The following is a 57671-nucleotide window of genomic DNA, read 5'->3' on the forward strand; positions in this document are numbered from 1 at the left end:
ATAGAGGATTTCCGCGCCTTCTTCCTCGGCCATGTAGACGCGTTTCTCGAACAGCTCTGCCGCCTTGTCGTGGATCACACAGCCCAGTTCGCCCAGATAACGATCAAACATCGCGTAGAAATCCAACGCGCCTTGCTGTTCGGGCGCGAATTTGTGCTGAATATAGTCGGTGGTCGACAAATACATCACATCGGGCTTGAACTCTTTCAACAGCTTGACGCCCGCAGCAAAGACAAACTCAGACAATTCAGCCGAATAGACCTCGGGCACGCACATGCCTGCCCAGGTAAATCGCGATGGCGGAAACTTCGGGCTCAGGTTGGACCCGCACGTTGGTGGTGATAGGGGTGTGCAAAACCATGTTGTGGTTTTTGGTTAAGGCGCTGCCTCGCGTCAGAGTTGGGTTCGGTCAGGCCACTTTCGGGCGTGAGGAATGCATCGCCTTCTTCGCAGCGGGAATGGTGTCTTTCGTTCCGGCATAACTTCGGCCTCGCTCTGCGGCGAAGACTTCATCGATTATGACCGCGCGCTGACCCACGGAAGCGGCGTATTCTGCGAACCAGGTGGCAATGTCGAGCCTGGTCAGGAGTTCGTTCAACGTATCAGCCCCGGCCGCAAGATTGGGTCCGAAAGTCTCGTGCAATGCGTCTTGACGAAAATCGCCGAGGTCATCCATGGACCGCAAAATTACGGACAGGGCGATCGAGCACGCGAAGCCGTGCTGCACACCCACCCCAGCGTGATGAGAAAGGACAGGTTTTGCGCGATAGCGTTCTTGTTGCTGGAGTAGGCCAGACCAGAGCTCAGCGACGTTCGGGCTATCCGGGTGCGCTGCTGCAGGTTGCTTGGATCGCGCAGCAACGCGTGCAGCGTGTCCAACCCGTTGACCAATATCAGCCCCTGAGATTGTTCACCATAGGTGCGGGATCGATCACTGCCGTTTCCGGGTAGAGATCGGGTCGGGCCAGCGAGAGCTTTTTGTTGGTCTCTGGCTGCCAGGCCGTGCCCGGCAGGTGAACTCACTTCCGGTACCGGCAGTTGTGGGAATGGCGATGATCGGGGTCGTGGCCAGCCTCGGCCCCCGTATTGGTTTCCAGATATCAGGCGGCTTTGCTGAAATCTCCTGCGGTACTTCGTTGAAGTTCCCGGTGTCGAACAGGGTTTAGACCGGTTCGGAATATGTCCGCATCAGGCGCCTCAAGCCAATATAGAGGATTCGCTGCATTGGGCGCGATCTCCTGAGAATACCTCCATCTGTCGAATAGATTGTTATGATCTCAGTCAATGAGCGAGACTAAACTTGTCTGTGCCGATTTTCGTGATTTACCTTCCTGAAACGAGTTTGGAGAAAGGATGTGACACGGGAAAAAAACCCTGTTGATCATGCTGCCGGATGCGGTGCGTCACTTGACAGCAATCGTCGCGTGTAAGGGACTTGGAAATCCACCACTCATTTTGTATTTTGGATACAAGTTTCCTGCACCCGAGACCGACCGAATGCCCAGATCCCGCGCGATTCCCCGACAAAGCCTGCCCGAAGTCATCACCAACGATCTGCGCGAGCGGATTTTGAGCGGTGAAATGGCCGAGGGCGAGACCATCCGGCAAGAAGCTCTTGCCGAGGACTACGACGTCTCGCGTATGCCGATTCGCGAGGCGCTGAAGCGGCTGGATGCCGAAGGTCTTGTACAATTGACCAACAATCGCGGAGCATCGGTCACCAAGCATTCGCTTTCGGAAATCGGAGAGATCTTCGACCTGCGCGTGCTGCTGGAAGTGGACCTGTTCCAACGTGCCATCCCGCAGATGACCGAGACCGATTTCATCGAATGCGACCGTATTCTGGACGAGATGGAAAAGTCCTACGACGCCTATGATGTGGGCCGGTGGGGCAGTCTCAACAACGATTACCACATGGCGCTTTATGCAGCTGCGGGGCGGGGTTTGAGCAATGAAATTCTGCAGCGGGTCAATGTGCAATCCGACCGCTATGTCCGGATGCACCTGAGCGTCATGGAGCAGCGTGAACCAGCCAAGAAAGACCATCGGGAACTGTTGTCACTGGCGCGCGACGGCCGGGTTGAGGACGCCTGTGCCCTGCTGACCCGGCATATTGGGCGCACCAAGGACCAGTTGCTGGAAATGGTCATTGCCACGCGAAAAGGCGAATAAGTCCGATCAACCCAAAGGATGCAGACAGGCCACCTGATGGGCCTCACCGCTTAGTTCGGGTGGAGCCGCGCGGCACTCCTCGGTTGCCAGCCAGCACCGTTGCGCAAAGGCACAGCCCTGGGGGACGTTCATCGGTGAAGGCAGTTCTCCTTCCAGCTTGATCCGCTCTTTCCGCGCTTCGGGATCGGCGCGCGGGGTCGTGGAAAGCAACGCCTTGGAATAAGGGTGCCGGGGGGCTGCGAACAGCTGTTCCTTGGGCGCCTTTTCAACGGCCCGGCCCAGATACATGACGATCACGTCATCTGCGAAATGCTTAACCACCGACAGATCATGTGAGATGAACAGATAGGCGAGGTTCAGGCGTTCCTGCAACTCGACCAGCAGGTTCAGAATTTGCGATTGGATCGAGACATCCAGCGCCGAGACGGGCTCGTCCAGAACCAGTACCTTGGGGTTCAACATCAGCGCCCGCGCGATAGCAATCCTCTGTCGCTGTCCGCCCGAGAACATGTGCGGATAGCGGTCGTAATGCTCAGGGCGCAAGCCGACAAGGTCAATCATTTCACGTGCGCGTGCCTCGCGGTCGGTGGCGGACATGTCAGGGCGGTTGATGATCAGCGGTTCCTGCAGAATCTGGCCGATCCGCTGGCGTGGATTGAGCGAGCCATAAGGGTCCTGAAATACAATCTGCACCGTATCGCGCATCTGCGCCCATTTCGATGGGGTGATGTCGACGCCATCGATAGTCAGGCTGCCCGAGGTCGGCTCCTCGATCATCGTCACAACGCGCGCGAGTGTGGATTTTCCGCACCCGGATTCACCGACGATGGCCAGCGTTTTGCCGGGTTGCAGGTCGAAATCCACGCCGGACAGGGCCTTGACTGTCGCCGGTTTCGACAGCAACCCGCCCTTGACGACGTAATGCCGGGCCAAGGCGCTGGCTTGAACGATAGGTGCGGTCATGCCACTTCTCCGGCAGTTATCTTCTCGACATAGTGGCAACGGGCTTTGCCAAACTCCGCGCTGTGCGGCGTTGGCGGCAAAGACCGGCAGAGGTCGTCCGCATACTGGCATCTGGGGCTGAACAGGCACCCTTTGGGCCGGTCGAACTGACCGGGCACCACGCCGGGAATGGTGGGCAGCATTTTCGATGTCGCCCGTTCTGGCAATGCGCTGAGCAGTGCAGACGTATAAGGGTGGCGCGGGGTGCGGAACAGGTCTTGGACCGGCTGTTCTTCGACCTTCTGGCCCGCATATTGCACCTGCACCCGTTCGGCTGTTTCGGCGACGACGCCCATATCGTGGGTGATCAACACCAGACCCATGCCCTGCTCATCCCTCAGCCGAACCAGCAGGTCCAGAATCTGCGCCTGAATGGTCACGTCCAGCGCCGTTGTCGGCTCATCCGCGATCAGCAGCTTGGGTTTACACGCAATCGCCATGGCGATCATCACCCGCTGATTCATCCCGCCCGACATCTGGTGCGGGAAGGTGTTCAGACGACTTTCCGGGGCCGGGATGCCGACCTGATCGAACAGCTCGATGGCGCGCTGATGGCGGTCCTTGCGGTTCAGCCCCAGATGGATACGCAGGGCTTCCTTGATCTGGAAACCGACCGTGAAACAGGGGTTCAGCGACGACATCGGTTCCTGAAAGATCATGGCGATGTCTTTGCCGATGATCTTGCGGCGGTCACGGGCGGAGATTTTGGTCAGGTCGATGCCCTCGAAGCTCAGCTGATCGGCGGTAATCGTTGCCGTCCAGGGCAACAGGCCCATCAGCGCCAACATAGACACGGACTTGCCCGAGCCGCTTTCGCCAACGATGGCCATCAACTCGCCCTTGTCGACGGACAGGTCGACGCCGTCCACGGCGCGGAACTTGCCCGAAGCGGTGGCGAATTCGACGGTGAGGTTTCGGATATCCAACAGGCTCATGTCGTCAGCTCCGCTTCAGTTTCGGGTCCAGCGCATCGCGCAGACCGTCGCCCATCAGGTTGATGGCGAGCACTGTGATCAGGATGGCGAGGCCGGGGAAGGTGACCACCCACCAGGCGCGCAGAATGAATTCACGCGCTTCGGCCAGCATGGTGCCCCATTCCGGTGTGGGCGGCTGCGCGCCCATGCCCAGAAAGCCAAGGGCGGCGGCGTCCAGAATGGCGGTTGAGAAGGACAAGGCCGCCTGTACGATGATTGGAGCCAGACAGTTGGGCAATACCGTCTTGAACATCAGCCGGGCCTTGCTTGCGCCTGCCACGCGGGCCGAGGTGACATAGTCTTTTTGCCGTTCCGACAGTACCGAAGCACGGGTCAGTCGCACGTAATGGGGCTGAAACACGATGGCGATGGCGATCATCGCATTGGTCAGCGACGGGCCGAGGATGGCCACCAGTACCAGCGCCAGCAGCAGTGACGGGAAGGACAGGATGATGTCCATCACCCGCATGATCATTGTATCAACCCATTTCGGAGCGAAGCCGGACAGCAGCCCGATGATCACACCGCCTGTCACGGCCACACAGACCACAACGATGCCGACAAAGAAGGAATACCGCGAACCCATGATCAGGCGCGACAGCATATCCCGGCCGAGCGGATCGGTGCCTAGCGGGAAGGCCCAGCTGCCGCCCTCCTGCCACGCTGGGGGCTGCAGGATGTGATTGCGGAACTGCTCGGTCGGGTCATAGGGCGCCAACAGGGGCGCGAAGGCGGCACAGAAGACAAAGGCCAGGAAGACCCACAGCCCGAACACCGCACCGCGGTTTTCACTGAAGTAATACCAGAACTCACGCAGGGCGCTGGGGCGGTTTTCGGTTTTTGGCGCGTTTGCGGACAGTTCAGCCATTACCGCCTCCGGATTTTTGGGTTGATGATGCCATAGAGGACATCGACCAGCAGGTTCACCAGCATTACGATCACGGCGATCATCAGCAGGCCGCCCTGCACCACCGGGTAGTCACGGCGGAATATGCTGTCGACCATCCACTTTCCGATGCCGGGCCAGCTAAAGATCGTCTCGGTCAGGATCGCGCCCGCGAGCAGGGTGCCGACGGACAGGCCAATCACCGTGATCACCGGGATCAGAGCGTTGCGCAGCGCATGCAATCCGTTGATCCGTGAAGGCGAAAGACCTTTGGCGCGGGCGGTGCGAATGTAGTCCTCGCCCAGCACCTCCAACATGGCCGAGCGTGTCTGACGGGCGATCACCGCAAGTGGGATGGTGCCCAGAACGATGGTCGGCAGGATCAGGTGTCGAACGGCCGATCCGAACGCCCCTGACTGACCTGACAAGAGGCTGTCGATCAGCATGAAACCAGTGACGCTTGGGAAGTAGTACAGCAGGTCGATCCTACCAGAGACAGGCGTCCAGCCCAGATTGCCTGAAAACACGATGATCAGAAGCAGCGCCCACCAGAAAATCGGCATCGAATATCCGACCAGCGCTGAGGACATCAGCGCCCGATCGAAGAATTTGCCCCGGTTCACGGCGGCGATCACGCCCGCTGGCAGACCCAGAGCCACCGCAAAGATCATTGCACAGATCGACAATTCCAATGTTGCGGGGAACAGGGCAAAGAACTCATCCCAGACCGGTTTCTTGGTCACAAAGCTTTCGCCCAGATCGCCGTGCATGACACCGACCAGATAATCCCAGTATTGCTGCAGGACCGGTTTGTCGAAGCCCAGCTTCTCGACCATTTCCTGATAGCGTTCCTCGGTCATGCCGCGTTCGCCGGCCATGACGATGATGGGATCGCCCGGCAGGACCCGGATGAACATGAAGGAAATCAGCGTTACGCCCAGAAATGTCGGAACGAACATGCCAAGGCGTGTGAGTAAGTAGCCAAACATCAGCGACCTATGATTGTGAGATCTTTGGGAAAGCTGGTCAGAGACCGGCAGCCATCCTCGGTAACAAGCACGTCATCTTCTATGCGAATGCCGAAATTGTCCAGTTCATAAAGCCCCGGCTCATTGGTCCAGACCATCCCGGGCAAAATTTTCTGGTCATTTCCGCGCATGATATACGGCGCCTCGTGCACGTCGCGACCCAACCCGTGACCCGTCTTGGTGCGGATGCGGTCAGCATAGGGCGAGGCTTCAAGAACGCTGATCACTGCGTCGTCGATATCGTGGGCGGTGACGCCGGGGCGGCAGGCTTCGAATCCCGCAAGGTTGGCTCGCAGAACGGTGTCGTAGACGTCCCTGCCCTCGTCCGAGACCTCTTCGACAAAAAAGGTGCGGGTGATATCGGCGGCAAATCCATGTTTGCGGGCGCCAAAGTCAAACAGCAATGCGTCACCCGGCTTGATCTGGTAATCCGCGCGCGCCTTGCCGTGGGGCCGCGCTGAATTGTCCCCGGCCGCAACGATCGGCGCAAAGGCCAGCGAGGCCGCGCCTTCGGCAAACAGGGCCTGAACAAGGGCCTGCTCGATTTGAATTTCGGTCTGACCGACGCGCACATCCTCGATTACACGGGCCAATGCACGTTCCGAGATATCAATCGCCGCCTGCATTGCCGCCACGTCGTCTTCGGTTTTGCAGATCCGCAGACCCGAAATCTCACGCTCGGCATCGACAATCCGCAGGTTCGGCAGAGCGTTGGTGAACGCCTTGGAGACAAAAACCCGCATCACCTGTCCTTCAACGGCCAGTGATGTCAGCGGCATTTGCTTGGCCAGCGCAGCAAACGCATCGTCATAGCCGGTCTGGTCGTACCAGTCGAAAACGGCGCCTTCGAATCCGACGAGTTTCCACGAGCCCAGCTCAAGATTGGGCACAACCGCGGCCGGAGCGCCTTCGGCCGGGATTACGACCACAAAGGGTCGCTCGTGGCTCATGAAGGGTTTTCCCAAAGCGCGGGTAAAATTCGGACCGGGCACAAGCGCCACGGCATCTACTGACATGTCCTTTGCCAGTTGTCGGTACTCGGACAAATCCGGCATTGGCGCCGACCTCCAGAATAAAAGAAACCGGAGCCGCCGATTGGGCGGCTCCGGTCAGTGAGTGTGATTTACTCGACGCTTACACCATAGAAGATGTGGCCGCCCAGCGGGTGCACCTTGTAGCCTTGCACTTCGTTGCGCATCGGCATGAAGACAACCGAGTGTGCGATGGTCGCCCAAGGCGCCTGCTCCTTGAAGATCGCCTGGGCGTCCTCATAAAGCTTGGTACGCTCGGCCTGATCGGTGGTCTGCTTGGCCTGCAGGATCAGATCTTCAAACGGCTGGTGGCACCATTGTGCACGGTTCGACGCTTCGCGGCCGTCACAGCCCAGCAACACGGCCAGGAAGTTGTCTGGATCGCCGTTGTCACCGGTCCAGCCCAGCAGAACAGCGCCATCGCGGTTTAGCTCTTTCGAGCGCGACAGGTATTCGCCCCATTCATAGGAGACGATTTCAACGTCCACGCCGACTTTGGCGAAATCCGCCTGGATCAGTTCGGCCATGCGGCGGGCGTTCGGGTTATACGGACGTTGCACCGGCATCGCCCAGACCTTCATCGACAGATCGGAAACGCCTTCGGCCTCCAGCATCGCCTTGGCCGCTTCCGGATCATAGGCGTCGTCGGTGATCGCATCGTTATAGCCCCACATGGTCGGCGGGATCGGGTTTTTGGCAACCTGGCCCGAACCCTGGAACACGACGTCGATGATAGCGTTCTTGTCGATCGCCATGTTGAGCGCCTTGCGGACGTTCGGATTGTCGAACGGCTCCATCGTGGTGTTGTAAGCCAGGTATCCGACGTTCAGGCCCTCTTGCTCCATCATGTTGATGTCAGCGTCATCCTTCATCGCCTGAATGTCAGCGGGGTTCGGATAGGGCATGATATGGCATTCGCCGGCCTTCAGCTTTTGATAGCGCACCGAAGCGTCCGGAGTGATCGCAAAGATCAGGTTTTCAACTGCCGCCGGGTCTTTCCAGTAGTCAGCGTTCTGCGCATAGCGGATCACCGCGTCTTTCTGATAGGCCACGAACGAGAACGGACCGGTGCCGATCGGCGCGGTGTTCAGCTTTTCAGGCGTGCCCGCTTCCATCATCGCATCCGCGTATTCCGCAGACAGGATTGAGGCGAAGTCCATCGCCATGTTGGCGACAAAAGGTGCCTCGGGCTTGGTCAGGGTGAATTTCACGGTGTAGTCGTCGACCTTCTCGATGGACTCGACCAGTTCCGGCATGCCCATGCCCTTGAAATATTCCCATGTACCGCCCGAGACCTGATTGTAGGGGTGGCCCTCGTCTTTCTGACGCATGAACGAGAAGATCACGTCATCGGCGTTGAAGTCACGGGTCGGGGCAAATTCATCGTTCGAATGGAACTTGACGCCTTGACGCAGCTTGAAGGTATATTCCAGACCGTCATCGCTGGCCTCGACGCTTTCGGCCAGACCGGGGATCACGTTGGTCGTACCAGTTTCAAACTCGAGCAAGCGGTTGTAGATTGGGTGCGACGAGGCATCAAAGGTCGTACCAGCGGTAAACAGCGCCGGGTCGAAGCCTTCGGGCGAGCCTTCCGAGCAATAGACCAGCGTATTCGCTTGTGCCGCGGCAGCCGACAGGGCGATCGCAGCAGTTGCGGCCATTAGTTTCAGTTTCATGTGGGTCTCCCAGAAATAGTTTTTTTCAGACATTCGCGTTGCTCTTTGTGGCCAGAGCATTCTTGGACGACTCTGTTCGCCGCGAAATCTCTGCCCAATGTATCCAAAATACAAAATCCATTGTCAACTGACTTGCATGCATAGCCGCGGCCAGTTGGCAAACCTGTAGGATACACCAACACGTTCGACCTTTTGGATCGGACGGGCAAGAGGATTTTATAATGGTATGGCCGCACTCTATTGCCGGAAAAAAGGAGCGTATGAGAGTCAGGTTTTGAGGTGCCAGCTTCCGTCTACCATAGCGCTCGTACGACTTTTGGTTTGAGATCAGCCCGAAAAGGTTGGCGTGACACCGACCGGTGGATTCTCATTGATAAAGTCGCCGATGCGGTCCAGTAGTGGTCGGCGCGGACAGCCGGGGCGTGTCACCGCCCCGAGGTTGCGCAGGTTGCCGGGCGCGTCAAATGGCACAAAGCACAGGGGCCACCCGTCGCGCCTGAACTGTTCGGCCGCCAGCGCAGAGACAATAGTGCAATCGTCCGAGTGGCAAATATGCCGACAGATCGTTTCGAACCGCAAGGCGCTCAGGTCGAACCGTTTGCTGACCCGGTGCGCGGGGTCCGATTTAGGCAGGCGGTTTTCCAGTTCATAGCCGAAGCTGTGCGGCAACCGGATAAAATCATGGGCAGGCACATCCCCGGGCGCGATGGACGGCAAATGGCACAGCGGGTGTCCTTCGCGGACGGCCAGAAACAGGGGCTCGGTCCAGATAGAGGTGAAATCAAGCGCTGCCTCGGTGTTAACCTTGGCTACCAGCGCCACATCAAGCGTGTGATCTTCGACCATTCGCAGCATGTTTTGCGGCAGGTCTTCAACCATCGTGACCCGCATGTTGGGAAACAGTGTGCTGAACAGCTCCGAGAAATACTGCGTTAGATATGGGGCCAGGGTCGGGGTCATACCCACTTTGAACGGAACGGCCTCGGGGTCACGGAACTGGGTCGCGGTATCCCGGATGTTTTGAGCGTCTTTCAGGATGCGTTCGGCGATTGCGATCACACGGGTGCCGCAGGCGGTCGGACGCACCTCGTGGTTGAGGCGCAGAAACAGGTCAGTTCCCAATTCCTTTTCAAGCTTTTTGACCTGATTGGACAATGCGGGTTGCGATACATTGCAGGCCACGGCTGCCTGGCTGAACTGGCCGTGTCTGGCGATGGCTAGGACATATTCCAAGTCTCTAAAGTTCATGACCGCAAACCAATTGCGTGCTTTCCAACCGCACGGGGGACGCTCTTTAGATACCTCAACACAGGCTTCGATGCAGGAAAACGGCATCACAATCACTGACAAAACCGTCACCCTGCGCCACTGAATAGTGCCGACTGAGTCCCGAGATACGTCTAACTTATTGAAATTACTTGTCACGCAACCGCCGCACATCACGGCGGGCGTGACTATTTGCATAGGTTATACGTCCAATTCGCAGGATGAATTTTAGCTGACCAACGGTGGCGACTACCCCTTTGCTACGTGGAACGCCCAGACCAGCGGGCGGGCCGCAAAATGCAAACCCATGATGGAGTCCCCCATGTTATCCCAATTCATTGAAGGCTTACGCGCCCGTCTCTTGACCACGTCTACCCTGGCGCAAGAGACATCCCGCGATGGCCAATCCCTGATCAACAACTTCTTTCAAAGCACCGTGGTCGATGACACTCCGGCTTTTGTTCTGGCAAACGACTTCTCGCGCCTGCTGAACTTTGGTGAAATCGTCACCAATAACGCGGTCGCGGCTGTTTTGGCGCAAGGTCAGGATGTCGATGTCTTCAACTTCCGCTCGGGCCGGATTGAGGCCAACAACGGACCCGATGCGCTAGCTACCGGAGTACAGGTCACCGGCAGCGCCTCGGTCCGCAACTTCGGTGAGATTGCGGGTGACTTCAACGGTGTGCAGTTCGCAGGTGCAGGCAGTTCGGGCAATCTCGATAACTTCCGCGGTGGCGTGATCAGTTCGGATAGCCGCGCGGTCGACATTCAGGGCCAAGGCATTGATGTGCGAAACTTTGGTGAAATCATCGGCACCGGCGATCAGCGCAACGGCACGATCTATACCAACAGCACCGCCGAAGATGTTTCGATCTCGAACTTCACGGGCGGCACCATTGATGCGGGTGAAGACAACCAGGGCGCCGGTATTTCGCTGCAGGTCGGCGATGAGGTCGGTGACCGCGTTGAAACCGATGTGTTCAACGGTTTTGGAGCAACCATTCAGGGCCGCGGTCAGGCTGCGTCGAACACCGCGCTGGCCGGTGATGGCATCCGCATCGACGATGGCGCTGAAGGCACGATTCTGGAAACCGAGATCGTCAACAGCGGCTTGATTTCAACCGAAAGCAATCAGGGCACCGCCGCCGGTATCCGCATCGCGGATGGTGCAAACACCGAAGGCGAAATCCTGAACACTTCGACCGGTGTGATCGAAGGTCCGCGCAACGGTCTGTATATCGGCAACGGCGAACATGATCTGCACGTCCTGAACTTTGGTACCATCCAGTCGGGCAGCCGGGCGGTGAATATCGATGGCTCGGGCGTTGTCCTGGTCAATGGCGGTGACATTCTGGGCATCGGTGATCAGCGCAACGGGACTGTCTATGCAGACGACACGGCGCGCAACTACTCGATCAACAACATTTCGACAGGCACGATCGATGCAGGCGAGCACAATAATGGTGCTGGTATCTCTCTGTCGCTGGCCGAAGGCGGTAATGGCGAGATCGAGATCACCAACGATGGCACCATCGCCGGGCGCGGAAACGCGGGCGCCGGTCTGGGCACGGCCGGAGACGGTCTCCGGTTGGAAGGAGCGCGTCAGGAAGGTGGCGGCTTTGGCCCGGCCCTGTTCACGGGAACCGTTACCAACACCGGCACCGTGTCCTCCGAAGGCGCGAATAACACCGTTGGTGCGTTCCGAGCTGTAAACGGCGTCGATTTTCAGGGCCAGTTGGTCAACGAGAAAACCGGCCTGTTCGCAGGTGTTCAGAACGGTGTGTATTTCGGCACCGGTGATCACGCAGGCGGGTCCTTCGTCAATCGCGGCACCGTGACCTCGGACAGCCGCGCGCTGAATATAGACGGTGACGGGCTTGAGGTTGTGAACGAAGGCGACATCCTCGGCACAGGTAATCAGCGCAATGGCACCGTCTATGCCGATGGCACCGCTGACAATTACAGCTTCACCAACACCGGCCTCGTCGATGCTGGCGAAGGCAACAATGGTTCGGCCGTCTCGCTGCAAACTGGCGACACCTCGGGTGATGTGGTTTCGGCAGTTGTCGTCAACGAAGGTACGCTGCAAGGGCGCGGCAACGCGGTCGAAGGCAATCAGGTCGGAGACGGTCTGCGCCTGTTCACCAATCAGGATGATGCCTCGTTTGCGGGAGTGGTCGTCAACGAAGGATTGATCGCGGGTTCCGAAGACTCGGACGCCGCCGCAGGTATTCGCGTGGATGGCGGTTTGAACCTTCTGGGAGCAATCCTGAACGATGGTGAGATCCGCGGTACGGTCAACGCGATCGACGCATCGGACGCCGGCGAAGTGACCATCGTCAATGACGACGAAGGCGTGATCAACGGCAACGTTCTGTTGGGCGGCGGCGATGACATCTTTGTCGACCTGGGCGTCACAAATGGCGATATTGCCGGTGGCGCGGGGGATGACGTGCTGATCTCAGGCGATGCCGACAATGTTCTGACCGGTGGTTTGGGCAATGACTTCATCGACGGGGGCGACGGTATCGACACAGCCGATTTCTCGGATTTGGATGTTGCGGTCGAGGTCTCTCTGGACGCCAACGGCAACGGCACCGCAACCCGTGACACTGGTTTTACCGTTTCGGTCACCGATGCAGTTGTCGATGACCCCGACCAGTTCGGCTCGAACATCCCGGACCCGTCGTGGTTTGTTGAGGAAGCCATCCTGGGCAACTTGTATTACAACATCCATACCTCGGACTTTCCCGGTGGGGAAATCCGCGGACAGTTGCTGGTTGACAACGTTGTGACCGAGAGCGGCATCCGGACAGTCACACTCAGCGGTGGTCTGGACGCGGCGCAAGAGCCGGGCCCGCTGTCGGACAGCGAAGCCACGGGTCAGGCTACGGTCGTCATCACTCAGAACCTGAACACGGGTGTTGTCACCTATTCCAGCGAACTGAGCGTTGTTGGTCTGAACGAAGCCGACCTGAATACGCCGATCCCGGGTGTTGTCTCGGCCATTCACCTGCACAATGCACCTGCCGGTCAAAATGGCGCGGTAGTGCAGGACACGCTGGTGGACGCAGGCGCCACACTGAATACCCAAGCCACAGGAGGCACCGGTGTCGTCGGCCAGGACGTCATCGACAATCAGATTGAAGTCGACGTTCTGCGCTCGATCGAGCGGGTTGTCGGTTCGGATGACAGCGACACGATCGATGTGTCCGGGTTTGACGGCGTGACAATTGACCTGGACCTGAGCGGTCCCGCGCCGAACCCGACCGGCAATGGCGATGAAGGCCCGCAGGACGGTGCCGTTATCGTCAACGGCCAGATCGTCGCCGAAGTCGATAATTTCGAAAACGTTGTCGGTTCCAGCGGGGATGACCTGATCCTGGGCAACAACGAGTTCAACGTGCTCGACGGCGGTGCTGGGAATGACGCCATCCACTCGTTTGGTGGGGCTGACGTCATTATCGGTGGCGAAGGCATCGACACAGCGCTGTTCACCGCAGGGCCAGGCGTTGTTCTGGACCTTGATGAAGAGGGCAACGGTGTCGCCACGGTAAACGCACCGGAAGGGGCCACGTTGGATCAGGTGTTTGGGTTCGAAAACATCAACGGTTCGAACAACGCGGGCAGCCCGAATGGCGGCAACGACATCCTGTCGGGTAACTCAGGGACCAACACGCTGAACGGTCAGGCCGGTGACGACGTGCTGAACGGTGAAGGTGGCGACGATATCCTGATCGGTGGCGCGGGACAGGACACGTTCGTCTTCGCGGGCATCTTCGGCGACGACGTTGTTCAGGACTTCGAGATTGGCATCGACCAGCTGCAATTCGGTGATTTCGGTCCTGACTTCGGCGGCAATGTCAATGTCGCTCAGGATGGCGAAGATGCGCTGATCACCTTTGGTGATGCGGGTTCGGTTCGTCTGGCCGGTGTCAACAGCGCTGACCTGAACGAAGACGACTTCGTCGCATAAGTGATCCCCTGCGGGGCGGCCTTTGGTCGCCCCGCCTGTCAATCCGGAAAGGGCCCAAGACATGTTCCAGAACGCCAATCCTGTCAAATCCGCCTGGGGGTCGCTGCGCAAAGGCTTTGTTGCGGTCGCTGTCTTCAGCCTGTTTCTGAACCTTCTGATGCTGGCCGGACCGCTGTACATGCTACAGGTCTACGACCGCGTACTAACCAGCCAGAACCCCGATACCCTGATTGCCCTGTCGATGCTGCTGGCCGGAGTTTTCGTCGTGATTGCCTGCCTTGACCTGATGCGAATGCGCATCCTTGGCCGTCTGGCCGCCCGGTTCGAGATGAGCGTGGGCGCGCCTGTCCTCGGAGCCGCCATGCGCCGCCGGGTACAGGGTGAAAGCGAGACCGGTGAAAACCTGTTCGAAGACGTAAACGGCTTTCGCGAGTTCATCGCGGGCAACACACTGACCGCGTTCTTCGATGCGCCGTGGATACCGATTTACCTGTTGGTACTGTTTGTTCTGCATCCGCTTCTGGGTCTTTTGGGTCTGGGCGGGGCTGTCACCCTGACCATTATGGCACTGATAAACAACGCTCGCGCCCGTGCTCCGATGCAACAGGCGTCGCAGGCGCGCGGGCGTTCTGACGCGTTGTTTAAAACTGGCGACAACAATGCCGAGCTGGTTCACGCCCTGGGAATGAAAAAAGATCTGGTACGCCGCTGGACGGCGCTGCAGGCGGATGCGCATCAACACAAGACCCGCACCGCAGATCGAATCGCAAGCTTTTCGGTGATGTCCAAAACCATCCGCATGGGTCTGCAATCTGCGGCTCTGGGCCTTGGTGCCGCGCTGGCGATCACCGGAGAGTCCACGGCCGGTATAATGATCGCTGCAACCATTGTTCTGGCCCGCGCGTTGGCGCCAATTGATCAGTTGATCGGCCAGTGGCGCACATTTTTGGCCGCGCGCGGCTCGTACAGCAAGATCAAGCAACTGACCGATGATTTTGCCGAGTTACCGCCCAACCTGCACCTGCCGCGTGCGTTCAATTCTCTGGACGTCCGTATCGCCCAGGCGGCCCCTCCGCGCGCACTGAATGCCACCATTCGTGGAATTGATTTCAATCTGGAAGCCGGCGATGTTCTGGCCGTGATCGGCCAAAGCGGGTCGGGCAAGACCACTTTGGGCAAGATGCTGGCCGGTATTTGGCATCCGCAACGGGGCGAGGTTCTTCTGGATGGCAGCCCGATGTCGAAATGGAACGCCGAGGATCTGGGCAAACAAATCGGGTATCTGCCTCAGGACGTAGGCCTGTTCGACGGTACCATTCGCGAGAACATCGGTCGGTTCTCGACCACCATTGACGATACCGAGGTTCTGCGCGCGGCCCGAGAAGCCGGAGTGCATGAACTGATCAGTAGCCTGCCGGACGGGTACGAAACCCGGATTGGTCAGGGGTTCTTTTTGTCCGGTGGTCAGCGTCAGAGGCTGGCTCTGGCTCGCGCGCTGTATGGCGATCCGTTTGTTCTGGTTCTGGACGAACCGAATTCGGATCTGGATGCGGAGGGCGAGCAGGCCCTGCGCGATGCGTTGCTGGCTGTACAGGACCGGGGCGCGATTGCGATCGTCATGACCCATCGCCCGGCCACGTTGCAGGCGGCCAATAAGGTGCTGGTTCTGCGCAACGGTGGCCAGGCCCAGTTTGGCGACAAGCAGGACGTGTTGAAGGTGAACAGCCGCAATGTGCTGCAAAAACCCCCACGCCCGTCAAGCGAAACTCAGATCTCTGGAGCGGCCCTATGACAGACCTGATCAAATACGCATCTTCCGGCAATGCCGTTGGTTTCCACGAAACTCAGTTGAAAGAAATCACCGATACGTCATCCAGTATCGCGCGGTATGTACTGTTCGGGCTGTTCACACTGGCGGTATTCGTCGGTGGCAGTGTCTACTGGGCCTTCGCCTCGAATTTGGATGGGGCCGTGGTCGCACCCGCCGCTTTCGTGGTTGAGGGCGACCGCAAGACAGTCGAGCATCTGGATGGCGGCATTATCCAATCGATCCTGGTGGCGGACGGGCAGTTCGTCGAGGCAGGGCAACATCTGGTGCAGCTGGATAGTACCGAGATCAATGTTGAACTTAGCGTACAGGGTAGCCAGCTTGGCGAGTTATCTGTCCGCCGCGCGCGTCTGCTGGCGCAGATGAGTGGGCAGATCCAGTTCGACGAAGCCACCGCGCTGGCCGGGTTCCGCACAGGGATGGACCGCTTGCAATGGGTGTCTCCCTACCTAACCCAGAAACAGCTGTTTGACGCCGAGGCGCGCGCCAGACGCACCGAGACACAGATCAACGCGCAGCGCATCACCGGGCTGCGCAATCAGATCACCGGCCTGGATGAGCAACGAAAGGCGACGCGAAACCAGATGGAGATCACGCGGACCGAGCTGACCAACCTGCAATCGTTGCTGGCCAAGGGGTTGGTGGCGGTCACGCGGGTCAGTGCGCGGCAGATCGAACTGGAACGGCTTGGCGGGGTAGATGCCTCGTTGCGCACCCAGATCGCGCAGGCCGAGGATCAGGTGCAGGAGTTGGAGCTGTCGCTGCTTAGCCAGCAAAAACTGCGCGACGAGGTCATCGCCGGGGAATTGGCCGTGGTTGAGGCGCAATTGGATCTGATCCGTCCTCAATTTGCGGGAACTCTGGCTCGGCTGAAGCGGACGCAGGTTCTGGCGCCTGCCAGCGGCCGAGTCGTGAACCTTGGCGTTTCGACAGTAGGCGGAGTGATCCGCCCGGGTGAGCCGATCATGGATATAGTTCCCGCCGATCAGGTCCTGATCGTCGAGGCAAGGGTCAAGACTGGTGACATCGATAAGCTGCGGATTGGTCAGACCGCGCGCATCCGCCTGTCGGCCTTTGCGCAGGCGGACGTGCCTGAAGCCAGCGGTCGGATTTTCGATATCTCGGCCGATGCACTGGAAGATGAACGTACGGGCGAGCCTTACTACAATGCACGGGTCAAGCTGGATGCCGAGCAGCCGCAGGACGTTGCCGCACTGGAACTGGTGCCCGGTATGCCTGCTGATCTGTTCGTTAATACCGGTGAGCGTGCGGTAATCAGCTATCTGTCGCAACCGATCAGTGACCGGTTGGCCAGAACGTTTATCGAATAAGTTGGACCATCTTTGCTTAGAAAATAGGCACAGGCATTCGGTTTGATGGAAAAATTGTCGGTACGGATTTACATCGCGTATCGGCAGACTTCTACTTCGAGGGCGATGAACGATGCAGCTGCCCTGCCCCTTCTGGTGTTTTCCGATCTGGACGGCACGCTATTGGACCACCACGACTACGGCTGGGAAGCCGCCAGACCGGGGCTTGCCCGCCTGAGGAAACTGGGCGCCGGGCTGGTTCTGGCCAGCAGCAAGACGGCTGCGGAAATCGGGCCTTTGCAGCAGGATATGGGCCTGACCCATATGCCCGCCATCGTCGAAAACGGGGCCGGGATACTTTGGCCCGGTGGAACCGACGAGGACACCGATTGCTATCTGCACCTTCGGTCCACGCTGAGGTCTCTGCCGTCGGGATTTGTCGGCTTTGGTGATCTGACCGATAAACAAGTGGCACGGAATACTGGTCTTGGCCTTGCGCAAGCCGTCCTAGCCAAGCGACGCAGGTTCAGTGAACCGGGGCTGTGGACCGGCTCAGAGGTTGATTTGAAAGAGTTCCTGTCGGCGGCCGCACGCGCCGGATTGCACGCCCGACAAGGAGGGCGGTTTCTGACCCTTTCTTTCGGCAAAACCAAAGCAGATGCGATGGCCGAAATTGTCATGCGGTTGCAGCCCCGGCGGACCATGGCACTGGGCGATGCACCCAACGACAGAGAGATGATCCGCGCAGCGGATCAGGGTGTGGTGATTGCCAATCCGGACGGCCTCTCGGTTCCCCTCTTCCCACCTGAAATTGAGGCGCGAATTCTCAGAACAACTCAAAGCGGGCCGCGCGGCTGGTCCAATGCGATACTGACGCTGACGGCAGGGCTCTGACCCAGAAAAGGCACCAGACATGGCAGATTTTCACCAGAACGGAAACATCACGACACTGCATAACCTGCGCAGCAGACCCGCCGGGCAACTGGCGCATGAGATTTCGGTCTTTGCCGAAACACGCAAGATCACCCTGATCCTGCCCTGCCTCTATTCCGAATTGGAAGGGCCGGCGCTGGCGAGTATTTTGGAGGAACTGGCCCAAGTGCCCTATTTGCACCGTATCATCATCGGTCTGGATCAAGCAGATGAGGCGCAGTACCGCCACGCGCGTGCATTCTTTGCGAATCTCCCACAAAACCATGCGGTGATTTGGAATGACAGTCCACGCCTGACCAAATTGCAATCGCATCTGCGGAAGCTGGGGTTGGCCCCGCAGGAACCCGGCAAAGGCAAGAACGTCTGGTCCTGCATCGGTTACCTGCTGGCCTGCGCCGACAGTTCGGTGATGGCAATTCATGACTGCGATATCGTCACCTATGATCGGCAGATGCTGGACCGGTTGGTCTATCCGGTCGTCAATCCTACCTTTCCATTCCAGATGGCCAAGGGGTTTTATCCCCGCGTTGGCGCGGGCAAGCTGAACGGCCGTGTTACGCGCCTGTTGGTCAGCCCTCTGTTGATTGCGCTGAAGAAAGTGATCGGAGACCGCGATTACCTCGATTACCTGCGCAGCTTCCGCTATCCGCTATCAGGTGAATTCGCCATTCGCACGCCTACCCTGCCCGATCTGCGCATTCCGTCAGATTGGGGCTTGGAGATCGGAGTTCTGTCCGAGGCGTGGCGCAATCTGGCGCCGAAATCCGTTTGTCAGGTCGAGATCGCGGACAACTACGACCACAAGCATCAGGACCTGTCGCCCGAAGACGCCAATCGCGGCCTGTCCCGCATGTCCACCGATATCTGCAAGGCAATCTTCCGCAAGCTGGCCGCCGATGGCACGGTTTTCACCCCCAACACCTTCCGCACGCTCAAGGCCACGTATTATCGTTCCGCACTGGACTTGTTGGAGGGCTATTATACCGACGCCAAGATGAACGGGCTGGAGCTGGATCGTCACAAGGAAGAGAAATCCATCGAACTGTTTGCCGAAAACATCATTCGCGCCGGTCAGGTCTTCCTCGACAACCCGCACGAAACGCCGTTCATCCCGACATGGAACCGTGTGCATTCAGCCGATCCAGAGTTTCTGTTGCGTCTGAAGGCAGCGGTGTCCGACGATCTGGCCGAGTTCATTCCGCGTTCGTGATCCAGCGGCACTGATACGGCGCCAGTACGATATCGGGGCCGTTGGCGGCTAGGATTTCTCCGGTCAGGGCATCGGTCCAAACCTCCTCGGCGATCATGTTGATCTCGGCTGGGCTGACAGGGACCGGTTCGGCCGAGACATTGTGCAGCGCAAAGATAGACTGACTGCGGTCCAGGCTCTGCCGCCAAAGGCCAAAGACACGATCTTCCAACCGGAGAGTGAATTGCGTGGCATTCGGGTGGAATGCGGGTTGTTGCGCCCGCAGGCGCAGGCGGCGTGAAAGCTCCGACAACACCAGCGCCTGATTTGACCCCGGATCGGCCAGCCGCGCCAGCAGGTCGGGATAGTGCCAGCGGTGCCGGTTGATCGCCCGGTTCATAACACGCCGTTCCACGGCCTCGTGATCGTTGGGCGTGGCCAGCAGGGAGTGAATGTAGAAGGCCGGTATCCCCTCAAGTGACATGACAATGGTCTGGGAACAGATGAACCGGGCCAGATGATATTGATCCTCACCGGCAAATGTCCCGCGCATCGCCTCAAAATATCCACAGTTCAGTTCATAGGGCTCTTCGCGCCCATCCGGCAGTGCTCGCATCGACACCAGCCCGCCGATCCGGCGCACGGTGTCGATCATGCGCTCTTTCTCATCGGGGGGCAGAACCCCTTCGGCGGGGCGCATCCCAATGCCGTCATGGCTGGCGGTGAAATTCAGATAGGCACAGCCCAGTTGCGCGGGCGGCATCGCAACCTGCCATTCGCGTAGGTAACGTGCTGTACCCGACTGCATCGCGTGCAGGATCAGCGGTGGCAGAGGGAAATTGTAAACCGCGTGCGCCTCATTCCGGTTGCCGAAATAGCTGAGGTTTTCGGTGCGCGGCACGTTGGTCTCGGTCAGCAGCACCAGCGTTTCGGTGGTGAAATCGCACAGCAGCCGCAGCAGTTGCACGATGGCATGGGTTTGCGGCAGGTGGATGCAATTTGTGCCGATCTCTTTCCAGACAAAGGCCACTGCATCCAGCCGCAGGATACGCACCCCCTTGTCGATATGCAGGCGGATGATCCGCAGCATCTCAACCAGCACTTCAGGGTTTGAGAAATCCAGATCCACCTGATCGTGGCTGAAGGTGCACCAGACGTGTTTTTCGCCTTGATTGGTTTCGACCTGCCGCAACAGAGGCGTGGTGCGCGGGCGCACGACCTGAGACAGATCATCTTCGGGTGAGGCTTCGTAAAAGAACCGGTCGTGCGGCGATTTCCCCTGCAGGAAATTTGTAAACCACGCGCCCTGGCTTGAGACATGGTTCAGCACCAGGTCCGACATCAGGTGAAAGTCGCCCGCGATCCGGGTGATATCGGTCCAGTCCCCCAATTGCGGACTGACGGTGTAGTAATCGGACACCGCAAACCCGTCATCCGAAGTGAAAGGAAAGAACGGCAGAATGTGCACCCCGTTCACCACGCCGCTCAGATGCCGGATCAGGAAATCGTGCAGCAGGTCCAGTGGCTTGTGGGCCTGATCCTCAATCGAGTTTCCATAGGTGATCAGGACGCTGTCTTTTTCCGACCACAGCTTGTTGCCCGGCTTGCGCCCCTGTTTGCGCCGGTGCGTCCCCGCGGGCCAGAAAGCCCCGGTAACCTGGCGGGCCAGATCGGCTTGATCATGATCGGGGTAAATCTGAACGAGCAAATCGTTCAGTCGGCGGGAAAAGCTGGTGTTCGCACTGGTCAAGGGTCACAGGGCCTTCGCTGTATCCGCCTGATGGTTTTCCAGAATGGTCCACCTGTCAAACATCAACTGAGCGACCGGCCTTTCTTTGGGCAAACGCCCGCGCGCCTGCTCAATTCTTGATCAAACCCCGTAGCGGGCCATGAACATGTCCACCGCCTGCAGCGCGATTTCGTCGATTTCCGACTGGCTGAAACTGGTCTGGATGCCCAATGCAGCCTTGGTCCAGATCCGCACCTTGCACAGCTCCGAGAATTGCTCCGCCGCGATCTGGACGTTTTCAATGGCCAGCTCGCCTTTTTTGACGGCCTTTTCCAGATACTCAACCATGTGGCGCTGGCCATTTTGAGGCCCGGCTTCGAAAAACGCCATTCCCAGCTCGGGGAACCGGTCGCGCTCGGCCACGCAGATCCGAAAGACCTGTTGCGAAAAATCGGAAACCAGAAATGCGGTCAGCTGAGTGGCGGTGATCGTGAGGACTTCGCGCGCCGGCTTGGAATCATCGATCATCGAGATGACGTTTTCGGCCAGACGTTTGCATTCGGTCTGTGCGACCTCCATGAACAGAAGTCGTTTGTCGGGGAAATAACTGTAGAGCGTCGCCTTGGACACACCGGCGGCGCGGGCGATGTCATCGACGCTTGCGCCTTCGAACCCATCCGCCATGAAAACCTCTCGGGCGCCACGCAAAACCTGATCGAATTTGCGACCCGTACGAAGGATGGCGGCTGTCTCTGTCATGGGCTCTCCTTGGTTGAATGATCCCCTAAAACTATAAACCGTTCGGTTCAGATACAACGATTCGCGTGATCTCCTTCGGTATGACGCTGTGGAATCCGTTCATTTTCCCGTCAGAACCTAGTGCGTGATGACCGCGTTTGCTAAACGCTTGCCGCTCCGTCATACAATGCTAACACTCTGGCCATGGTCGAAATCTTTCTACGCACGCTTCCGTTTTTTGCGATCATCGGCCTGGGATACTGGGCCGGTCGCAGCCGTTTTTTTACCGAAGAAGCAACCGCCTACCTAACCAAATTCGTGTTTTTCTTCGCGCTGTCGGCAATGCTGTTCCGCTTTGCCGCAACCCTGCCCTTCGCCGAGATTTTCAACGGCCGTCTTGTACTGGGCTATTTGCTGGGCACTGTCGTTGTCTATGCGCTGGCGACACTGGTTGCGTGGATGCGGGGACTCGACATTCCCACTGCTGCGGTCGAGGCCCAATGCGCCGCCATCGGCAATGTCGGCTTTCTGGGTCTTCCGATGCTGGCCCTGCTGTTGTCCGAAGCCGCCATCGGGCCGGTTATGTTGGTCCTGACAGTTGATCTGGTGGTGTTTTCGTCCCTGATCGTAATCTTGATCAATGCCGGGCGCGACGGGCGGTTGACGCCGGCGACCCTGCGTCTGATCGGGATGGGTTTGCTGAAAAATCCGATGATCGTTTCGATATCTGCCGGACTGTTGTGGTCAGCATTTCAGGTGCCGGTCCCTGACCCGCTGAACGATTTTCTGACCATTCTCGGGGGGGCCGCCACGCCGGGTGCGCTGTTTGCCATCGGTGCCTCGCTTGCTTCTAAATCAGCCGAACGCGTGCAGGTCGCGGCGTGGCTCAGCTTTTGCAAGCTGGTCGTCCATCCGGCCTGCGTTGCCGTGGCGCTGTTGTGGTTGATCCCGGTGGCTGCGTTTCCGGCTGCGGTAGCCATTGCAGCTGCGGCTCTGCCGGTGGCGGGGAATGTCTATATTCTGGCCGCCCATTACCGCGTGGCCCCGCATCGGGCATCCGCAGCGATCCTGCTGTCCACAGCCGCCAGCATCCTGACCGTGCCGGTTGTGATCGCCTGGGTCGCAACACTCTGAGCTGCATCTTCAAAAAATACGCGCGCCGAAGGTACGCGGCCTTTACGCCGCGTCCCTGTAGGTTTAGCCATGTCGCGACCCAAAGCTAAGGACACTGCAAGATGGAAACCCTTTCGGAAAACGCCTGTTTCGGTGGCGTGCAGGGCGTTTACCGCCATACCTCCGCAGCCTGCCAATGCGATATGACTTTTGGCCTGTTTCTTCCCTCCGAAGCCAAGGATGGGCCGGTTCCGGTTCTGTGGTATCTGTCCGGCCTGACTTGCACACATGAGAACGCCATGACCAAGGCGGGCGCTCAGGCCTGGGCGGCCGAACAAGGCATCGCCGTGGTCTTCCCTGACACTTCGCCGCGAGGCGAGGGCGTGGCTGATCACGAAGACTACGATCTGGGCCAGGGCGCCGGGTTCTATGTGAACGCGACGCAATCCCCCTGGGCACCGCATTTCAACATGTGGGACTACGTGGCAAACGAGCTGCCCGCCCTGCTGGCCGAAAACTTTTCCATTGATATGGATCGTCAGGCCATCACCGGCCATTCGATGGGGGGGCACGGCGCGCTGACACTGGCGATGAATCTGCCGGGGCGGTTCCGGTCGGTTTCGGCCTTTGCACCGATCTCGAACCCGACTGGGTCGGATTGGGGTCGCAAACAGCTGAGCGCCTATCTGGGCGATGACGAGGCCGCTTGGGCCAAACACGACGCCTCGGTGCTGATGAAGGAAAACGGCTTTGACGGCCCGATCCTGATCGACACCGGCGCCAATGACCAGTTCATCGACCTGCTGCGCCCCGAGGCGCTGGCGCAGGCAATCGCAGAACGCCGCCAGCAGGTCACCTATCGCCTGCAGCCGGGCTATGACCATTCCTATTTCTTTGTGTCCACCTTCATGGAAGACCACATCACCTTCCACGCCGAAGCGCTGTATGGAGACTGAGACATGAGCAATTTCGACTATGACCTGATCATCATCGGGTCCGGCCCGTCGGGGCGGTCGGCAGCGATCCAGGCAGGTAAGCTGAAACGCCGGGTGCTGGTGGTCGATCGCAAGGACCGGTTCGGTGGCGTGTCGGTGCATACCGGTACGATCCCCTCCAAGACGCTGCGCGAGACGGTGCTGAACCTGTCCGGTTGGCGCGAGCGCAGCTTTTACGGCCGCTCCTACCGGGTCAAAGATCAAATCCGCGCCGAGGACCTGAAGGCGCGTCTGCACATGACGCTGGATCACGAGGTCGATGTGCTGGAGCACCAGTTCAACCGAAACCATGTGGAGACGCTCAACGGTCTGGCCAAATTCGTCGGCCCGCACGAGGTTGAGGTCGCAACGGACGCGGGTGAAACCACGCGCCTGACAGCGGCCAAGTTCCTGATCGCGACCGGAACCAAGACCTATCGCCCGGATTACGTGCCCTTCAACGGCAAGACGATCGTGGATGGGGATGAGTTCCTCGAGATGGCTGAAATCCCCCGCTCGCTGGTTGTGATCGGAGCCGGGGTTATCGGGGTGGAATATGCCACCATGTTCTCGGCGCTGGATGTGCGGGTAACACTGATCGAGCCGCGCGACACGTTCTTGGATTTCATCGACAGCCGCCTGATCCATGATTTCACTCATCAGATCCGCGAAAACGGCGTTGACCTACGCTTGGGGTCTGCGGTTGAGAAAATCGAAGATGCGGGTGCCCATGTCGAACTGACGTTGGAAAACGGCCGCCATGTCCGGGCCGAGATGCTGTTGTTTGCTGCTGGCCGTATGGGCGCGACGTCCAGGCTGAACCTGGACGCCGTCGGGTTGGAAACCGATCACCGCAACCGGATCAAGGTGGATCGCAAAACCTATCAAACTGCTGTGCCGCATATTTATGCAACCGGCGACGTGATCGGGCACCCGTCGCTGGCATCGACTTCGCTGCAACAAGGCCGGGTGGCCGCCTGTCATGCGCTGGACACACCCACCCTGCCCGAAAGCCCGTGGTATCCCTATGGCATCTACTCGGTGCCCGAGATCTCCACCTGCGGCATGTCCGAGGAGGAACTGCAGGAACGCGGCATTCCTTATGAAGTCGGCGTGGCGCGGTTCCGTGAAACCTCGCGTGGGCATATCATGGGGTTGGAGCACGGGATGCTAAAGATGCTGTTCTCGCTGAAAACCCGCCGGGTGCTTGGCGTACAGATTGTTGGCGAAGGCGCAACCGAGCTGATCCACATTGCACAGGCGGTATTGAACCTGAAAGGAACGGTGGACTACTTCGTTCAGAACACCTTCAACTATCCGACGTTAGCCGAGGCCTACAAAATAGCAGGTCTGGACGCCTTCAACCGGATGCCAATCCCGGACGAGTTCAAGGTAAAAAAGAAGCCCGCTGCACCTGCCAAGAAAGAGGCAAAACGCGCGTGACAACCCTGTTTGTCGATGGCGATGCTTGTCCGGTAAAGGCCGAGGCCGAACGCGTGGCGACCCGGCACAAAGTGCGGATGGCGTTGGTATCGAATGGCGGGCTGCGGCCATCGGTGAATCCTCTGGTGCAGGTCGTCATCGTGGCGGAAGGCGCGGACGAGGCGGATAAGTGGATCGCGGAACGGTGCGGGCGTGGGGATGTAGTGGTGACCTCCGACATCCCATTGGCCGCGAAATGCGTTGAGGCTGGGGCGCGCGTGCTGCGCCCTAATGGTGAAGCGTTTACGGCGGCCAATATAGGTCAGCAACTGGCAATGCGCGATCTTATGGCTGACCTGCGTGCGGCCAATCCATTGGGGGCTGGTGGCGGCGGAAAGCCTTTTGGCAAAGCGGACCGGTCGCGGTTTTTGGACGCACTGGAGCGGGAATTGAGGGCGGCACAGCACGGGTAGCGCTCCCGCCCGTCAGAGACGCATCAAAGATGCGCCCCCTCCGGTTAGGCCGGGCAGCGCTGCGCGCTGCGGTTCCGCCCTTGTAAATCTGGGCCGGGATTGGTTCAGTCGGTGCGAGCTGGATTGATCTGACGGGGGCACAACATGCCGATTGAAGCCGTAATTTTCGACATCGGGAACGTTCTGATCGAATGGCAGCCGGAACGTTATTACGACAAGGTGATCGGTGAAGAACGCCGTCGCGCCATGTTCACCGAGGTCGATCTGCATGGAATGAACGATCTGGTGGATCAGGGGCATCATTTCACCGACACGATCTACGACTGGGCCGAGAAGTACCCCGAATGGCGCGAAGAAATCCGCATGTGGCATGACAAGTGGATTGAGCTGGCCGCGCCCGAGATTCCCCACTCGGTTCGTTTGCAGCGGGCCTTGCGTTCCAAGAATATCCCCGTTTTCGCACTGACCAATTTCGGCGTGCAGAACTTCGACTATGCCACCGCGGTTTACCCGTTTCTGAACGAGTTTGACCGGCACTATGTCTCGGGCCGCATGAAGGCTGTGAAACCGCATGTTCAGATTTACGAAATGGTCGAAGCTGATTGCGGGGTTGCCCCCGAGGCCTTGCTGTTCGCCGATGACCGGATCGACAATATCGAAACGGCGCGGGCGCGCGGGTGGCAAACGCATCACTTTACCGGCCCGCAAGGCTGGGCAGACCGTCTGGTGTCCGAGGGCCTGTTGACCGAGGAGGAGGCCCGATGAACGTCCTGCAAATCCCGTTTGCCCAAGGAGAGGCCAATCTGGATTGGGTGGAACTGACGCAAGCCTTTGTCGACGGACATCAGCGGCCCAAGGCTCAGATCGAAGATACGTTCCTTTATCGCGATGCTGACACGCTGCTGTCGCGGTCGGCCTGGATTGACGGGCTGGGTATCGCCGTGAAATCCACCACCATTTTCCCGGGCAATGTTCAGGCCGGGCGCCCTGTGATTGATGGGTCCGTCAGCATTTATGACGACGCAGATGGGCGATTGGCGGCATTGGTCGACTTTTTCCTGGTGACAAAGTGGAAAACAGCCGGGGACAGCCTGCTGGGAGCATTGCGGCTGGCGAACCCGGACAGTCGCAACATCCTGATCGTTGGCGCCGGGCCGGTGGCCCGATCCTTGTGCGAAGCCTTTGCTGCCGGTTATCCGAAAGCCAAAATACGAGTGTGGAACCGCACCACCGCCAAGGCCGAAGTTTTGGCCGCGAAACTAGGGCATGTCGACGTCGAGTATGATCTGGCGGATGCCGTGAACCGGGCCGATATCATCCTGACTGCCACAATGAGCACTCAACCATTCATCAAGGGCGAATGGTTACGCCCGGGTCAGCACTTGAACCTTGTCGGTGCGTATCGGCCCGATATGCGCGAGGCCGAAGACCTCGCGCTACAACGTGCGCGTATCTTCATGGACAGTTTTGACTCAACTGTTGATCATATCGGTGAGATCAAGATTCCTATCGAACAAGGCGTGATCACGCGCAGTGATTTGGTGGCCGACTATTATGATCTGGACCAGTTTGCCCCCGACCCAACAGCGATCACACTGTTCAAGAATGGTGGTGGCGCGCATCTGGACCTGATGACCAGCCAATACATCATCAGCAAATATCAGGTGTGATCAGGCGGCGGCCACCTGAGGTCTGTTCTCGCGGATGGGCAGGTGGACGATGGCGCTGAATGCTCCAACGGCGACACCGATCCACCAGACCATTGTGTAGTCGCCATAGACGTCATACATGCGCCCTCCCAGCCAGACGCCGAGGAAGCCTCCGATCTGGTGGCTGAGGAAGATAAAGCCGTAGAGCGTGCCCATGTAGCGCAGACCGTAGAGATGCGCGACCAGGCCCGAGGTCAGCGGTACAGTGGCCAGCCAGAGCGAACCCATAACGACGGAAAACACGATGACAGACACCGGTGTGATCGGCATGATGATGAAGATGGCGGCTGCAAGGGTGCGGCCGGTATAGATCGCCGCAAGCAGGTATTTCTTGGGGAAGTGGCTACCTGCCCAGCCCGCCAGCAGCGTGCCGCCGATATTCGCCAATCCCACCAGCGAGATTGCCACGGCGCCCAAGGCTGATGTGGTTGTGATACCTAAAGAATGCAGGACACCGCCGGGCTGGATCGGGCCACACATCTCGGTCACAAAGGCCGGGAAATGCGCGGTGATGAAGGCCAGTTGATAGCCACAGCTGAAAAAGCCCAGAAATATCATGGCGTAAGACGGATCGCTGAAGGCACGGCCCAGGATCCGGCTCATGCTCTCCTCCAGCTCGGCATTGCTGACCGGTTGCGGCGCGCGCATGAAGGGCAGCGTCAGTACTAGGGCAAGGATTGCGGCGGCGAAGACAATGAAGACCTGCTGCCACGGCAAAAATGTCATAAGCCACTCGGCCGTCGGGGCACCGATCACCTGACCGAAACTGCCGGCGGCCGTGATAATTGCCAGAGACATCGAGCGGTTCTTGTCGGAAGAGGCACGCCCGACCACGGCCAGCACAACACCGAACCCGGTGCCAGCGATGCCGAAGCCCACCAGCCACGCATACATCTGGTGTCCGAACGGAGTAATCGACCAGGCCGAAAGCACCATGCCCGCCGCATATGTCAAAGCCCCAAGGATGATCGCCTTTCGGTCGCCGATTTTTTCGGCAATCGCAGCAAAGATCGGTTGTCCGATGCCCCAGGCAAGGTTCTGGATCGCGATCGCCAGTGAAAAATCGGTCCGCAACCAGCCGAACTCGCTGGCAATGGGAATCTGAAACACTCCGAATGAGGCGCGCACGGCAAAACTGACCGTGATGATAATACATCCAACGATCAGGATCGGGTTAAGCAGGCGAGCAAATTGCGGCATTCGGACCTCGGGGTATTGGTCCGGCGGAAGTTAGCGGTTTTGGGCAACGCGTCAAATCAGCAGATTTGCGGTTTCGGTTAAGGAAAATTGATGCGTCAACAAAATGGCTGCTTTTCAAGCCTGAATGGGGGCGCTATGGCTCGGCTTCATGACGGATTTGATTTCGCTATATAACGACCGCGTTGCCGAGGGCAGTCTGACACGGGACGACGCGCAAGAGGCCGTGCTCCCCCATTTCGAGCGCATTCGCGCAGCCCTTGCCGCTCCGGTCAAGCGCGGGCTGTTTCGCAAGGCCCCGCCTGCGCCGAAAGGCTTGTATCTGTGGGGCGGCGTCGGGCGCGGCAAGTCGATGCTGATGGATATGTTTGTTGACGCGTTGCAGGATATCCCTGCGCGACGTGTACATTTCCACGCCTTCATGCAGGAAATCCATGCGGGTATGCACAAAGCCCGTCAGGACGGTGTCGAGGATGCGCTGGCCCCGGTGGCTCAGGAGGTTGTGAAGACTGTCAAACTGCTGGCCTTTGACGAGATGCAAATCACCGACATCACCGATGCCATGATCGTAGGGCGGCTATTCGACCTGCTGTACGATGGCGGCGTTGTGGTCGTGACGACCTCGAACCGGCATCCCGATGATCTGTATAAGGACGGGCTGAACCGCCAGCTGTTCCTGCCCTTCATTGCGCATATCAAGGAACAGCTTCAGGTGTGGGAGTTGGTCTCACCCACCGATTACCGCCAGAACCGGCTGGAAGGGGCGCCGGTCTATTTCACGCCGATCGGCCCAGAAGCACGACAGAGCGTTCGCAGCGTCTGGAATGACTTGTCGGGTGGCGACGCAGAACCACTGATCCTGCAGGTCAAGGGTCGAGCGGTCGAGTTGCCCGCCTTTCGCAACGGGGTTGCGCGGGCGTCCTTCTACGATCTATGCGGGCGGATGCTGGGGCCTGCAGACTATCTGGCGATTGCCGAGGAGTTGAAGGTTTTGGTATTGGAAGACATTCCGCGCCTGTCGCGGAACAACTTCAACGAGGCCAAGCGGTTCGTGACGCTGATTGATGCACTGTATGAAGCAAAGGTGCGCCTGATTTGTTCGGCTGCAGCCGAGCCCGAGATGCTGTATGTCGAAGGCGAAGGGACGTTTGAATTTGAACGCACCGCTTCACGCCTTCGCGAAATGCAAGATCAGGATTGGGGGCAATAGAGGGCTCTATCGCCGCCGCGCGTCGTTTGCGACCCATGCGGTTTGTCGACTAGATGAAGCTTTTGCGGGCTTTCTTCAGCCGTTTTCGCGTAGGATGTTACCGGCCAGATAAAGCGAGCCGCAAATCAGCACGCGGGCTTGCGGGTCTGCGGCCACGATTGTGTTCAGCGCATCGGTAACGCTGTCGGCGGTTGTTGCAGCCAGGTTGACCTTGGCCGCAGCGGCGGCGGTGTCTTCGGCGCTGAGCGTAGCGGCCTCTCCGGGAATGGAAACGGCGGTCAGGCTTAGCGCCTGTTTCGCCAGCGGGGCCAGATAGCCAGAGACGTCCTTGGTGTTGAGCATACCGCAGATCATATGCGTCGGGCGGTCGGGCAGCTTGGCCAGAACATCGGCCAGTGCAATCCCGGCGGCGGCGTTGTGGCCACCATCCAGCCAAAGCTCGGCCTGCGGCGCGGCTGCGACCAGCGGGCCGGTTTTAAGGCGTTGCATCCGAGCGGGCCATTCGGCTTTGGTCACGGCGGCCTCATAGGCCTCATCGCCCAAATTCAGGTGGCGCAGAACAGCCAGCGCGGCGCCGGCGTTCTGGAGCTGGTGTGCTCCTAACAGGTTCGGCAGTGGCAGGTCACGCAGGCCGGTTTCGTCCTGATAGACCAGACGGCCGTTTTCCTCATGCACATGCCAGTGCTGACCGTGGATCAGCAATGGGGCCCCAAGGCGTGCAGCGGTGTATTCGATGACCTCCAACGCTTCGTCTTGTTGTGGCCCAACGATGCAGGGTATGCCGGGTTTGATAATGCCTGCCTTTTCGGCGGCAATTTTGCCCAGCGTGTCGCCCAGAAATTGCTCATGGTCGATCGACACCGGCGTGATCACCGTGACAGCCGGCTCATGAATGACATTGGTGGCGTCCAGACGGCCGCCAAGTCCGACTTCAAGAAGAGTGTAATCTGCCTGCGCCCGAGCAAAGGCTAGCAGTGCGGCGCAGGTCGTGATCTCGAAATAAGTGATGTTTTCACCATTGTTGGCGGCGTAGCATTCATCCAGAACCTTCGTCAGATCGGGTTCCGAGATCAGCTCTCCGGCCAGTCGGATGCGTTCGTGGAACCGTGCCAGATGCGGTGAGGTATAGGCATGGGCCGACAGCCCTGCCCCTTCCAGCCCCGCGCGGATCATGGCCTGAGTCGAGCCTTTGCCATTGGTTCCGGCGATATGGATCACCGGCGGCAGTTTGGTCTGTGGGTTGTCCAGTGCGGTGAGCAAGCGCCAGACGCGATCCAAGGTCAGGTCGATGATCTTGGGGTGCAAGGCCATCATCCTGTCGAGAATGACGTCAGATGTCTGGCTGGTCATTTCTCGTCCACGTCCTCAGCCGGTGCTTCGGCAGGGGTTTCTTCGGGTTCAGGCGCAGGCAGGTCGCCTTTCACCGCCGGAGGCTGATTCATCAGCATTCGTGTGATGGTGATCAGTTCTTCGCGCATCTCGGTGCGTTTGGTGACACGGTCCAGCATCCCGTGATCCAGCAGATATTCGGCGCGCTGGAAACCTTCGGGCAGTTTTTCACGGATGGTCTGTTCGATCACACGCGGACCGGCAAAACAGATCAGCGCGTTGGGTTCGGAAATATGCACATCCCCCAGCATCGCATAAGATGCGGTCACGCCGCCCGTGGTGGGATGGGTCAGCACGACGATATAGGGCAGGTTCGCCTCTTTCAGCATCTCGACGGCTACGGTGGTGCGCGGCATCTGCATCAGGCTGAGGATGCCCTCCTGCATCCGTGCGCCGCCCGCGGCCGAGAACAGGATCAGCGGGCGCTTGAGCTTCACCGCCTCTTGCGCGGCGGCGATGATGGCGTTGCCGACATACATGCCCATCGAGCCGCCCATGAAGGAGAAATCCTGCGCGGCCGCGACGATTGGCGTGCGGCCGATCTCTCCGCTGGCGACCAGCATCGCCTCTTTCTCGCCGGTCTTTTTCTGCGCGGCTTTCATGCGGTCAGGGTATTTCTTCTGATCGCGGAAATGCAGCGGGTCGTCTTTGGGGGCAGGAACATCGACTTCGGTGAAAATTCCACCGTCGAACAGGTGCTTGAACCGGTCGCGCGGGGTGATCGCCATGTGGTGACCGCACTGGGTGCAGACGTTCTGATTTTCCGCCAACTCGCGGTGGAACAGCATCGTGCCGCATTCGTCGCACTTGTGCCAAAGGTTTTCGGGCACTTCCCGGCGCGAGAAGATCGAGTTGATCCGGGGGCGGACGTAGTTTGTGATCCAGTTCATGTCGGAACCTTGCTTGAGCGGCTTTGACGTCAAATAAGACGCAACGGCAGGAAATGCAATCAACGCCTGAGTGCAAGACGCGCTGTCAGCCAACAGACAATCATCACGGCGAAATCCACGAACAGCCATTGTCGCAACAGCCCGGTCTCTGTCATCTCATACGGCAGCAGGTAGAGTGCAAGACCGCTAAGGGTGTCAGGCAGTGAGATGAATAACAGCGCGACGGTATTGTTGAGGAAATGCAATGCGATAGCGGGTCCCAGTGTTCCGGATCTTGCGGTCAGATCCGCCGCCAGCAGACCGAAAGCAAAGGCCCAGACCGTCACGAGAAGCGCATTGTCGCCGGTCACACCCGGCGCGTAATGCCCGGCGGCGAACAGAGCCGAGGGCAGGCCCATCCAGATCACCGGAGACCGGAACCTGGCCGCCAGGGACTGCTGGATATAGCCGCGAAACAGCACTTCCTCGGCGCTGGTCTGAATCAGTACCGCAAGGGCTGATACAGGTAGTAAAAGCAGCCATGAGGACAGGGCAAGATTCTGGGTCAGCGGCTCACCCATTCCATAAGGTGGCAAAAGGGCCATCACCACGCCCAAAACCACCAGTGCCAACGCCACAAGAATGAACTGCTGCCGGAACAGATTGCGTTGCCCCAGAATCGCCCTCAACGACCGGTGTTGCATTTGCCGGGCCGCAACAGCGACGCCCAGCGTCAGAAATCCGAAACTCATCAGCAGAAGCAGAGTGGCCAAAACTGAGGTGCCGCGCAGAAACCCCTGCGCCTGATCCGGGGGAATCAGACCTCCGATAAGGGCGAACAGAACTGAATTCAACGTCACATACAGCACGCCGACAATAACCAGTCCGACCAGCAGGCGCCAAAGCTCGGGCCGGGCGCGGGCATCAGCCACAAGCCGTTCGTGGGCGGAGTAGGCGGCGGGTTCATGCATTGTTGCCGGTGCCTTCGCCTTCGATAGAATGCGGTATGTCCGGGAAGACATCTGCGGTGTTCTCAACCGTGTTGAGCCTGTTCGACAATGTGGTGAGATATCCCGCAACGGTCTGCAAAAGTTGAACTGCGACTGAGGCGTCGCTTTCGATTACGGCCCTCAACTCTTCAGCGCCGATGCGCAGGAAGGTGCAATCCGTGATGGCTTCCAGATCCAATTGGCGAAGATCGCCGGTGATGATCGACAGATCGCCAATCAGGCGACCGGGTTCGATGATCGAGATGGGTCGCTTGCCGCCGCCTTCTTCGGTCCAGATCAGTTTGGCCTGACCCTTGATGCACAGATAGGCCGCATCGGGTGACTGTCCGCGGGTAAAGATCATCTGACCCTTGGCCACTTCATACCATTGTGCCGAGAATGCCAACAGGCGCTGGTTGCGCGCGTCTATGCCCGAAAACAGCTCGGTCGAGGCGATAATCTGCAGTTTCCGGCTCAGATCAGCCGAGGTCCCTTCCTTGTGGTCTTCCTGGGTTCGCGCGACGCCGTCGATGCGCCCATCCTTGATTTCGATGAACAGATCATAGGCCTCGGGGTGGGCAAAGTGATCTTCCATGAAAATCATGATCGAGTCGGGTAGCAGTTCGCGTAGCCGCAGGCGCGTGCGCAGACGGCTTTGCGAGTCATGGCTGGCCAGCGCCTTGTCGAGGATCAGAATATCGGGACGTTTGATGCCAGCGCGAGAAAACGCCGCGCGCTCCTGAAACACGGTCGGCAAGTTGTTCCCGCCCAACCCGGTGGGCAAGTCGAACATGGTGGATGCCGCTCGGCGCCGCAGGCCGGCCTCGTTAATGGCCTGTGCCACTACGTCCTCAATCTCTTCGGCATGGGCACCCGCCATCAGCGAAACCCGGCCATACAGAGCGTTTTCCATTACCGTCAGCCGCGGCAGGTAATTGTCCGGCGACAGCGGCACGAACATGCCGTCCAGCGCCCCGCGCAACCGTTCGGCATGGTCTCTTCGGATCGAGAGGATCTTGTCCTTGTATTCTTCGGGGAAATCCGGGCCGATCTGCTCAGCTGTCAACAAGAACGGGATGGTCAGCAACAACGAACGTTCAGAATCACTGATCCCGCCTTCCCCTTTGGCCTTGCGCCGGTCCTTGATGTCGAGCAGACGGTGGTACATGTCCTTCGACATCCCCAGGCGAAGGAACAGGGGGTGATCCGCGCCGTCGCGCCCAAAGGCCTGATCCAGCGTCTCAAGCACGGCACTGGCCAAGGTCATGGCATCGTTGGCCAGATCATGCATTCCGAACATGTTCCTGAACCGCCTGTCACTAGCCAGAGAATCCGGTGTAATATCCCGCGACGGGGTGGCGAACAGCAAGTTGCCGCCAAGCGGAACAGCCGGGTTAAAGCGGTCGGGGTCGAAGCGGTAGACATGGCGGTCCAGCCCCTTTTCCCTAAGCCGATCCGCAACCGTGTCGCGTAGGTTGACGACCCCTTGCGCCAGAACCGGGTGCAATTGCGGGTCGAACCGAGTGCGCAAGGTACGCCGCAACATGAACTCGTCAATCCCCATCGCCTCGACAAGTTTGAACCACCAGTCCCGAATGTCGTCGATATCGTCCAGCCCGGCCAGACCGGGATCGATCCATTCGTCGGTCAGTGAATCCGTCGGGTTGCCCGCGCGGGCGGCCTCGATCTGCCAGCGGTTCGGCGATTGTGCCGCGTCAGCTTCGTGTTGGGGATGCGGGCGCAGCGGCATCAACAGGTTGTCGCCCAGCGTGCCGTTAAACAGGTAGGGGCGCGAATAGGCATAACCGATGCGGGCCGCGATCACGGTCTGATGCAGGTTTTTCAGGTTATGACCGGCCATGATGACCTCACCCTGCACCGGTAGAACCTCGCGGGTCAGCACCTGAGCAAGCGCATTGCGCTCGGACGCATGGCCCGACTGGATCGCCACTCGTGCGCCTTTCGGAATGATCAGGTCGATATCTTCCAGAATGGTTTTGCCGTCGTCGTCGCGCACGGTCACGTTGCGCAGCTCGATATCGCCGGTCAGGTGCGGGATCACCTCGGGCTCACCCACGAAGAGCTCTTCCGGGATCATGTTCGAGGGGGCAAAGCGTTCGGTCACCACCTCCCATCGCAGGGACATGTCCTGTACCTGATTGTAGTAGGTCAGCAGGTCCCTCCATGGGCCGCTGAGGTCCTTGTAGGCCCCAAGCGCTGCGACCAGCGCGCCCACTGTGACCTCTCCCTTGATCGCCAGATAACCACCGACCGAGTAGAACAGGAACGGCGTCATCTGTGTGATCAGGTTGTTCAGGAACTTCATGAAGAATTTCTTGTTGTAGATCTTGAAACGGATCTCGAACAAGAGCCCCAACCGGCGGCTGAACTGCGCCAGCCGATAGCGCCAACCACCATTGGTGCGCAGATCGCTGATGCCCGCCGCACTTTCTCCGATCTCAGAGCTGAGGTTCCGAACCTCCTGAATACGTTCCTTGTTCAACAGGTTGATCTGGCGTTGCAATTTCGGGATCAGCCACGCCTGCAGCGGGATCAAAGCGATGCTGGCCAGCCCGAACCAAATGCTCTGCATGAACAGGAAAGTGACGATGGTCATCATCTGGCCGAACTGGAAAACCGGCTGGGCGATCGCATCGCCCATCAGCCCGCCCATCGGTTCTGCCTCGGACGTGATCATCGACACCAGCTCGCCCTGACTGGTGGTGGCAAAGTAGGATTTCGGGAAGCGCATGGTGCGGTGGATCAGGGTGAACCGTAGGCGGCGCAGCATACGCTCGGCCAGAATGCCCTTCATCGTATTGATGCGCATCTTCATCAGGCCACTGGCGATAACCGTGGCCAGAAAGGCGAAACACAGGATCATCAGGTACTGCACCTGCGTCACCGTGAACCCCAGCACCGCGACCGAGTCACTGGGGGCGCCGATGGCACCGTTGATGATCTGCTTGGGCAGCTCCAGCGAGGCATAGAGGAAGGGAAACGACAGGACTGTCAGAAACAGCAGGACAAGCTGTTGTTTTCTGGAATGTTTCCAGATGAATGCGAACAGAGTGGATTCCATGCCCCGGTCGTGCCTCAAATCTATTGGATGCTTTGTTAGGATTATCCAATGCAATCAGGTGTCAGACGGTACGCACTGGCCCCGGTGATTGCAAGAATGCGGCGGGCTAACAGATTGCCGCCGGGTTGACCATCCGTCGACTTGTTCACGAATTTGCGAGTATTGGTCTTCATAATCGTTTATTCACCTTTTTCCCTGCGCCGTCTTTGACTAAACAGGGCCACACTCTGAATGATGAGGCCATGGGCAGACTTCTGGATCGTTACATTCACCGCCGAGTTGTCGCGCGTTGGCGCGAGGCGTTGCGCGGTGCGGCTGAAGCGCCCGAACCGCAACTGCGCCAACAGCGAGACGAAGCCCGGAAGTTGCGCACGCAGCTGGATATGCTGATCCACGAGGCTGATGGCCGGTTGGCCCGACCCAGAATCGGGTCGTCCCAGTTTCCCAAACCTTTGGGGACGGACTGGTGCTGGCGGCCGGACCTGTGGCGTGGGCCACTGCCACGCCCCGGGGTGGCCTCGGCCCCGCGCAGAGCGCACATGGATCAACAGGTAACGTTGTTTCACGACTGCCCCTTGGCCGAGATCGGGATGCGACAGACCCGGAATGCCCGCGACAAGGATCTGGCCGCATTTGGGCTGACGGTCGATGTGTTCGGATTTTCCGGCTCGTTCCTTTCGCTGTCCGTGGAACTGCCAGCCGAAGCCGCGCAAGGGCTGACCAAACAGCATTTGATGCGCGCCGATGTGCAGGTCGAACTGGAACAACCACTTGAAATGTTTTCCCGCCTCAACATCCAGCACGGCCCCAACACCGAACAGGTGCTGCGTAAACTGGACCTGTCCAGCCCGTCCAATTCGGTGGACTTCGATCTGGCTCACCTGCCCCTGAACGAGTCGCGGATCGAGAAGATTTGGCTGGACCTGATCTTCGAGAATCCCGATATGAACCGGGCCACGTTGCGCGATCTGACCTTCTGTCGCCACCACCGCGCCGATTTGTGAGAGTTCCGACCATGACGCTTCCGACTTTGACGCCTATACGGTTCGAGAATGGCCTCTGGCAGGGGCACTTGAAGGCCAATAGCGAGCCAAGGGTCGAAGTGCGCTACCTTGGCGAAAATCTCGATGATGTGCGCGTTTCGGCGTCTGAGGACGGGTGGGGCCTGACGGTTCCGGTGCCCGTGGCCGCGCTGTCTGACGGAGTGCATTGCTTTGTGATTGTTGATGCAGCGACCTCGGAAAAGCTTGGCGATTTCACCATCATTGCAGGCATCCCGGCGGCGGATGACCTGCGGGCCGAGGTCGAGCTTTTGCGCGCTGAACTGGACATGCTGAAACGGGCGTTTCGACGGACGCAAAGCACTACTGAGTGATCCGCCCGGGGCAAGTCCCTATCTTTTCATCGGAATTCCGTGCATCCTAGGGAAACCCGCAGCAGTCTGGGCAAGCTTATGGATCGCAGCAGCATCGTCAAAGTCATTGCATTGATGGTGACGGGGTTCGGGATTGGCATCGACTTTACCGGCGCGCTGATCCTGGTTCCGGCCATTGAGAACAGCTTCGATGCGGACATCACCAGCACTCAGTGGGTTCTAAACATCTACGCTCTGTTCTTTGCCATGACCATGGTTGCCGGGGGGCGTATGGGAGACATGTTCGGGCACCGCAAGATGATGCTGATCGGGCTGTCGATCTTTCTGTTTTCGTCCATTATGTGCTTTGTTTCGCCCAGCCTGGACTTCCTGATTGTTGCCCGCGCCCTGCAAGGTATCGGCGCAGGATGCGTCTGGCCCTGCACGCTGGCTTTTGGTGCAACAAAGGTTTCGCGGCCCGAGCATCGGGCAATGATCATGGGGTTGATCCTGGCTGGTGTCACCTGCGGCAATGTGTTTGGGCCCCTGATCAGCGGAACAGTGGTGAATTTGGGGGATTGGCGGCTGTTTTTCCTCGCAAACGTTGTCTTTTCAACCATCTCGATGGTGACCGCCCTGCTGTTGATGCAGCGTGAAACCCAGCATAAACAGGGGGAGCATATCGACTTTGCCGGTATGGCCGTGCTGTCCTTTGCCGTCTTGCTGTTGCTCTATGGATTGGATGTGGGGGCGGATTGGGGCTGGACCTCGGCCCCCTTGCTGATGCTGTTTCTTGTCAGCGCAGTGTTGTTTGTCTTGTTCCCGCAGGTGGAAAATCGGGTGAAAGAGCCGCTGCTGCTGCCGCAGATGATGGCGAACCGCGAGTTCCGCATCACCTTGGGGCTGAACATGTTCAACGTTTCGGCAGCATTCGTCGGGCTGATGTATTTTCCGCAATACATGCAGAAGGTTCTGGGATGGTCGACTCTGCAATCGGCCTTTGGGTTGGCGCCTCTGACGGTTCTTCTGGCGGTTGGGTCCATCCTGTCGGGCCGATTATATAACGATTTCGGTCCCAAGCGGCTTTTGCTCTGGGGGTATCTTTGCGCCACGGTCGGGGCAGCCAGCGTTGTGGTGATGCCCGCCGGGTTCGGGTACTTCCAGATCCTGCCCGGCATGGCCATGATCGGGCTGGGGGCCACACTGACGGTTGGGCCATCCGGCACCGCCGCCGTCTGTGCCGTGAAACCGGAACGGGCAGGGCTTGTCGGCGGGCTGAGTTTCATGACTCATCTGGTTTACGGCGCCATTTCCGTCGCCTGCGCCACAGCAATCATGTACCTTGTCAGCTTGCGCAGCTTGGGGGAACGCTTGCAATCCGCCGGAGTTGATATGTCGGATGCCAATCAAAGAGCTATAAACGGGGGGACGTTGACCACACCCTCTGCCAAGGCCGTCATGGAGAAACTGAGCACCGCCGAGGCGGAAAAGGTCAAATCCGCCATTGCCGCCGCCTTTGACACCGGAATGAACATGGCCTTCATCTTCGCGACCGTTTCCGTTTCGGTAGGCGTCTTTCTGGCAATGATGCTGGATGAAGAAAAGCTGCATAAGGTGGAGAGCTGACACACCCCAACAAAGTCCAACTCCGCATGAATCAGTTGAAACTTGTCAGTTTCACTCCGAATGAGTATATACATTAATATATACCGGAGGGTGCAATGATCGAAACCAAAATCCGCAAGGTCGGAAACTCGGCCGTCATGACACTGTCCACCGAGATGTTGACCATCCTCGATGCCAAAGAGGGTGACACCCTTTTTGTCCTGCGCGGTGACGATGGCACGTTAAAAGTCATGGCCCACGACCCGTCGGTCGCCGAAGCGCTTAAGGCGGCTGAAATCATCATGGACGAGAACCGCGATCTGCTTCAGGCGCTGGCGTGAAAACCCCGATCTGGGTACCGCTGGCGGCGGTTGTGGCTATTCACGACCGACAGATCTCACGACATGGCGGCGCCCCCGGAACGCGAGATCGCGCCCTTTTGGAGATGGGTTGCGCAAGAGCCATGAACCTTGCGGCCTACGCTGATGCCGATCTTGCCGAAATTGCATCAGCATACGCATTTGGCATCGCCAAGGCGCATGCTTTCATCGACGGCAACAAGAGAATGGCATTTGTGACTGCTCTGACCTTCCTGCGGCTCAATGGGTACGCCTTTCTTCCCGACCCGGCCAAGGGTGTGCTGATGATGGAAGGCTTGGCTGCTGGTCAGATAGATGAAGTGGAGTTTGCGAACTGGGTGAAAGCTGGCTGGAAGCCGATCTGAGCCCTTCAAAGAATTTTTCCCGGACAAACGCAGCCTAAACAGAAAGCCCCGCCGAAAAACGAGCGGGGCTTTCAACATTTGCTTTCAGTGACCGCTCATCGGGCGGTCTGGGCCTATTACTGCGACGGCCCGTTCGGGTTGAAAGCCGACAGACCTTTGAGGATATCGATGGCATAGGCCAGCTGATAATCCTGCTCGCGCAGCTCGGCGGTGGCTTCGGCGCGGGCGCGGTCTTCTTCGATCTGACGGATTTCATCCTCGCTGAGGCTGTCATTGTTCAGGCTGCCGCGCAGGTCGGCCTCGGACCGGGAGGGACGGTTCGAGTCTTCCTCGTCCGTCGCAGGCGCCGGGCGCGGCTGCTCGACGATGATGTCAGGGCTGACACCTAGTGCCTGGATCGAGCGGCCCGACGGCGTGTAGTAGCGCGACGTGGTCAGGCGCATCGCACCGTCACCGCGCAGCGGCATGACTGTTTGCACCGAACCTTTGCCAAAGCTCTTGGTGCCGACAACGATGGCACGGCGGTGATCCTGCAGCGCGCCGGCGACGATCTCGGACGCCGAAGCCGAGCCGCCATTGATCAGAACCACGATCGGTTTGCCTTCGGTCAGATCGCCGGGGGTGGCGTTGAATCGCTCTCCCTCGCCCGGATCACGGCCACGGGTCGAAACAATCTCGCCTTCATTCAGGAAGGCATCCGAAACCTTGATCGCCTGCGTTAACAAACCACCGGGGTTGTTGCGCAAATCCAGAACAAAGCCGTTGACCTTGTCGATGCCGCCAGCCTCTTCGATCTGTTCGTTCAGGCCTTCCTCGAGGTTGGGGAAAGTCTGGTCGTTGAAGGTTGTCACACGCAGCACGACGCTGGTGCCTTCGGTGCGGGCGCGCACAGCCGTCAGCTTTATGGTGTCACGGATGATGGTGACGTCAAACGGTTCCTGCTCACCTTCGCGCACAACGGTGATGACGATTTCCGAGCCGACCGGGCCGCGCATCAGATCGACCGCCTTGTCCAGCGTCAGGCCCAGAATGCTCTCACCGTCGACGTGGGTGATGAAATCCCCTGCCTCGATACCCGCCGCATCCGCAGGCGTATCGTCGATGGGCGAGACGACTTTCACAAAGCCCTCTTCTTGGGTGACCTCGATACCCAGCCCACCGAACTCACCACGGGTCTGTACCCGCATCTGTTCCGCGTCGTCGGGCGACAGATAGCTGGAATGCGGGTCCAATGAGGTTAGCATGCCATCAATCGCGGCTTCGATCAGTTCTTCGGGCTCGACCTCTTCGACATATTGCGCACGAATGCGCTCGAAAATATCGCCGAACAGGTCCAGCTGTTCATAGACGCTGGCATTGTTCTCGGCCTCCTGCGCCAGCAGAGGACCGGCGATCTGAGTGGTCGCAATTATACCTGCCACGGTTCCGGCCAGACCGGCCATCATAAATTTCTTCATACGTGTTCATCCATCCTTGCTGGTCCGGAACCATGATTCCGGGTCCACGGGGCTGTTATCCTGTCTTACCTCTATATAGAGCGTTTCTGACCGGTCAGTTCCAGTGCCATCACCGCTTGTTGACAAAATAGCGCCGATTTCAGGCGTTTCTCCGGGCATCAGCCCGACCGGAGTTCCCTCGGGGATCACCTGCCCGGTATCGCCATAAACCTCTTGCAGGCCCGAAAACACGAACAAAAGTCCGGGTTGAGGCTCAAGTATCACCAGGTTCCCCAAGTCCAGAAGCGGTCCGCGATAGCGTATTGTGGCGGCTGTCGGCGAAGTCACAATTGCACGGGGACGCGTGCCCAAGACCACACCAGGACGTTTGACGCCAGCCGCATCCGTTTCCCCCGCGCGGTGCAGCAGGATACCCTGTGCAGGTAATGCGACCGCGCCTTTGCGGTCGGAGATATCAGCCTTAGTGTCGGCGATTTCCCCTTCCGAGATTTCCGACAGACCGCTGGCAAACCCTTCCAGTGTCTCCGTTGACGAGATCAGGATCGCAGTACGCACCGGATCTTCGACAAAACGGCTGGGCAAGTCGGTTCGGTCGGCGATGGCGGTACTCAATTGTGTGCGAGCGGTTTGGACGCCGGCCAGTCCTTCGGTCAGGGTTTCGGCCGCACTTTGCTGCAACAGGCGCAGGGTCTGCACCTCTTGCAGATCGTGGGCGAGGGTCTGCGCGCGGGCGTTAAGGCCCGGCGTGACCTCGGACAGCATCATCCCCGCCCGGGCCGACCCGAGCGGCCCCGAGGGGTGCAGCATCAGTACCGGCGGGGCAGTCGTCTCAATGGTCTGCAACACGCCCAACAACTGTGCGATTTCTTTTTCACGGGTACGGAGTTCGGCGGTCAGTTGCGCCTCGCGCGTGGCGGCGCGGCGCAGGCCTTCGCGCATGGCAGTCAGACCGGCCTCAAAGGCCTGAATGGTTTCGGTCAAGGCGCGCACGCGGTCGCGGGCACTGTCCGCTTCGGTCAGGGCGACCGAAGCCCCCTCCAGCATCTGCGCCGCTTTCAGCGCGGCCGTGGCCGGGTCGGTTTGCGCGTGAACTGGTGTCACAAACAGTAGCGCCAGAAAAAGCGCGCGAATGGTCATGACAGCAGGCTCTTCCCGGTCATTTCCGGTGGCTGTTCCAACCCCATCAGCTGCAGCAGGGTTGGCGCCAGATCAGACAGTCGTCCGTTGCGCAGCGTGGCGTCCGCCGGGCCGCCAACCAATGCCACAGGGACCGGGTTCAGTGTATGTGCAGTATGCGGCCCGCCGGTATCAGGATCGACCATCTGCTCGCAGTTGCCGTGGTCGGCGGTCACGATCATTGCGCCGCCTGCCTTTTTCAGCGCAGCAACAACTTGAGCCAAACCCTGATCCACGGCCTCACAGGCCTTGATCGCCGCCTGCAGGTCACCAGTGTGACCAACCATGTCCGGGTTGGCATAGTTGGTGACGATCAGGTCGTATCCCGCCTCAATCACCTCTACGAACTTGGCGGTTACTTCGGCCGAGGACATCTCGGGCTGCAGATCATAGGTCGCCACTTTGGGCGATTTCGGCATAAAACGGTCTTCGCCCACTTCGGGTGTTTCTTTGCCGCCGTTGAGGAAGAAGGTGACGTGCGGGTATTTCTCGGTCTCGGCCAAGCGGAACTGGCGCAGGCCTTGTTTGGCAACCCATTCGCCCAGTGTGTTCACAATATCGCGCTTGGGAAACACGGTGGTCATATAGGCGTTGTGCCCGTCCGAGTATTCGACCATTCCCAACAGGGCAGACAGTTGCGGGCGCGGGCCGGTGTCGAAATCGGCAAAACCTGGCTCACCAATCGCACGCAGAATCTCTCGTGCGCGGTCTGCGCGGAAGTTGAGACAGAAGAACCCGTCGCCGTCTTTCACGCCGTCGAAACCATCCAGAACCGTGGGCACGATGAACTCATCGGTTTCCGACTGGTTATAGGCATGGTCAATCGCGCCATGCGCGGAGGCAGCTGTACGGCCCTGCCCCGTGATCATTGCCTCATAGGCCTCACTGACGCGTTCCCACCGATTGTCGCGGTCCATCGCGAAATAGCGCCCGCTGACCGTGACTATACGCGCGCCTTCGGGCAGGCGGTCTTCCAGTTCGGAGATGTAGGTAAATGCCGATTTCGGAGCTACGTCGCGCCCATCGGTAATCGCGTGCAGCGCGACGGGAACGCCAGCGTCGGTTATCGCTTTGGCCGCGGCAACGATGTGGTTCAGGTGGCCGTGGACGCCGCCATCAGACACCAGCCCCATCAGATGCGCGATGCCGCCCGAGGATTTCACTTTGGCGATGAAATCCTGCAGGGCGTCGTTATTGAAGAATGAGCCATCCTCGATCGCCAGATCAATCTGCCCCAAGTCCATCGCCACAACACGGCCTGCTCCGATATTGGTGTGGCCGACCTCTGAGTTTCCCATCTGACCGCTGGGCAGGCCTACATCAGGCCCATGCGTTGTCAAAGTCGCGTGCGGACCAGCGGTCATGATCGCGTCGAAGGTCGGCGTGTTGGCCAGGAAGGGCGCGTTAGCTTTGGTGTCCTCGGACAGGCCCCAACCATCAAGAATGCACAGGACAACGGGTTTGGGGGCGGTCATTTCGGCTCTCCGGATTTCTGCTCTTGATCCGTCTTGTATCGCCTGACCACCGGCGGGTGAACCGCCTTTTGACCCGCGCCGGTCAGAATTAATAACGTTGCGGTTTGTCCTTGCCGATATATTCAGCAAAAGGCCGTGCTTTGCGCCCCCGGTATTTGACGGTCAGATCCAGCGGAGCCTCGTTTTCGTCATAGATCCCCAAGACAACCCCCCTTCCCCGGCTTTTCGTGCGCATCTCGATCAGTTGTTGTTCCGACCTGGTGGTGCGCTGCGACGGGCGGCGGGTCCAGGCAAAAAGGTGGTCGTACATCTCAGCGATGACCTCGACATGTTTGGCACTGCCGCCCAGATCTGTCAGCTCTTTCGGATCATTCTCCAGATCGAACAGGATTGGCCTGTGGCCACCTTCGCAATGGATCAGCTTCCATTTCTTGTTGGCGACCATGAACATCACCGCATCGCGGACGGACGCATTCAGCATTTCGGCGATGGGTGAGGCGGAGTAATCGTATTCGCAGATCACCACATTGCGCGGCGTTTCATCCTGTTGCCCATGCAGGATCGGCAGCAGAGAATGCCCTTCGAGGATATGTGAGGCGACGTCGCCGCCTGCCACATTCACAAAGGTCGGGGCGAGGTCGATGGATTCCACCAGCGTATCGCTAACGGTGCCGCGCGTCAGGTCTGCCTTGGGCGATGGGTCATAGATGATCAGTGGTATTTTGGTTGAGGCGTCGTGGAAGAAGGTCTTCTCGCCCATCCAGTGATCGCCTAGAAAATCGCCGTGATCCGAGGTTAGAACGATCATCGTGTCGTCCATCCGGCCGGTTTTCTCCATCCAGTCGAACAGACGGCCCATCTGATCGTCGGCCTGTTTGATCAGGCCCATATAGGCGGGGATCACTGCGTCTCGCACGTCCTGACGCGAGAAAGTCCGGCCGATTTTCGTGTCCATGAACGCGCGCAGCACCGGGTGGGCGTCTTCATGCTCGGTCTCGGACCGGATCACCGGCAGCACGTGCTCGGGCCCGTACATCGAGGCATAGGGTTCCGGCACGATATAGGGCCAGTGGGGCTTGATAAAGCTCAGGTGACAGCACCACGGGGCATCGTGGCTTTCCATGAATTCGATGCCACGACCCGTCAGGTATGGTGTTTCACTGTCCTCTTCGGCAATATTCGCCGCCTCGCTCGAGTTCTTCAGAAACCATCCGGAAAGCACGTTGCCATCCGCATCCAACCCGGAATTGGCAAAGTCGTGCCAGGGATTGTCACTTTCGTAACCTTTATCGTTGAGATACTCGTTATATTCTTTCGCCCCGTCCGGGTCATAGAACCCATCCGGGCCTTCGGGGCGCATACCGTCGTCACGTTCGTAGACGTCGAACCCGCATTCCGCCACGCGGGCGCCGATCAGGCTGTCGGGCTCCAGCCCCAGCCGCGCCATCCCCTCGGCATCCGCTTTCATATGGGTTTTGCCAACCAGCCAGCAGTCCATCCCCGCCTTGCGCAGATGGTCACCCATGGTGATCTCACCCACCTTTAGCGGGATACCGTTCCACGAGGCTCCATGCGAATGCACGTAGCGCCCGGTATAGGTGGACATGCGCGAGCTGCCGCAAATGGGAGATTGAATATAGGCCCGGTCGAACCGAACGCCCCGCGCGGCCAGACGGTCAATATTGGGAGTATGGAGGTGCGGGTGGCCGTAACAGCTCAGATAATCCCAGCGGAGCTGGTCGAACATGATGAACAGGATGTTTTTGGCTTTGGCCAAGGCATTGCCCCCCAAGTGTCTATGGGGACCTAGTTAGCCAATTCCCGGCCCTGGGCGAAGCGTAAACTACACCTCTGCCTGACGTTCCATCTGCTCCTGCATCTTCTTCGCGCGCTTGCACTGAAGCTTATCCCGCAGCGGCGAGTTCGGATCGACGTCTTTCTGGCAAACTACGCATTTATCCGCGCCCGAGATCGCGTTCAGGCCGCCACAGCTGCCCTTGATGGTCTTGCCCATCAGCATCACGCCCAACGACATGCCTACCACGACGAGGGTCAGCAGAATGAAGGCCAGAATAAAGGTGCTCATCGTGGGTCCTACCGGTTAGTTGGTGCCAAGCGCGTCTTTGAACGCAGTGCTGTGAACGGTGATATAGGCTTCTTCGCCGCCTGTCACATCCCGTGAGATGAAATACACGGCAAGTTCATGCTTTTCGGCCAGTTCGAGGCCCTTTTCCTGTCCCAAAGCCAGCATCGCGGTGGCCCAGGCATCCGCCATCATCGCGTTTTCGGCCAGAACAGTGACCGAGGTCGTCCGGTGCGTGATCGGACGGCCTGTCGTCGGATCGATGATATGCGAATAGCGCACACCGTCCTGTTCGAAGAAATTCTTGTAATCGCCCGAGCTGGCCATCCCCAGATCGCCCACCGATACGATCAGCTGCGGGGTTTGGGCTCCGGCCTGCGGTTTTTCGATGCCGATCCGCCAGGTTTCGTCCTTGTCGTTCTGACCCTTGGTGACCAGATCGCCGCCGATTTCTACCAGATAATCCTCGATCCCCGCTTCGCGCAGGGTCTCGGCCACGGCGTCGATACCATAGCCTTTGGCGATAGCAGACAGGTTGATGCCGACGCCGGGTTCGGATTTCGCCAGCGTGCCGGCCTCGGCATCCAGGGTCAGTAACCGGTTTTGGCCGACGCTGTTCAGCGCGACCTCAATCTCGACGTCCGAGGGCACCGGGTCTTCCGGCGTGCGCGGGCCAAAGCCCCACAGCTCGATCAGTGGGCCAAGGGTAACGTCGAATATGCCACCAGTTTTCTCATGCACCTCATTCGCAGCTGCCATCACCAGTACAAATTCTTCGGACACCGGCATAGGATCGGTGCCGGTTGCGGCAGAAAAGGTGGAGACCTCGGAATTAGGATCCCAGTTCGACATCTTGGAGTTGACCTCGGCCAAGGTTTCTTGGACCGCTGCGGCCAAAGCGTCCTCGTCCAGATCCTCGCCAATGGCGGTGATATTGAACGTCGTACCCATTGTCTCACCCGAAAGGCGAACCACTTCGGGCTCCTTGTCGAACAGGCAGGCGGACAATAGTGTGACAAAGGCCAGAACAGGCACAAGACGCATGGGGTGGTCTCCGAAAATTCAGTGCCCGGCATATGCCAGCCACCCTTGCCGAAGTCAAACCGGCGTCACAGCTTCAGCGGCAAAAAGCCCAGAACCAAAAGGCCGATCCCAGCAGGCACCCCGAACAGCCAGGCCCGTTTCTGCCATCCCGGCGCCTGCTGTTTCCACGCCATGCGGAAATTATGGCCGCAAACGACCACCGCAAAGAAAATCAACGCGGCCACGGGCGGGGTAAGGTACAGCTCGTTCAAAGGCTTAAGGTTCCTCTGCTGGCAGGAGATTTTGCCGATCAGTGCAAATGCACCCTATACAGGTCGTTTAGCTGCGCTAAGGTGAAAGGGAAAGACTTTGCAATAACCATGAAGGAGATTGCCCATGGCCCCAACCTCTTACCAATCGCCATCGCGTGGCGACAAGGCTGACAAGTCCACGTACAGCCAATCGACGGACTCGAACCTGTCGCACTCGCAGACAACCGTGGCCAAGTTGCTTGAAGGTAAAGGGGATGCGGTGTTTTCGGTGCGCCCGAACGAAACGATCCATTCCGTGGTCAACACACTCAAGGAAAAGCGGATTGGGGCGGTGCTGGTGACCGACCAGAACGGTACCTTGCAGGGCATCCTGTCCGAGCGCGACATCGTGCGTCGCATGGCGGACACGCCCGGCCAGACCCTGCCGCAAGCGGTCGAGGACCTGATGACGCGCGAGGTAAAGACCTGCGCGCCGGATGACTATCTGAACGACGTTCTGAAAACTATGACTGAAGGCCGGTTCCGCCACATGCCGGTACTGCGTGACGGCAACCTGTGCGGCGTCATCACCATCGGCGACGTGGTGCATTTCCGCCTGAAAGAGCTGGAATACGAAGCGCTTCGCATGAAGCAGATGATTGTCGGCTAGGCGTTTCTGTCCAGAAACCCCTTGACCTTGCACCGGTGACAGTATCCCTGATGCGTCAAAGATAGCGTTGAGGTCGAGGGTTGCATGAAACGGGTTCTGGTCACGGGCACGGCGGGATTTATCGGGTTCCATCTGGCAAAGCTGCTGCTGTCCGAAGGATTTCGCGTGCATGGCTATGACGGGATGACGAACTATTACGACGTTACCCTGAAACAGCGTCGCCACCAGATGCTGTTGCAAACACCGGGATTTTCGGCGACCGAGGATTTGCTGGAAAACCACGAATGCCTGATGCAGGTCGCCGATGATTTTCAGCCCGAGGTGATCGTCCACCTCGCCGCGCAGGCCGGGGTGCGCTACAGCCTTGAAGACCCGCGCAGCTATGTCAGCTCGAACGTGGTCGGAACTTTCAACGTGATGGAGGTTGCGCGTGAACACGATGTTGAGCACCTTCTGATGGCCTCGACATCCTCGATTTACGGCGCAAATGAGAAGATGCCTTTTGCCGAAACGGACAAGGCGGACAACCAACTGACGATTTACGCGGCCACCAAAAAAGCCAATGAGGCGATGGCCCATTCCTACGCCCATCTGTGGAACCTGCCGACCACCATGTTCCGGTTCTTCACTGTCTACGGCACCTGGGGGCGGCCCGACCTGGCCTATTTCAAGTTCACCGAAGCGATCCTGAAAGACCGACCCATCGACATTTACAACAACGGCGACATGTATCGGGATTTTACCTATGTCGACGATCTGGTGCGGGGGATACGGCTGCTGATCGACGCGGCTCCGGTCCGACCGCAGAGCAAGGATGACATTGCTGAAGGCGACAGCCTGTCACCGATCGCGCCGTTCCGCATCGTCAATATCGGGAACTCAGATAAGGTGCGCCTGATGGACTTCATTGAGGCGATCGAAGATGCGCTCGGCAAGAAAGCGGTGCGAAACTACATGCCGATGCAGAAAGGCGATGTGCCCGCGACCTGGGCAGATACCAACCTGTTGCAGAGCCTCACTGGTTATAAGCCGACAACGGACATCAGCAGGGGCATGAAGGAATTCGTGGCCTGGTATAGGGACTTCTACCAAAAGCCTGAATGAAAAAAACCGGCGCTGTGTGCGCCGGTTTTTCGCTTCTTACCCGCCGAAATCGTCGAGCATGATGTCTTCTCGATCCACACCCAGATCCAGCAGCATATTGATAACCGACTGGTTCATGATTGGCGGGCCACACATGTAGAACTCGCAATCTTCGGGCGCGGGGTGGTTCTTGAGATATTCTTCGAACAGTACGTTGTGGATAAAGCCGGTGTAGCCTTTCCAATCGTCCTCAGGCTGCGCGTCCGACAGGGCCACGTGCCATTCGAAATTATCGAACTCCTTTGCCAACTGATCGAAGTCTTCAACAAAGAACATCTCTTTCTTTGACCGGGCACCGTACCAGAAGCTGATCTTGCGGTTGCGGTTCTCAAGACGTTTGAGCTGGTCGAAGATGTGGCTGCGCATCGGCGCCATACCGGCACCACCGCCGATGAAGACCATTTCCTTGCCGGTCTCGCGCGCAAAGAACTCACCAAACGGGCCCGAGATCGTGACCTTGTCGCCCGGCTTCAGGTTGAAGATGTACGACGACATCTGACCCGGAGGGATGCCCTCGGAGCCCGGAGGCGGCGACGCAACGCGGACGTTCAGCATGATCATGCCCTTCTCGTCCGGATAGTTGGCCATCGAATAGGCGCGCTCGATCGGTTCGTTCACGACGGATTCGTACTGCCACAGGTTAAAGCGGTCCCAGTCCTCGCGGTACTCCTCCTGCACGTCGAAATCGGTGTATTTCAGTGCGTGTGCAGGGGCCTCGATCTGGATATAACCACCGGCGCGGAAATTCACATCCTCACCTTCGGGCAGGTCCAGCGTCAGCGCCTTGATGAAGGTAGCAACGTTTTCGTTTGACCGAACGGTGCATTCCCATTTCTTGACGCCAAAGACTTCTTCGGGAACCTCGATGTCCATGTCCTGCTTGACCGCAACCTGACAGGACAGACGGTCACCGCAGGAGGCTTCGCGCTTGGTGATATGGCTTTCTTCAGTCGGCAGGATCGAGCCGCCACCGGAATGTACCTTCACCCGGCACTGAGCGCAGGTGCCGCCGCCACCGCAGGCAGAGGGGACGAACAGTTTCTCGGCTGCCAGTGTCTGCAGCAGCTTGCCGCCTGCGGGTACCGAGATGGTTTTCTCACCATTGATAGTGATGTTGACGTTGCCGGTCGAAACCAGACGCGAGCGTGCAGCTATGATGATGGCGACCAGCGCCAGAACGATCAGGGTGAAAAGGATGACGCCTAAGCTAAAAGTTTCCATTGCGCCCTCCTTACAGTTTCACGCCCGAGAAGGACATGAAGGCCATCGCCATCAGACCTGCGGTGATGAAGGTGATGCCCAGACCTTGCAGTCCGTCGGGAATGTCGGAGTATTTCAGCTTTTCACGTACACCGGCCATCGCGGTGATCGCCAGCGCCCAGCCAAAGCCGGAGGACAGGCCATAGGTCGTGGCCTCGGCAAAGTTGTAGTCGCGCTCCACCATGAACAACGAGCCGCCCAGGATTGCACAGTTCACCGTGATCAGCGGCAAGAAGATCCCCAACGCGTTGTAAAGCGGCGGGAAGTACTTATCCAAAACCATCTCGAGGATCTGAACCATCGCCGCGATCACACCGATATACGAGATCAGGCCAAGGAAGGTCAGGTCCACATCCGGGAACCCGGCCCAGGCCAGTGCACCCGGCTTCAGCAGATAGTTCAGCAGCAGGTTGTTGGCAGGCACGGTGATCGCCTGCACGACCATGACCGAGATGCCCAGACCCAGCGCGGTCGAAATCTTCTTGGACACGGCGATGAAGGTACACATCCCGAGGAAGAAGCTGAGCGCAAGGTTTTCGACAAAGATGGCCTTTACGGCCAGTGAGATCAGACCTTCCATCAGTGGGCCTCTACCTGCTGAATTTTGTATTCACGCTCTTCCACCTGGTTCGGCTTCCATGTGCGGAAGGCCCAGATGATCAGACCGATGATGAAGAACGCCGACGGTGGCAGCAGCAGCATGCCGTTGGGCACGTACCAGCCACCGTTGTTGATGGTCTCCAGAATGGTGACGCCAAACAGAGATCCGGCACCGAACAGCTCACGGATAAAGCCGACCAGCATCAGGATGAGGCCATAGCCCATGCCGTTGCCCACACCGTCGATGAACGAAGCCACCGGCGGGTTCTTCATCGCAAACGCCTCGGCGCGACCCATCACGATACAGTTGGTGATGATCAGACCGACGAAAACCGACAGGGTTTTCGAAATCTCAAAGGCATAGGCCTTGAGAACCTGATCCACCAGGATCACCAGCGAGGCGATGATCACCATTTGCACGATGATCCGGATCGAACCCGGGATCTGGTTGCGCAGGATCGAGATGAACATCGACGAGAACGCCGTCACGAAGGTCACCGCCAGCGCCATCACAAAAGCCACCTGCAGCGACGAGGTCACCGCCAGCGCGGAACAGATACCCAGAACCTGCAGCGTGATCGGGTTGTTGTCGACAAGCGGGTCGACCAGCATCTCTTTCTTGGTCTGAGACATCAGAGTTCTCCTGCTTGCAGTTTGGCCAGAAACGGAGCGTAGCCCGCGTCACCCATCCAGAATTTCACCAGGTTATCGACACCCACGGACGTCAACGTGGCACCGGCCAGCGCGTCGACATAGAAATCGGGCCCGGCTGCGGGTTGCGATTTGGCGACGGTGATCTGCAGATCGCCCGCGTCATCACGCAGTTTCTTGCCGCTCCACAGCGCTTTCCAGCGCGGGTTGTCCACCTCGGCGCCCAGGCCCGGGGTCTCACCATGCTGATAGAATTGCAGGCCGTAGATATCGTTGCCGTTATTCTCCAGCGCGATAAAGCCATAAAGCGTGGACCACAGGCCATAGCCGTGCAGCGGTAGGATCACCTTATCCAGCGCGCCCGCATCGTCACGCAGCAGATAGATCACGCGGTAGTTTGCCTTGCGGCCGATCCCTGCCGGGTCGTCATCCAGCGCGACGCTCAGCTCGGGGTCGCTGGCGGCGGCGATATCGTCGAACGTGGCCGGGTCGAACTGATCGTCGACGAAGTCTCCGGTGGGCAGCTCCAGCACATGCGGCTCGAACGCGGCGAAGGCTTCGGAGACGTCGATGCCGGGCTCATAAACGCCCGCCACCTGCAGAACGTTTACCTGCTTGTCTTTCAGGGCGTTGGCTTCCTGCACCGGGCGCAGGCTGACCGCAGCGGCGGACACGACCATCGAGGCCACAAGGCAGACAGCCACGGCGATGAAGATCGTTTTGCCAACAGAATCCGGCGAGGCCGCCAGAAACTTGGCAATCGCGCCTTTTGGTTCTTGGGATTGCGTATCAGACATGGCGACGCGCCCTCCGTTTGATGTTGGCCTGAACGACGAAATAGTCGATCAGCGGTGCAAAGACGTTGCCGAACAGGATGGCCAGCATCATGCCTTCGGGGAAAGCCGGGTTGAGGACGCGGATTAGCACAACCATGACACCGATCAGCGCGCCATAGATGTAGCGGCCCAGATTGGTGTGGCTTGCGGATACCGGTTCGGTGACCATGAACGCCAGGCCGAACGCATACCCGCCCAGCACGACATGCCAATACCACGGCATCGCAAACATCGGGTTGGTGTTCGACCCGATCAGGTTCAGCAACCACGTGAATACGATCGTCCCAGCCAAACAGCCCACGATCAGTCGGTAATTGGCAATCTTGGTCAACAGCAGGAACGCCAGACCGATGATACAGGCCAGCGTCGAGGTCTCGCCAAAGCTGCCCTGAATGGTGCCGTAGAAGGCGCTCCACCAGGTGATACCCTCAGCGGCCAGCGCCTGCATCCCGTCGGCTGCGGAAACAGCCAGGGCCGTTGCGCCCGAGAACCCGTCAACCGGCGTCCAGACCGCGTCACCCGACATCTGCGCCGGATAGGCGAAATACAGGAACGCACGGCCTACCAGCGCGGGGTTGAGGAAGTTCTTGCCGGTGCCGCCAAACACCTCTTTGCCGATCACGACGCCGAAGATGATGCCCAATGCCACCTGCCACAGCGGCGTGGTGGCCGGCATGATCAGCGTGTAAAGCATCGAGGTCACAAGGAAACCTTCGTTCACCTCATGGCCGCGCACGGTTGCGAAGATGACCTCGAAGATACCACCCGCGACCAGCGTGACGATGTAGATCGGCAGGAAGTAAAGAAGCCCGTGCGCGACATTGGCGAATATGCTGGACGGGTCCAGCGAAATGCCGAACATCTGCAGCAGGGCGATCCGCCAACCCGTGGCCGACTCCGGCCCCAGCGTGGCAATGGCCGAGTTTGCCTGATAGCCGGTGTTCCACATCCCCCACAGGATACAGGGGATCGTCGCGATCACGACATAGGTCATGATCCGCTTCATATCCACATAGGACCGTGCATGGGGGGCGACGGTGGTTACGGTTTTCGGAGTGTAGATAAAGCTTTCGACCATCTCGTAGATGGGGAATAACTTCTCGTACTTGCCGCCCTTGGTAAAGTTCGGCTCGATCCGGTCAAAGAAGCTGCGCAAACCCATTCGGATTAGCCCTCCTTTTCAATCTTGGTCAGGCAGTCGCGCAGCGCCAGCCCGTATTCATATTTCGCCGGACAGGCAAAGCCCACAAGGCCCAGATCCTCTTCGTCCAGCTCCAAAGCACCCAGTGCCTGAGCGGTGTCGGTATCCATCACCAGCAATGCCCGCAGCAGCTGTGTCGGCAGGTAATCCTGCGGCATCAGTTCTTCGAACGTCCCTGTAGGCACCATCGCACGGCGGCCACCGTTCAGGTTGCTGGTCAGTTTATAGAGTTTGCGCGCAAAGGCCGAGCCCAGAACCGGCTGGACCGCGAACTTCGAGGGCATCGGAAGAATCCAGCCCATCGTGATCTGATCTTGATCCTCGCGAATGATGCTGATCTGACGGGCAAAACGGCCCAGATAGGCGGTCGGGCCCTCGGCCTGCACACCAGACAGGATCGATCCCGAGATGATTCGGGCGGTGCCGTCTACATCAATCTCGTCGCGGGTCAGGTCATCGGTCGAGGCGCCCATCACAGTTCGGATCAGACGCGGTTGCCGCGCGCCGGGGCCGCTGAGTGCGATCACAACGTTGGGGTCCAGATGCCCGGTTTGGAACAACCGGCCAATGGCAATCACATCCTGATAGCCAATGGTCCAGACCTGCTTGTCGCCGACCAGCGGCTCAAGGAAGTGAATATGCGTGCCCGCCAGACCCGCCGGGTGCGGACCCGAAAAGCCCGCGGTTTCGACACCCGCCACATCTGCACCCGGAATGGAATCGCCGTCCTTGTGACACAGATAGGTTTTGCCCTCGGTCAGCTTGGAGACCGCACCCAAGCCCGCGGCAAATGCCTCACCCGCATCGGCAATGATCATGGCCGCGTCGGCTGCCAGCGGTTCGCTGTCCATCGCGGTGACGAAAATCGCCGCCGGTTTGGTGCCCGGTGCCGGCATTTTCGAATATGGCCGCGTGCGGAAAGCCGTCCACAGGCCCGCCGTGCACAGCTTGTCGGTCACGCCTTCGGCGCTGTCACCGTTGCCGACGCCCGAGAAATCAACACCCGCGTCGTTTGGGTCCGAAACCTCGATCACGACGCTCTGCAAAACACGCCGGGCGCCACGGTTGATGGCGACGACCTTACCGCTGAGCGGCGCAACCATCTTCGCCTCGGGTACATCCTTGTGGCAAAACAGCGGTGTGCCGCGCTGAACCGTGTCACCTTCCTGAACCAGCATTCGCGGTTTCAGGCCAAGGTAGTCGCCCCCCAACACTCCAACAGATTTGAATTCTGGTCCCGGATGGATGGTTTGTTCCGGTGCGCCCTGCACCGGCAACTCCAACCCTTTTTTCAGTTTGAAAGTTTGCATGTCGCTACTGTCTTCCAAGCCTCTTTACCTGTGCCAGCCATGCCGACACCATTTCAGGGTCAGACAATAACGCGGGATTTTCAAACAGTCGTCGCAAAAGCGTCGAAATGCGTCCGAATTCCGCGGGCGTAGTTCTGATTGGGGGTCCTTTACGCGGGGATGATGCTAAAAGCAAACCTGTTACCGTCTAAACTGCACTTTGAATGGCACTTTCCTCGGAAGATTTACGTTTTGTCGCAGCACAATTTGCGTGTCGCACCCGGAAAGCTTCCGGTGTAAGCACATCCAATGGAACAGACGAGCGATCTTGAGATTTTTCTGGTGACCACCCCGGGCCTTGAAGCGCCATTGTACGCCGAAGCCGTTGAGAAGGGATTCGCAGGCGCCAAAATCGTACCCGGCGGGGTGAGCTGCCGAGGTGCTTGGCCCGAGGTCTGGCGCGCAAATCTGTGCCTGCGCGGTGCCAACAAGGTTCTGGTCCGTTTGGGAAGTTTCCCGGCGGTTCACCTGGCACAACTCGACAAACGGGCCCGTAAATTTCCCTGGTCTGATTTCCTGCGCCCCGATATTCCGGTCAAGGTCGAGGCTACCAGCCGCAAGTCGCGTGTTTACCATGCAGGCGCTGCCCGTCAGAGGATCGAGCAGGCAATCACGGACACATTAGGCACACCGATTTCGTCAGACGCGGGCCTGCGGATTTTGCTGCGGATCGAAAAGGATATCTGCACCTTGTCTGTCGACACTTCGGGCGAGCCATTGCACAAACGCGGCCACAAACCGGCAGTTGCCAAGGCGCCGATGCGCGAAACCATGGCCGCCATGTTCCTGCGAGAGTGCGGCTTTGACGGTTCCGAGCCCGTTCTGGACCCCATGTGCGGCTCGGGGACATTTGTTATCGAAGCAGCCGAGATTGCCTTGGCGCTGAACCCTGGACGGTCCCGCCGTTTTGCTTTCGAAGACCTGCGAGAGTTCGATTCTGAAGCATGGGCCGCGATGCAACAGAGCGGCCCACGATCAGAAACGGAAACGGTGTATTATGGGTCGGATCGAAACGCAGGTGCTGTTGAGGCGGCCAGTACGAATGCCGAGCGCTCTGGAGTTGCCGCGCACACACGGTTTCGGTGCAGTTCGGTCAGTGACATCAAACCTCCCGTTGGTTCTTCGGGTCTTGTCATCGTTAACCCGCCATATGGCGCCAGAATCGGGGATGAAAAGCGCCTGCGCTCTTTGTATGGCAGCTTAGGAAAAGCTCTGATGTCCCGGTTCAGCGGATGGCGAGTTGGAATAGTGACCAGCAACCAGTCGCTTGCTCGCGCAACCCGCCTTCCATTGTTGGCCCCGGGGCCCATAGTAGATCATGGCGGCACGAAAATCCGGCTGTACCGAACCGAACCCCTGCCCTGACGGCAATTCTGCATCATCCGCCTGACTGGAATTCCCGCGAAGGGCTTCAAAAACCCTCTTGCACATCCAAATTGCCGGGTATAGATCACCCGCCACGGTCGGAGTGTAGCTCAGCCTGGTAGAGCACTGTCTTCGGGAGGCAGGGGTCGGAGGTTCGAATCCTCTCACTCCGACCAATAAAACAACGCGCCCAAGGGCGCCTTTGTTGTTTTTTGCGGATCGGCTGCAACGATATCCGCAACGTTTCATTCGCTGGATGGGTGCTGTCAGACGAATTCGAACCAGTTTCAGTTTGCTGCGGAAACCGTGATCCTATCCCGAACAAAGTTGACGCCACTCGGCAAGAGCGGCGGTGCGGGTCAGCTTTAAGGTGTCTCGGCTGGCGAGCGATCTTTCCTGGTTAAAGTGGTTTTAGACGGAGGAATGGACGGCGGCGAATTTCTGTAAACTTCGCATGCGCCTGAAACGTTGCATGGCGCGTTCGCGTCGTCGAAACGGGAGGTGCGATTTCTCGGCGCGGTTGTTGAGCCACCTGCCCGTCATTTGTTTTTCCAGCGCACCCAGATCTCTGCACGCAGCCTTGTAGGATGCGAAGCGGTCCGTCACGACGGTTTCCGCTTTGCCGTGAGGCTTCATCAATTTCTTGAGAAATTTCAATGCCGCCTGCTCGTTTCGGTGTTTGGTGACAACCGCTTCCAGCACCTCGCCTTCGGGATCAACAGCCCGCCAAAGATAGTGCCTCTTGCCATTCACCTTCACGAAAACCTCGTCCACGTGCCACTTCCATTTAGAGTATGCTCTCAATTGCTGAATACGCTTCCGTCTGATCTCAGCAGCAAACATCGGGCCAAACCTGTTCCACCAATACCGGACAGTTTCGTGACTCACGTCGATGCCTCCCTCGTGCAGCATGTCTTCGACATTCCGAAGCGAGAGTGGGAAACGGATGCACAACATCACCGCAAGGCGAATGATTTCGGGACTAGTTTTAAAGTATTTGAAAGAGGCAGGTCTGGTCATGGGCAAAAGCTACGCAACCACCCTGCCCCGCTCAAGCAGAGTTAATCTGACAAAACCAACCAAAACATGCCTGGGCAATCCGAGTTCGCTTCGAGCTTGCAGACAACCATCGCGACCTTGCGCTCTTCAATATAGCAATCGACAGCAAGCTTCGCGGCTGTGATCTGGTGAAGATGAAGGTGGTCGATATCATTTCATCGGGTCAGATCAAGGAATGCGCTTCAGTACCGCAGAGCAAGACGCAGAAACCTGTGCGCTTCGAG

At 58.7% G+C, this 57671-nt stretch carries 49 protein-coding genes, 1 tRNA gene and 3 pseudogenes (1 of these 53 running past the window's edge); 24 read left to right on the plus strand and 29 right to left on the minus strand.

What is annotated here, in order from left to right; all coding sequences use genetic code 11:
* Positions 1–270, minus strand: a pseudogene (locus ACR1XY_RS06470) (hypothetical protein); the annotation flags it as partial.
* Between the two features lie 163 nt (positions 271–433).
* Here ACR1XY_RS06470 and ACR1XY_RS06475 point away from each other — a divergent pair.
* A complete protein-coding gene (locus ACR1XY_RS06475) occupies positions 434–790 on the plus strand; it encodes a hypothetical protein (RefSeq protein ID WP_480591093.1) in 357 nt (118 codons plus the stop codon).
* Between the two features lie 707 nt (positions 791–1497).
* On the plus strand, positions 1498–2172 hold the full coding sequence (locus ACR1XY_RS06480; RefSeq protein WP_480591095.1) for a GntR family transcriptional regulator: 675 nt from the start codon (positions 1498–1500) through the stop codon (positions 2170–2172).
* A 6-nt stretch (positions 2173–2178) separates the two neighbouring features.
* On the opposite strand, the gene ACR1XY_RS06485 is transcribed toward ACR1XY_RS06480, so the two are convergent.
* The 7 genes from ACR1XY_RS06485 to ACR1XY_RS06515 form a co-directional block, all read right to left on the minus strand.
* On the minus strand, positions 2179–3135 hold the full coding sequence (locus ACR1XY_RS06485; protein WP_480591097.1) for an ABC transporter ATP-binding protein: 957 nt from the start codon (positions 3133–3135) through the stop codon (positions 2179–2181).
* Positions 3132–4109, minus strand: a complete 978-nt coding sequence (locus tag ACR1XY_RS06490; protein WP_480591098.1) for an ABC transporter ATP-binding protein — start codon at positions 4107–4109, stop codon at positions 3132–3134. Before ACR1XY_RS06490 ends, ACR1XY_RS06485 begins: the two co-directional genes overlap by 4 nt.
* A 4-nt stretch (positions 4110–4113) precedes the next feature.
* Positions 4114–5016: an ABC transporter permease subunit gene (locus ACR1XY_RS06495; RefSeq protein WP_480591099.1), complete on the minus strand. Its 903-nt coding sequence runs from the start codon at positions 5014–5016 to the stop codon at positions 4114–4116.
* The gene (locus tag ACR1XY_RS06500) at positions 5016–6023 is read right to left on the minus strand and encodes an ABC transporter permease subunit (protein ID WP_480591101.1); all 1008 of its coding nucleotides are present in this window, start codon (positions 6021–6023) and stop codon (positions 5016–5018) included. The genes ACR1XY_RS06495 and ACR1XY_RS06500 overlap by 1 nt, the downstream gene beginning before the upstream one ends.
* Positions 6023–7117: a M24 family metallopeptidase gene (locus tag ACR1XY_RS06505; protein ID WP_480591103.1), complete on the minus strand. Its 1095-nt coding sequence runs from the start codon at positions 7115–7117 to the stop codon at positions 6023–6025. The genes ACR1XY_RS06500 and ACR1XY_RS06505 overlap by 1 nt, the downstream gene beginning before the upstream one ends.
* Positions 7118–7185: 68 nt before the next feature.
* Positions 7186–8769, minus strand: a complete 1584-nt coding sequence (locus ACR1XY_RS06510; RefSeq protein ID WP_480591105.1) for an ABC transporter substrate-binding protein — start codon at positions 8767–8769, stop codon at positions 7186–7188.
* Positions 8770–9096: 327 nt separating this feature from the next.
* On the minus strand, positions 9097–10017 hold the full coding sequence (locus ACR1XY_RS06515; protein WP_480591107.1) for a LysR family transcriptional regulator: 921 nt from the start codon (positions 10015–10017) through the stop codon (positions 9097–9099).
* A 340-nt stretch (positions 10018–10357) separates the two neighbouring features.
* Here ACR1XY_RS06515 and ACR1XY_RS06520 point away from each other — a divergent pair, with 340 nt between their 5' ends.
* From ACR1XY_RS06520 to ACR1XY_RS06540, 5 genes are all read left to right on the plus strand, one after another.
* Entirely contained in the window at positions 10358–14011 is a 3654-nt protein-coding gene (locus tag ACR1XY_RS06520) for a beta strand repeat-containing protein (RefSeq protein ID WP_480591109.1), read from the plus strand.
* A 61-nt stretch (positions 14012–14072) separates the two neighbouring features.
* Positions 14073–15803, plus strand: coding sequence for a type I secretion system permease/ATPase (locus ACR1XY_RS06525; RefSeq protein WP_480591110.1), 1731 nt, complete (start codon positions 14073–14075; stop codon positions 15801–15803).
* Positions 15800–17170, plus strand: coding sequence for an HlyD family type I secretion periplasmic adaptor subunit (locus ACR1XY_RS06530; protein ID WP_480591112.1), 1371 nt, complete (start codon positions 15800–15802; stop codon positions 17168–17170). The genes ACR1XY_RS06525 and ACR1XY_RS06530 overlap by 4 nt, the downstream gene beginning before the upstream one ends.
* 45 nt (positions 17171–17215) lie before the next feature.
* On the plus strand, positions 17216–18043 hold the full coding sequence (locus ACR1XY_RS06535) for an HAD-IIB family hydrolase (protein WP_480591114.1): 828 nt from the start codon (positions 17216–17218) through the stop codon (positions 18041–18043).
* 19 nt (positions 18044–18062) lie between these two features.
* On the plus strand, positions 18063–19292 hold the full coding sequence (locus ACR1XY_RS06540; RefSeq protein ID WP_480591116.1) for a glycosyltransferase family protein: 1230 nt from the start codon (positions 18063–18065) through the stop codon (positions 19290–19292).
* On the opposite strand, the gene ACR1XY_RS06545 is transcribed toward ACR1XY_RS06540, so the two are convergent.
* Positions 19276–21021 (minus strand): sugar phosphorylase, encoded by a 1746-nt coding sequence (locus tag ACR1XY_RS06545; RefSeq protein ID WP_480591118.1) that lies wholly within the window; start codon positions 21019–21021, stop codon positions 19276–19278. The genes ACR1XY_RS06540 and ACR1XY_RS06545 overlap by 17 nt on opposite strands.
* A 120-nt stretch (positions 21022–21141) precedes the next feature.
* Positions 21142–21759, minus strand: coding sequence for a TetR/AcrR family transcriptional regulator (locus ACR1XY_RS06550; protein WP_480591120.1), 618 nt, complete (start codon positions 21757–21759; stop codon positions 21142–21144).
* A gap of 183 nt (positions 21760–21942) precedes the next feature.
* Here ACR1XY_RS06550 and ACR1XY_RS06555 point away from each other — a divergent pair, with 183 nt between their 5' ends.
* From ACR1XY_RS06555 to ACR1XY_RS06580, 6 genes are all read left to right on the plus strand, one after another.
* Positions 21943–22872, plus strand: a complete 930-nt coding sequence (locus ACR1XY_RS06555) for an AEC family transporter (protein ID WP_480591122.1) — start codon at positions 21943–21945, stop codon at positions 22870–22872.
* A 101-nt stretch (positions 22873–22973) separates the two neighbouring features.
* The gene (gene fghA / locus ACR1XY_RS06560; protein ID WP_480591123.1) at positions 22974–23807 is read left to right on the plus strand and encodes an S-formylglutathione hydrolase; all 834 of its coding nucleotides are present in this window, start codon (positions 22974–22976) and stop codon (positions 23805–23807) included.
* A 3-nt stretch (positions 23808–23810) separates the two neighbouring features.
* Positions 23811–25268 carry a Si-specific NAD(P)(+) transhydrogenase gene (gene sthA / locus ACR1XY_RS06565; RefSeq protein ID WP_480591125.1) on the plus strand — a complete coding sequence of 486 codons (1458 nt, stop codon included), beginning with the start codon at positions 23811–23813 and terminating at the stop codon, positions 25266–25268.
* Positions 25265–25720 carry a YaiI/YqxD family protein gene (locus tag ACR1XY_RS06570; RefSeq protein WP_480591127.1) on the plus strand — a complete coding sequence of 152 codons (456 nt, stop codon included), beginning with the start codon at positions 25265–25267 and terminating at the stop codon, positions 25718–25720. The genes sthA and ACR1XY_RS06570 overlap by 4 nt, the downstream gene beginning before the upstream one ends.
* A gap of 144 nt (positions 25721–25864) precedes the next feature.
* Positions 25865–26485 carry an HAD family hydrolase gene (locus ACR1XY_RS06575; protein ID WP_480591129.1) on the plus strand — a complete coding sequence of 207 codons (621 nt, stop codon included), beginning with the start codon at positions 25865–25867 and terminating at the stop codon, positions 26483–26485.
* Entirely contained in the window at positions 26482–27390 is a 909-nt protein-coding gene (locus tag ACR1XY_RS06580; protein ID WP_480591131.1) for an ornithine cyclodeaminase family protein, read from the plus strand. Before ACR1XY_RS06575 ends, ACR1XY_RS06580 begins: the two co-directional genes overlap by 4 nt.
* On the opposite strand, the gene ACR1XY_RS06585 is transcribed toward ACR1XY_RS06580, so the two are convergent.
* Positions 27391–28629 (minus strand): MFS transporter, encoded by a 1239-nt coding sequence (locus ACR1XY_RS06585; RefSeq protein ID WP_480591133.1) that lies wholly within the window; start codon positions 28627–28629, stop codon positions 27391–27393.
* Between the two features lie 148 nt (positions 28630–28777).
* Between ACR1XY_RS06585 and zapE the strand changes: the two genes are divergently transcribed.
* Positions 28778–29836, plus strand: coding sequence for a cell division protein ZapE (gene zapE / locus ACR1XY_RS06590; protein ID WP_480591135.1), 1059 nt, complete (start codon positions 28778–28780; stop codon positions 29834–29836).
* A gap of 75 nt (positions 29837–29911) precedes the next feature.
* Here zapE and ACR1XY_RS06595 read toward each other — a convergent pair whose 3' ends face one another.
* The 4 genes from ACR1XY_RS06595 to ACR1XY_RS06610 are packed head-to-tail and all read right to left on the minus strand — an operon-like array spanning position 29912 to position 36165.
* Positions 29912–31186 carry a bifunctional folylpolyglutamate synthase/dihydrofolate synthase gene (locus ACR1XY_RS06595; RefSeq protein ID WP_480591137.1) on the minus strand — a complete coding sequence of 425 codons (1275 nt, stop codon included), beginning with the start codon at positions 31184–31186 and terminating at the stop codon, positions 29912–29914.
* Positions 31183–32115 carry an acetyl-CoA carboxylase, carboxyltransferase subunit beta gene (accD, locus tag ACR1XY_RS06600; RefSeq protein WP_480591139.1) on the minus strand — a complete coding sequence of 311 codons (933 nt, stop codon included), beginning with the start codon at positions 32113–32115 and terminating at the stop codon, positions 31183–31185. Before accD ends, ACR1XY_RS06595 begins: the two co-directional genes overlap by 4 nt.
* Positions 32116–32174: 59 nt before the next feature.
* The gene (locus ACR1XY_RS06605; RefSeq protein WP_480591141.1) at positions 32175–33065 is read right to left on the minus strand and encodes a CPBP family intramembrane glutamic endopeptidase; all 891 of its coding nucleotides are present in this window, start codon (positions 33063–33065) and stop codon (positions 32175–32177) included.
* Positions 33058–36165, minus strand: coding sequence for an ABC transporter transmembrane domain-containing protein (locus tag ACR1XY_RS06610; RefSeq protein WP_480591143.1), 3108 nt, complete (start codon positions 36163–36165; stop codon positions 33058–33060). The genes ACR1XY_RS06605 and ACR1XY_RS06610 overlap by 8 nt, the downstream gene beginning before the upstream one ends.
* Before the next feature lie 242 nt (positions 36166–36407).
* Between ACR1XY_RS06610 and ACR1XY_RS06615 the strand changes: the two genes are divergently transcribed.
* The 5 genes from ACR1XY_RS06615 to ACR1XY_RS06635 all read left to right on the plus strand — a co-directional run bounded on the left by ACR1XY_RS06615 (position 36408) and on the right by ACR1XY_RS06635 (position 39848).
* Positions 36408–37169: a DUF6478 family protein gene (locus tag ACR1XY_RS06615; RefSeq protein WP_480591145.1), complete on the plus strand. Its 762-nt coding sequence runs from the start codon at positions 36408–36410 to the stop codon at positions 37167–37169.
* An 11-nt stretch (positions 37170–37180) separates the two neighbouring features.
* Positions 37181–37540, plus strand: a complete 360-nt coding sequence (locus tag ACR1XY_RS06620) for a hypothetical protein (RefSeq protein WP_480591147.1) — start codon at positions 37181–37183, stop codon at positions 37538–37540.
* 78 nt (positions 37541–37618) lie between these two features.
* Positions 37619–39145: an MFS transporter gene (locus tag ACR1XY_RS06625; protein ID WP_480591149.1), complete on the plus strand. Its 1527-nt coding sequence runs from the start codon at positions 37619–37621 to the stop codon at positions 39143–39145.
* 95 nt (positions 39146–39240) lie between these two features.
* Positions 39241–39465, plus strand: a complete 225-nt coding sequence (locus ACR1XY_RS06630; RefSeq protein WP_480591152.1) for an AbrB/MazE/SpoVT family DNA-binding domain-containing protein — start codon at positions 39241–39243, stop codon at positions 39463–39465.
* On the plus strand, positions 39462–39848 hold the full coding sequence (locus tag ACR1XY_RS06635; RefSeq protein WP_480591154.1) for a type II toxin-antitoxin system death-on-curing family toxin: 387 nt from the start codon (positions 39462–39464) through the stop codon (positions 39846–39848). Before ACR1XY_RS06630 ends, ACR1XY_RS06635 begins: the two co-directional genes overlap by 4 nt.
* A gap of 116 nt (positions 39849–39964) precedes the next feature.
* Here the strand turns inward: ACR1XY_RS06635 and ACR1XY_RS06640 are convergent, their stop codons facing one another.
* From ACR1XY_RS06640 to ACR1XY_RS06670, 7 genes are all read right to left on the minus strand, one after another.
* Positions 39965–41305, minus strand: a complete 1341-nt coding sequence (locus ACR1XY_RS06640) for a S41 family peptidase (RefSeq protein ID WP_480591156.1) — start codon at positions 41303–41305, stop codon at positions 39965–39967.
* A gap of 6 nt (positions 41306–41311) precedes the next feature.
* A complete protein-coding gene (locus ACR1XY_RS06645; RefSeq protein ID WP_480591158.1) occupies positions 41312–42442 on the minus strand; it encodes a murein hydrolase activator EnvC family protein in 1131 nt (376 codons plus the stop codon).
* Positions 42439–43956: a 2,3-bisphosphoglycerate-independent phosphoglycerate mutase gene (gene gpmI, locus ACR1XY_RS06650; RefSeq protein ID WP_480591162.1), complete on the minus strand. Its 1518-nt coding sequence runs from the start codon at positions 43954–43956 to the stop codon at positions 42439–42441. The genes ACR1XY_RS06645 and gpmI overlap by 4 nt, the downstream gene beginning before the upstream one ends.
* Positions 43957–44044: 88 nt before the next feature.
* Positions 44045–45703, minus strand: coding sequence for a sulfatase-like hydrolase/transferase (locus ACR1XY_RS06655; protein WP_480591609.1), 1659 nt, complete (start codon positions 45701–45703; stop codon positions 44045–44047).
* Between the two features lie 96 nt (positions 45704–45799).
* A complete protein-coding gene (gene nqrM, locus ACR1XY_RS06660) occupies positions 45800–46042 on the minus strand; it encodes a (Na+)-NQR maturation NqrM (protein ID WP_480591164.1) in 243 nt (80 codons plus the stop codon).
* 15 nt (positions 46043–46057) lie between these two features.
* Positions 46058–47083, minus strand: a complete 1026-nt coding sequence (locus ACR1XY_RS06665) for an FAD:protein FMN transferase (RefSeq protein WP_480591168.1) — start codon at positions 47081–47083, stop codon at positions 46058–46060.
* Between the two features lie 65 nt (positions 47084–47148).
* Positions 47149–47334, minus strand: a complete 186-nt coding sequence (locus ACR1XY_RS06670) for a hypothetical protein (RefSeq protein ID WP_170401628.1) — start codon at positions 47332–47334, stop codon at positions 47149–47151.
* A gap of 124 nt (positions 47335–47458) precedes the next feature.
* On the opposite strand from ACR1XY_RS06670, the gene ACR1XY_RS06675 reads away from it, so the two are divergent.
* Both ACR1XY_RS06675 and ACR1XY_RS06680 read left to right on the plus strand, forming a co-directional pair.
* Positions 47459–47983: a CBS domain-containing protein gene (locus ACR1XY_RS06675; protein WP_480591170.1), complete on the plus strand. Its 525-nt coding sequence runs from the start codon at positions 47459–47461 to the stop codon at positions 47981–47983.
* A gap of 84 nt (positions 47984–48067) precedes the next feature.
* Positions 48068–49087, plus strand: a complete 1020-nt coding sequence (locus ACR1XY_RS06680) for an NAD-dependent epimerase/dehydratase family protein (RefSeq protein ID WP_480591172.1) — start codon at positions 48068–48070, stop codon at positions 49085–49087.
* Between the two features lie 36 nt (positions 49088–49123).
* Here ACR1XY_RS06680 and nqrF read toward each other — a convergent pair whose 3' ends face one another.
* Genes nqrF through ACR1XY_RS06710 form a run of 6 tightly spaced genes read right to left on the minus strand, consistent with a single transcriptional unit; the run spans position 49124 to position 54984 of the window.
* On the minus strand, positions 49124–50347 hold the full coding sequence (nqrF, locus tag ACR1XY_RS06685; protein WP_480591174.1) for an NADH:ubiquinone reductase (Na(+)-transporting) subunit F: 1224 nt from the start codon (positions 50345–50347) through the stop codon (positions 49124–49126).
* Positions 50348–50357: 10 nt separating this feature from the next.
* The gene (nqrE, locus tag ACR1XY_RS06690) at positions 50358–50966 is read right to left on the minus strand and encodes an NADH:ubiquinone reductase (Na(+)-transporting) subunit E (RefSeq protein WP_039526851.1); all 609 of its coding nucleotides are present in this window, start codon (positions 50964–50966) and stop codon (positions 50358–50360) included.
* On the minus strand, positions 50966–51619 hold the full coding sequence (locus ACR1XY_RS06695; RefSeq protein WP_170401640.1) for an NADH:ubiquinone reductase (Na(+)-transporting) subunit D: 654 nt from the start codon (positions 51617–51619) through the stop codon (positions 50966–50968). Before ACR1XY_RS06695 ends, nqrE begins: the two co-directional genes overlap by 1 nt.
* Positions 51619–52434, minus strand: coding sequence for a Na(+)-translocating NADH-quinone reductase subunit C (locus ACR1XY_RS06700; RefSeq protein WP_480591177.1), 816 nt, complete (start codon positions 52432–52434; stop codon positions 51619–51621). Before ACR1XY_RS06700 ends, ACR1XY_RS06695 begins: the two co-directional genes overlap by 1 nt.
* Positions 52427–53635 carry an NADH:ubiquinone reductase (Na(+)-transporting) subunit B gene (locus ACR1XY_RS06705; protein WP_480591179.1) on the minus strand — a complete coding sequence of 403 codons (1209 nt, stop codon included), beginning with the start codon at positions 53633–53635 and terminating at the stop codon, positions 52427–52429. Before ACR1XY_RS06705 ends, ACR1XY_RS06700 begins: the two co-directional genes overlap by 8 nt.
* A gap of 5 nt (positions 53636–53640) precedes the next feature.
* On the minus strand, positions 53641–54984 hold the full coding sequence (locus tag ACR1XY_RS06710; protein WP_480591181.1) for a Na(+)-translocating NADH-quinone reductase subunit A: 1344 nt from the start codon (positions 54982–54984) through the stop codon (positions 53641–53643).
* 288 nt (positions 54985–55272) lie between these two features.
* Here ACR1XY_RS06710 and ACR1XY_RS06715 point away from each other — a divergent pair, with 288 nt between their 5' ends.
* On the plus strand, positions 55273–56388 hold the full coding sequence (locus tag ACR1XY_RS06715) for a THUMP domain-containing class I SAM-dependent RNA methyltransferase (RefSeq protein WP_480591183.1): 1116 nt from the start codon (positions 55273–55275) through the stop codon (positions 56386–56388).
* 99 nt (positions 56389–56487) lie between these two features.
* Positions 56488–56564, plus strand: a tRNA-Pro gene (locus ACR1XY_RS06720).
* Positions 56565–56700: 136 nt separating this feature from the next.
* On the opposite strand, the pseudogene ACR1XY_RS06725 reads toward ACR1XY_RS06720, so the two are convergent.
* Positions 56701–57408, minus strand: a pseudogene (locus ACR1XY_RS06725) (IS6 family transposase).
* 77 nt (positions 57409–57485) lie between these two features.
* On the opposite strand from ACR1XY_RS06725, the pseudogene ACR1XY_RS06730 reads away from it, so the two are divergent.
* A pseudogene (locus tag ACR1XY_RS06730) lies at positions 57486–57671 on the plus strand (tyrosine-type recombinase/integrase); it runs 342 nt beyond the window's last position.

Source organism: Ruegeria sp. AD11(2025) (assembly GCF_056542405.1).

What these genes read in the sequence shown, in the direction of transcription:
- ACR1XY_RS06625 (WP_480591149.1), top strand. Translation starts at nt 37,619, where the DNA reads ATGGATCGCAGCAGCATCGTCAAAGTCATTGCATTGATGGTGACGGGG.
- nqrM (WP_480591164.1), bottom strand. Translation starts at nt 46,042, where the DNA reads ATGAGCACCTTTATTCTGGCCTTCATTCTGCTGACCCTCGTCGTGGTA.
- ACR1XY_RS06525 (WP_480591110.1), top strand. Translation starts at nt 14,073, where the DNA reads ATGTTCCAGAACGCCAATCCTGTCAAATCCGCCTGGGGGTCGCTGCGC.
- ACR1XY_RS06610 (WP_480591143.1), bottom strand. Translation starts at nt 36,165, where the DNA reads ATGGAATCCACTCTGTTCGCATTCATCTGGAAACATTCCAGAAAACAA.
- nqrF (WP_480591174.1), bottom strand. Translation starts at nt 50,347, where the DNA reads ATGGAAACTTTTAGCTTAGGCGTCATCCTTTTCACCCTGATCGTTCTG.
- ACR1XY_RS06555 (WP_480591122.1), top strand. Translation starts at nt 21,943, where the DNA reads ATGGTCGAAATCTTTCTACGCACGCTTCCGTTTTTTGCGATCATCGGC.
- ACR1XY_RS06490 (WP_480591098.1), bottom strand. Translation starts at nt 4,109, where the DNA reads ATGAGCCTGTTGGATATCCGAAACCTCACCGTCGAATTCGCCACCGCT.
- ACR1XY_RS06580 (WP_480591131.1), top strand. Translation starts at nt 26,482, where the DNA reads ATGAACGTCCTGCAAATCCCGTTTGCCCAAGGAGAGGCCAATCTGGAT.
- ACR1XY_RS06575 (WP_480591129.1), top strand. Translation starts at nt 25,865, where the DNA reads ATGCCGATTGAAGCCGTAATTTTCGACATCGGGAACGTTCTGATCGAA.
- ACR1XY_RS06705 (WP_480591179.1), bottom strand. Translation starts at nt 53,635, where the DNA reads ATGGGTTTGCGCAGCTTCTTTGACCGGATCGAGCCGAACTTTACCAAG.
- ACR1XY_RS06540 (WP_480591116.1), top strand. Translation starts at nt 18,063, where the DNA reads ATGGCAGATTTTCACCAGAACGGAAACATCACGACACTGCATAACCTG.
- ACR1XY_RS06675 (WP_480591170.1), top strand. Translation starts at nt 47,459, where the DNA reads ATGGCCCCAACCTCTTACCAATCGCCATCGCGTGGCGACAAGGCTGAC.
- fghA (WP_480591123.1), top strand. Translation starts at nt 22,974, where the DNA reads ATGGAAACCCTTTCGGAAAACGCCTGTTTCGGTGGCGTGCAGGGCGTT.
- ACR1XY_RS06715 (WP_480591183.1), top strand. Translation starts at nt 55,273, where the DNA reads ATGGAACAGACGAGCGATCTTGAGATTTTTCTGGTGACCACCCCGGGC.
- ACR1XY_RS06630 (WP_480591152.1), top strand. Translation starts at nt 39,241, where the DNA reads ATGATCGAAACCAAAATCCGCAAGGTCGGAAACTCGGCCGTCATGACA.
- ACR1XY_RS06605 (WP_480591141.1), bottom strand. Translation starts at nt 33,065, where the DNA reads ATGCATGAACCCGCCGCCTACTCCGCCCACGAACGGCTTGTGGCTGAT.
- ACR1XY_RS06485 (WP_480591097.1), bottom strand. Translation starts at nt 3,135, where the DNA reads ATGACCGCACCTATCGTTCAAGCCAGCGCCTTGGCCCGGCATTACGTC.
- sthA (WP_480591125.1), top strand. Translation starts at nt 23,811, where the DNA reads ATGAGCAATTTCGACTATGACCTGATCATCATCGGGTCCGGCCCGTCG.
- ACR1XY_RS06680 (WP_480591172.1), top strand. Translation starts at nt 48,068, where the DNA reads ATGAAACGGGTTCTGGTCACGGGCACGGCGGGATTTATCGGGTTCCAT.
- ACR1XY_RS06615 (WP_480591145.1), top strand. Translation starts at nt 36,408, where the DNA reads ATGGGCAGACTTCTGGATCGTTACATTCACCGCCGAGTTGTCGCGCGT.
- ACR1XY_RS06665 (WP_480591168.1), bottom strand. Translation starts at nt 47,083, where the DNA reads ATGCGTCTTGTGCCTGTTCTGGCCTTTGTCACACTATTGTCCGCCTGC.
- ACR1XY_RS06700 (WP_480591177.1), bottom strand. Translation starts at nt 52,434, where the DNA reads ATGTCTGATACGCAATCCCAAGAACCAAAAGGCGCGATTGCCAAGTTT.
- ACR1XY_RS06655 (WP_480591609.1), bottom strand. Translation starts at nt 45,703, where the DNA reads ATGTTCGACCAGCTCCGCTGGGATTATCTGAGCTGTTACGGCCACCCG.
- ACR1XY_RS06585 (WP_480591133.1), bottom strand. Translation starts at nt 28,629, where the DNA reads ATGCCGCAATTTGCTCGCCTGCTTAACCCGATCCTGATCGTTGGATGT.
- ACR1XY_RS06645 (WP_480591158.1), bottom strand. Translation starts at nt 42,442, where the DNA reads ATGACCATTCGCGCGCTTTTTCTGGCGCTACTGTTTGTGACACCAGTT.
- ACR1XY_RS06510 (WP_480591105.1), bottom strand. Translation starts at nt 8,769, where the DNA reads ATGAAACTGAAACTAATGGCCGCAACTGCTGCGATCGCCCTGTCGGCT.
- ACR1XY_RS06550 (WP_480591120.1), bottom strand. Translation starts at nt 21,759, where the DNA reads ATGACAGAGACAGCCGCCATCCTTCGTACGGGTCGCAAATTCGATCAG.
- nqrE (WP_039526851.1), bottom strand. Translation starts at nt 50,966, where the DNA reads ATGGAAGGTCTGATCTCACTGGCCGTAAAGGCCATCTTTGTCGAAAAC.
- ACR1XY_RS06595 (WP_480591137.1), bottom strand. Translation starts at nt 31,186, where the DNA reads ATGACCAGCCAGACATCTGACGTCATTCTCGACAGGATGATGGCCTTG.
- zapE (WP_480591135.1), top strand. Translation starts at nt 28,778, where the DNA reads ATGACGGATTTGATTTCGCTATATAACGACCGCGTTGCCGAGGGCAGT.
- ACR1XY_RS06710 (WP_480591181.1), bottom strand. Translation starts at nt 54,984, where the DNA reads ATGCAAACTTTCAAACTGAAAAAAGGGTTGGAGTTGCCGGTGCAGGGC.
- ACR1XY_RS06500 (WP_480591101.1), bottom strand. Translation starts at nt 6,023, where the DNA reads ATGTTTGGCTACTTACTCACACGCCTTGGCATGTTCGTTCCGACATTT.
- ACR1XY_RS06475 (WP_480591093.1), top strand. Translation starts at nt 434, where the DNA reads ATGCATCGCCTTCTTCGCAGCGGGAATGGTGTCTTTCGTTCCGGCATA.
- ACR1XY_RS06515 (WP_480591107.1), bottom strand. Translation starts at nt 10,017, where the DNA reads ATGAACTTTAGAGACTTGGAATATGTCCTAGCCATCGCCAGACACGGC.
- ACR1XY_RS06505 (WP_480591103.1), bottom strand. Translation starts at nt 7,117, where the DNA reads ATGCCGGATTTGTCCGAGTACCGACAACTGGCAAAGGACATGTCAGTA.
- ACR1XY_RS06495 (WP_480591099.1), bottom strand. Translation starts at nt 5,016, where the DNA reads ATGGCTGAACTGTCCGCAAACGCGCCAAAAACCGAAAACCGCCCCAGC.
- accD (WP_480591139.1), bottom strand. Translation starts at nt 32,115, where the DNA reads ATGAACTGGATCACAAACTACGTCCGCCCCCGGATCAACTCGATCTTC.
- ACR1XY_RS06695 (WP_170401640.1), bottom strand. Translation starts at nt 51,619, where the DNA reads ATGTCTCAGACCAAGAAAGAGATGCTGGTCGACCCGCTTGTCGACAAC.
- ACR1XY_RS06535 (WP_480591114.1), top strand. Translation starts at nt 17,216, where the DNA reads ATGGAAAAATTGTCGGTACGGATTTACATCGCGTATCGGCAGACTTCT.
- ACR1XY_RS06640 (WP_480591156.1), bottom strand. Translation starts at nt 41,305, where the DNA reads ATGAAGAAATTTATGATGGCCGGTCTGGCCGGAACCGTGGCAGGTATA.
- ACR1XY_RS06620 (WP_480591147.1), top strand. Translation starts at nt 37,181, where the DNA reads ATGACGCTTCCGACTTTGACGCCTATACGGTTCGAGAATGGCCTCTGG.
- ACR1XY_RS06530 (WP_480591112.1), top strand. Translation starts at nt 15,800, where the DNA reads ATGACAGACCTGATCAAATACGCATCTTCCGGCAATGCCGTTGGTTTC.
- ACR1XY_RS06520 (WP_480591109.1), top strand. Translation starts at nt 10,358, where the DNA reads ATGTTATCCCAATTCATTGAAGGCTTACGCGCCCGTCTCTTGACCACG.
- gpmI (WP_480591162.1), bottom strand. Translation starts at nt 43,956, where the DNA reads ATGACCGCCCCCAAACCCGTTGTCCTGTGCATTCTTGATGGTTGGGGC.
- ACR1XY_RS06480 (WP_480591095.1), top strand. Translation starts at nt 1,498, where the DNA reads ATGCCCAGATCCCGCGCGATTCCCCGACAAAGCCTGCCCGAAGTCATC.